General features: G+C 57.0%; 52 protein-coding genes and 1 pseudogene. 29 read left to right on the forward strand and 24 right to left on the reverse strand.

Translation table 11 applies throughout. The annotated features are described in order from the left end of the window. Window positions 1–77 precede the first annotated feature (77 nt). From MWC30_RS17295 to MWC30_RS17310, 4 genes are all read right to left on the reverse strand, one after another. Window positions 78–350, reverse strand: coding sequence for a hypothetical protein (locus MWC30_RS17295; protein ID WP_244085456.1), 273 nt, complete (start codon window positions 348–350; stop codon window positions 78–80). Window positions 351–1,043: 693 nt separating this feature from the next. Beyond that, window positions 1,044–2,354 carry an MFS transporter gene (locus MWC30_RS17300; protein WP_244085457.1) on the reverse strand — a complete coding sequence of 437 codons (1,311 nt, stop codon included), beginning with the start codon at window positions 2,352–2,354 and terminating at the stop codon, window positions 1,044–1,046. Between the two features lie 24 nt (window positions 2,355–2,378). After that, window positions 2,379–3,914, reverse strand: coding sequence for a leucyl aminopeptidase (locus MWC30_RS17305; protein ID WP_244085458.1), 1,536 nt, complete (start codon window positions 3,912–3,914; stop codon window positions 2,379–2,381). A 19-nt stretch (window positions 3,915–3,933) separates the two neighbouring features. Continuing rightward, window positions 3,934–4,779, reverse strand: a complete 846-nt coding sequence (locus tag MWC30_RS17310) for a HesA/MoeB/ThiF family protein (RefSeq protein WP_244085459.1) — start codon at window positions 4,777–4,779, stop codon at window positions 3,934–3,936. A gap of 372 nt (window positions 4,780–5,151) precedes the next feature. On the opposite strand from MWC30_RS17310, the gene serC reads away from it, so the two are divergent. Then, window positions 5,152–6,237, forward strand: a complete 1,086-nt coding sequence (gene serC, locus MWC30_RS17315; RefSeq protein ID WP_244085460.1) for a 3-phosphoserine/phosphohydroxythreonine transaminase — start codon at window positions 5,152–5,154, stop codon at window positions 6,235–6,237. A 259-nt stretch (window positions 6,238–6,496) separates the two neighbouring features. Here serC and MWC30_RS17320 read toward each other — a convergent pair whose 3' ends face one another. Genes MWC30_RS17320 through MWC30_RS17335 form a run of 4 tightly spaced genes read right to left on the reverse strand, consistent with a single transcriptional unit; the run spans window position 6,497 to window position 13,082 of the window. Further along, complete coding sequence (locus MWC30_RS17320) at window positions 6,497–8,818, reverse strand: PEP/pyruvate-binding domain-containing protein (RefSeq protein ID WP_244085461.1); 2,322 nt, start codon at window positions 8,816–8,818, stop codon at window positions 6,497–6,499. Further along, window positions 8,815–10,065, reverse strand: coding sequence for a Glu/Leu/Phe/Val dehydrogenase (locus MWC30_RS17325; protein ID WP_244085462.1), 1,251 nt, complete (start codon window positions 10,063–10,065; stop codon window positions 8,815–8,817). The genes MWC30_RS17320 and MWC30_RS17325 overlap by 4 nt, the downstream gene beginning before the upstream one ends. A 13-nt stretch (window positions 10,066–10,078) precedes the next feature. Next, a complete protein-coding gene (locus MWC30_RS17330; RefSeq protein WP_244085463.1) occupies window positions 10,079–10,534 on the reverse strand; it encodes a cyclic nucleotide-binding domain-containing protein in 456 nt (151 codons plus the stop codon). A 40-nt stretch (window positions 10,535–10,574) separates the two neighbouring features. After that, window positions 10,575–13,082, reverse strand: a complete 2,508-nt coding sequence (locus MWC30_RS17335) for an ABC transporter ATP-binding protein/permease (protein WP_244085464.1) — start codon at window positions 13,080–13,082, stop codon at window positions 10,575–10,577. Window positions 13,083–13,365: 283 nt separating this feature from the next. Here MWC30_RS17335 and MWC30_RS17340 point away from each other — a divergent pair, with 283 nt between their 5' ends. From MWC30_RS17340 to MWC30_RS17395, 12 genes are all read left to right on the forward strand, one after another. Continuing rightward, window positions 13,366–13,815, forward strand: a complete 450-nt coding sequence (locus MWC30_RS17340; protein WP_244085465.1) for a Fur family transcriptional regulator — start codon at window positions 13,366–13,368, stop codon at window positions 13,813–13,815. Between the two features lie 9 nt (window positions 13,816–13,824). Next, on the forward strand, window positions 13,825–14,400 hold the full coding sequence (gene rbr, locus MWC30_RS17345; RefSeq protein ID WP_244085466.1) for a rubrerythrin: 576 nt from the start codon (window positions 13,825–13,827) through the stop codon (window positions 14,398–14,400). 41 nt (window positions 14,401–14,441) lie between these two features. Beyond that, on the forward strand, window positions 14,442–14,651 hold the full coding sequence (locus MWC30_RS17350; protein WP_244085467.1) for a rubredoxin: 210 nt from the start codon (window positions 14,442–14,444) through the stop codon (window positions 14,649–14,651). Window positions 14,652–14,682: 31 nt separating this feature from the next. Beyond that, the gene (locus tag MWC30_RS17355; protein ID WP_368860883.1) at window positions 14,683–15,879 is read left to right on the forward strand and encodes an FprA family A-type flavoprotein; all 1,197 of its coding nucleotides are present in this window, start codon (window positions 14,683–14,685) and stop codon (window positions 15,877–15,879) included. Window positions 15,880–16,449: 570 nt separating this feature from the next. Further along, window positions 16,450–16,929 (forward strand): hypothetical protein, encoded by a 480-nt coding sequence (locus MWC30_RS17360; protein WP_244085469.1) that lies wholly within the window; start codon window positions 16,450–16,452, stop codon window positions 16,927–16,929. Between the two features lie 14 nt (window positions 16,930–16,943). Beyond that, on the forward strand, window positions 16,944–17,387 hold the full coding sequence (locus tag MWC30_RS17365; protein ID WP_244085470.1) for a hypothetical protein: 444 nt from the start codon (window positions 16,944–16,946) through the stop codon (window positions 17,385–17,387). A 112-nt stretch (window positions 17,388–17,499) separates the two neighbouring features. Continuing rightward, on the forward strand, window positions 17,500–18,159 hold the full coding sequence (locus tag MWC30_RS17370; protein WP_244085471.1) for a succinate dehydrogenase/fumarate reductase cytochrome b subunit: 660 nt from the start codon (window positions 17,500–17,502) through the stop codon (window positions 18,157–18,159). Between the two features lie 10 nt (window positions 18,160–18,169). Next, window positions 18,170–20,035, forward strand: coding sequence for a fumarate reductase flavoprotein subunit (locus tag MWC30_RS17375; protein ID WP_244085472.1), 1,866 nt, complete (start codon window positions 18,170–18,172; stop codon window positions 20,033–20,035). 15 nt (window positions 20,036–20,050) lie between these two features. After that, window positions 20,051–20,800, forward strand: coding sequence for a fumarate reductase iron-sulfur subunit (locus tag MWC30_RS17380; RefSeq protein WP_244085473.1), 750 nt, complete (start codon window positions 20,051–20,053; stop codon window positions 20,798–20,800). Window positions 20,801–21,151: 351 nt separating this feature from the next. Continuing rightward, complete coding sequence (locus tag MWC30_RS17385; protein ID WP_244085474.1) at window positions 21,152–22,375, forward strand: inorganic phosphate transporter; 1,224 nt, start codon at window positions 21,152–21,154, stop codon at window positions 22,373–22,375. Between the two features lie 14 nt (window positions 22,376–22,389). Beyond that, window positions 22,390–23,058: a TIGR00153 family protein gene (locus MWC30_RS17390; protein WP_244085475.1), complete on the forward strand. Its 669-nt coding sequence runs from the start codon at window positions 22,390–22,392 to the stop codon at window positions 23,056–23,058. Between the two features lie 64 nt (window positions 23,059–23,122). Next, window positions 23,123–23,881, forward strand: a complete 759-nt coding sequence (locus tag MWC30_RS17395) for a hypothetical protein (protein WP_244085476.1) — start codon at window positions 23,123–23,125, stop codon at window positions 23,879–23,881. A gap of 189 nt (window positions 23,882–24,070) precedes the next feature. Here MWC30_RS17395 and MWC30_RS17400 read toward each other — a convergent pair whose 3' ends face one another. Further along, entirely contained in the window at window positions 24,071–25,555 is a 1,485-nt protein-coding gene (locus MWC30_RS17400) for an NlpC/P60 family N-terminal domain-containing protein (protein ID WP_244085477.1), read from the reverse strand. A gap of 127 nt (window positions 25,556–25,682) precedes the next feature. Between MWC30_RS17400 and MWC30_RS17405 the strand changes: the two genes are divergently transcribed. The 4 genes from MWC30_RS17405 to MWC30_RS17420 are packed head-to-tail and all read left to right on the forward strand — an operon-like array spanning window position 25,683 to window position 30,925. Then, on the forward strand, window positions 25,683–26,690 hold the full coding sequence (locus tag MWC30_RS17405) for a DUF6599 family protein (RefSeq protein WP_244085478.1): 1,008 nt from the start codon (window positions 25,683–25,685) through the stop codon (window positions 26,688–26,690). Then, window positions 26,687–27,682 carry a DUF362 domain-containing protein gene (locus MWC30_RS17410; protein ID WP_244085479.1) on the forward strand — a complete coding sequence of 332 codons (996 nt, stop codon included), beginning with the start codon at window positions 26,687–26,689 and terminating at the stop codon, window positions 27,680–27,682. The genes MWC30_RS17405 and MWC30_RS17410 overlap by 4 nt, the downstream gene beginning before the upstream one ends. Before the next feature lie 33 nt (window positions 27,683–27,715). Further along, window positions 27,716–29,656: a 4Fe-4S binding protein gene (locus MWC30_RS17415; RefSeq protein ID WP_244085480.1), complete on the forward strand. Its 1,941-nt coding sequence runs from the start codon at window positions 27,716–27,718 to the stop codon at window positions 29,654–29,656. A gap of 45 nt (window positions 29,657–29,701) precedes the next feature. Continuing rightward, window positions 29,702–30,925, forward strand: coding sequence for an aldo/keto reductase (locus MWC30_RS17420; RefSeq protein WP_244085481.1), 1,224 nt, complete (start codon window positions 29,702–29,704; stop codon window positions 30,923–30,925). An 84-nt stretch (window positions 30,926–31,009) separates the two neighbouring features. On the opposite strand, the gene MWC30_RS17425 is transcribed toward MWC30_RS17420, so the two are convergent. Continuing rightward, the gene (locus MWC30_RS17425; protein WP_244085482.1) at window positions 31,010–33,079 is read right to left on the reverse strand and encodes a PAS domain S-box protein; all 2,070 of its coding nucleotides are present in this window, start codon (window positions 33,077–33,079) and stop codon (window positions 31,010–31,012) included. A gap of 451 nt (window positions 33,080–33,530) precedes the next feature. Between MWC30_RS17425 and MWC30_RS17430 the strand changes: the two genes are divergently transcribed. From MWC30_RS17430 to MWC30_RS17440, 3 genes are all read left to right on the forward strand, one after another. Then, window positions 33,531–33,851: a hypothetical protein gene (locus MWC30_RS17430; RefSeq protein ID WP_244085483.1), complete on the forward strand. Its 321-nt coding sequence runs from the start codon at window positions 33,531–33,533 to the stop codon at window positions 33,849–33,851. Between the two features lie 272 nt (window positions 33,852–34,123). Next, the gene (locus MWC30_RS17435) at window positions 34,124–35,110 is read left to right on the forward strand and encodes a TAXI family TRAP transporter solute-binding subunit (RefSeq protein WP_244085484.1); all 987 of its coding nucleotides are present in this window, start codon (window positions 34,124–34,126) and stop codon (window positions 35,108–35,110) included. Window positions 35,111–35,260: 150 nt separating this feature from the next. After that, complete coding sequence (locus MWC30_RS17440; RefSeq protein WP_244085485.1) at window positions 35,261–36,652, forward strand: ExeA family protein; 1,392 nt, start codon at window positions 35,261–35,263, stop codon at window positions 36,650–36,652. Between the two features lie 96 nt (window positions 36,653–36,748). On the opposite strand, the gene MWC30_RS17445 is transcribed toward MWC30_RS17440, so the two are convergent. Beyond that, window positions 36,749–36,991 carry a hypothetical protein gene (locus tag MWC30_RS17445; protein WP_244085486.1) on the reverse strand — a complete coding sequence of 81 codons (243 nt, stop codon included), beginning with the start codon at window positions 36,989–36,991 and terminating at the stop codon, window positions 36,749–36,751. A gap of 382 nt (window positions 36,992–37,373) precedes the next feature. Between MWC30_RS17445 and MWC30_RS17450 the strand changes: the two genes are divergently transcribed. Together MWC30_RS17450 and rpsA are read left to right on the forward strand one after the other, a co-directional pair. Next, on the forward strand, window positions 37,374–37,706 hold the full coding sequence (locus MWC30_RS17450) for an FKBP-type peptidyl-prolyl cis-trans isomerase (RefSeq protein ID WP_368860882.1): 333 nt from the start codon (window positions 37,374–37,376) through the stop codon (window positions 37,704–37,706). Continuing rightward, window positions 37,703–39,034, forward strand: coding sequence for a 30S ribosomal protein S1 (gene rpsA / locus MWC30_RS17455; RefSeq protein WP_244085487.1), 1,332 nt, complete (start codon window positions 37,703–37,705; stop codon window positions 39,032–39,034). The genes MWC30_RS17450 and rpsA overlap by 4 nt, the downstream gene beginning before the upstream one ends. Window positions 39,035–39,102: 68 nt before the next feature. On the opposite strand, the gene MWC30_RS17460 is transcribed toward rpsA, so the two are convergent. Then, window positions 39,103–40,206 (reverse strand): hypothetical protein, encoded by a 1,104-nt coding sequence (locus MWC30_RS17460; protein WP_244085488.1) that lies wholly within the window; start codon window positions 40,204–40,206, stop codon window positions 39,103–39,105. Between the two features lie 245 nt (window positions 40,207–40,451). Between MWC30_RS17460 and MWC30_RS17465 the strand changes: the two genes are divergently transcribed. After that, the gene (locus MWC30_RS17465; RefSeq protein ID WP_244085489.1) at window positions 40,452–41,261 is read left to right on the forward strand and encodes a sugar phosphate isomerase/epimerase; all 810 of its coding nucleotides are present in this window, start codon (window positions 40,452–40,454) and stop codon (window positions 41,259–41,261) included. A 294-nt stretch (window positions 41,262–41,555) separates the two neighbouring features. After that, the gene (locus MWC30_RS17470) at window positions 41,556–42,863 is read left to right on the forward strand and encodes a (Fe-S)-binding protein (RefSeq protein ID WP_244085490.1); all 1,308 of its coding nucleotides are present in this window, start codon (window positions 41,556–41,558) and stop codon (window positions 42,861–42,863) included. A 407-nt stretch (window positions 42,864–43,270) separates the two neighbouring features. On the opposite strand, the gene MWC30_RS17475 is transcribed toward MWC30_RS17470, so the two are convergent. The 12 genes from MWC30_RS17475 to MWC30_RS17530 form a co-directional block, all read right to left on the reverse strand. Beyond that, entirely contained in the window at window positions 43,271–43,525 is a 255-nt protein-coding gene (locus MWC30_RS17475) for a cytochrome c3 family protein (protein ID WP_244085491.1), read from the reverse strand. Beyond that, window positions 43,522–44,193, reverse strand: coding sequence for an ABC transporter ATP-binding protein (locus MWC30_RS17480; protein ID WP_244085492.1), 672 nt, complete (start codon window positions 44,191–44,193; stop codon window positions 43,522–43,524). The genes MWC30_RS17475 and MWC30_RS17480 overlap by 4 nt, the downstream gene beginning before the upstream one ends. Before the next feature lie 3 nt (window positions 44,194–44,196). After that, on the reverse strand, window positions 44,197–45,357 hold the full coding sequence (locus MWC30_RS17485) for an ABC transporter permease (protein WP_244085493.1): 1,161 nt from the start codon (window positions 45,355–45,357) through the stop codon (window positions 44,197–44,199). A 14-nt stretch (window positions 45,358–45,371) separates the two neighbouring features. Continuing rightward, complete coding sequence (locus tag MWC30_RS17490) at window positions 45,372–46,361, reverse strand: class 1 isoprenoid biosynthesis enzyme (protein WP_244085494.1); 990 nt, start codon at window positions 46,359–46,361, stop codon at window positions 45,372–45,374. Beyond that, window positions 46,358–47,014 (reverse strand): class I SAM-dependent methyltransferase, encoded by a 657-nt coding sequence (locus MWC30_RS17495; protein WP_244085495.1) that lies wholly within the window; start codon window positions 47,012–47,014, stop codon window positions 46,358–46,360. The genes MWC30_RS17490 and MWC30_RS17495 overlap by 4 nt, the downstream gene beginning before the upstream one ends. Before the next feature lie 433 nt (window positions 47,015–47,447). Further along, window positions 47,448–48,215, reverse strand: coding sequence for a phosphate ABC transporter ATP-binding protein (locus MWC30_RS17500; RefSeq protein WP_244085496.1), 768 nt, complete (start codon window positions 48,213–48,215; stop codon window positions 47,448–47,450). Next, the gene (gene pstA, locus MWC30_RS17505) at window positions 48,212–49,090 is read right to left on the reverse strand and encodes a phosphate ABC transporter permease PstA (RefSeq protein ID WP_244085497.1); all 879 of its coding nucleotides are present in this window, start codon (window positions 49,088–49,090) and stop codon (window positions 48,212–48,214) included. The genes MWC30_RS17500 and pstA overlap by 4 nt, the downstream gene beginning before the upstream one ends. A gap of 1 nt (window position 49,091) precedes the next feature. Next, window positions 49,092–49,760 carry a PstC family ABC transporter permease gene (locus MWC30_RS17510; RefSeq protein ID WP_244085498.1) on the reverse strand — a complete coding sequence of 223 codons (669 nt, stop codon included), beginning with the start codon at window positions 49,758–49,760 and terminating at the stop codon, window positions 49,092–49,094. 202 nt (window positions 49,761–49,962) lie between these two features. Then, on the reverse strand, window positions 49,963–50,811 hold the full coding sequence (locus MWC30_RS17515; RefSeq protein WP_244085499.1) for a phosphate ABC transporter substrate-binding protein: 849 nt from the start codon (window positions 50,809–50,811) through the stop codon (window positions 49,963–49,965). Window positions 50,812–50,932: 121 nt separating this feature from the next. After that, window positions 50,933–52,774, reverse strand: a complete 1,842-nt coding sequence (locus MWC30_RS17520; RefSeq protein ID WP_244085500.1) for an alkaline phosphatase family protein — start codon at window positions 52,772–52,774, stop codon at window positions 50,933–50,935. A 446-nt stretch (window positions 52,775–53,220) separates the two neighbouring features. Beyond that, window positions 53,221–54,369 carry a double-cubane-cluster-containing anaerobic reductase gene (locus MWC30_RS17525; protein WP_244085501.1) on the reverse strand — a complete coding sequence of 383 codons (1,149 nt, stop codon included), beginning with the start codon at window positions 54,367–54,369 and terminating at the stop codon, window positions 53,221–53,223. An 18-nt stretch (window positions 54,370–54,387) separates the two neighbouring features. Continuing rightward, the gene (locus MWC30_RS17530; RefSeq protein WP_244085502.1) at window positions 54,388–54,582 is read right to left on the reverse strand and encodes a hypothetical protein; all 195 of its coding nucleotides are present in this window, start codon (window positions 54,580–54,582) and stop codon (window positions 54,388–54,390) included. Window positions 54,583–55,068: 486 nt separating this feature from the next. Here MWC30_RS17530 and MWC30_RS17535 point away from each other — a divergent pair, with 486 nt between their 5' ends. The 5 genes and pseudogenes from MWC30_RS17535 to MWC30_RS17555 form a co-directional block, all read left to right on the forward strand. Further along, complete coding sequence (locus tag MWC30_RS17535) at window positions 55,069–55,791, forward strand: transglutaminase-like domain-containing protein (protein ID WP_244085503.1); 723 nt, start codon at window positions 55,069–55,071, stop codon at window positions 55,789–55,791. Between the two features lie 15 nt (window positions 55,792–55,806). Beyond that, window positions 55,807–56,082: a hypothetical protein gene (locus MWC30_RS17540; RefSeq protein ID WP_244085504.1), complete on the forward strand. Its 276-nt coding sequence runs from the start codon at window positions 55,807–55,809 to the stop codon at window positions 56,080–56,082. Between the two features lie 10 nt (window positions 56,083–56,092). After that, window positions 56,093–56,449, forward strand: coding sequence for a hypothetical protein (locus MWC30_RS17545; RefSeq protein ID WP_244085505.1), 357 nt, complete (start codon window positions 56,093–56,095; stop codon window positions 56,447–56,449). A 304-nt stretch (window positions 56,450–56,753) separates the two neighbouring features. Continuing rightward, on the forward strand, window positions 56,754–56,981 hold the full coding sequence (locus tag MWC30_RS17550; protein WP_244085506.1) for a hypothetical protein: 228 nt from the start codon (window positions 56,754–56,756) through the stop codon (window positions 56,979–56,981). Further along, window positions 56,965–57,274: pseudogene (locus MWC30_RS17555) on the forward strand (YedE-related selenium metabolism membrane protein); the annotation flags it as partial. The gene MWC30_RS17550 and the pseudogene MWC30_RS17555, both read left to right, overlap by 17 nt.

Raw genomic sequence — 57,274 nt, forward strand, 5'->3', positions numbered from 1 at the left:
CACTTCAGAATGATTGGCATATATCCATTCCGGAAAAACCACGGAGTCCCTGCTGGTTCTGATAGCCGGCACCATGCTCATTCTTTCGTCCAATTGTTGATCCCACCTACACTTATTGAGAAGTTACCTTCCACATAGATGCCGCCATGCCCGCCGACCCAGTTACGCAGAACCTGTGTATGGTAGGCCAGCGATTCACCCTTGAGCTTAATCAACTCAGCCAGATGCTCCTTTTCGATGTCGACAGACCATAGGTAGAGCCCAAACAATACGCCGGACCAGATCAGCCCCACCAGCGCTACCCAGATATGCAATTGCGTAACTCTATCAAAGCAGTGCGATTTGAACATCCCACCCCTCTCTTGACATCCGCCGGAACAAGCTGGTGAAAAAAATATCCCAATTATCTGTCATGATATTTGTTTCACCCTAATCGTGAAGACAGAGAGAAAGCTTAAACAGAAAATCCTTCTCAGCGCCTGGCCGAGTCACAGGAGCAGGAGAATTGAAGGATGGGCAATTAAGCAGATGAAAGTGGACCCAGCTCCTCCCCCTTTATCAAAGGGGTATTTTCATTGTAGATCATCCTATCGTGCGGGGTGCCCGCCTGATTCCGTATCTGCATGGAGAGGATGAAATATGATGAATTTCTCGAGACTACTTCTCATTGCAGTCCTGGCCCTCTTCTTCACGATGCAGGCATACAGCACGGAAGCGAGGGCGTACGTCCGGGTGTGCAGGACGGGGAGGTCTGGTGGTTCGAGGATGGTCAGGGCCGGAGATTTTTCTCCCTGGGGGACAACTGCATTGGCGGGTGCTTCGGGCGTGCGGAAGATCTTCCCATGGAGCCATCGAGAAGGCAGTGCATCATTTCCTTATGGAGGCAAAGACCCCGTAGTTCTCCCTGGAAGATTTCAGGCCCTCCCCCGCATCCCCCTGGATACTGACCATAGGCTACCAGAACACCAGCGAAATCTACCTGGCGTCCTGGCGCGGCATCGTTTTCTTCCCTGAGATGAAGATCCCTGCAGCCTTTTCGCCTTTCACGTCCGGCTTTTTTTGTCTTCAGAGTGCTGACGGCACCAAGTCTCGGTAGTGAAGAGGGTGAGGAGCGCCGCCACCATCATCCACCCGACCATCAGGAGAAAGCTCCATTGGTATGCGGATGCCTCGTAAAGGCGTACGCCGTTCTGCATCGTTCCCTCCCACTGGAGGTCCAGCATCCAGCCGATGGCGGGCTGCAGGACCATGGGGCCGGACATGGACCCCATGTTGCAGATTCCCGAAACGGTCCCGGCCAGTTCCGCGGGAACGGATTCCTTGGAAAAGGCAAAGCCGACGATCAAGGCACCGGATGCCACGGCGGCCAGAGTCGCAATGACGACGAAGGATACGAGGGGCAGGGAGGGCAGGTAAAGGGCTGCCGCCCAGCCCAGGGCCGCCGTGATGGTCGCTGCCAGGTAGGGGAGCTTTCTGCGGCCGATGCCGTCCGAAAGTGCGCCGAGAAGGGGGCCTGCCAGGGCCCAGGCCAGCATCATCCCGGAAGTGATGGCCGCGCTGGTGGATGGGGAAAGCTGATAGCGAGCTCCCAGGTAGGGGACGCCCCACAATCCGCAGAAGGCCAGAACGGTTCCCGTCATTGCCCCCTGCGAGAGGAAGAGCAGCAGAGTATTGCGATAGTGAAAGGTTCGCGCGAGTCCCCCCAGCAGGTGCCTCACTGTCGTTTGAGGGGGAGCCTCGATCTTGGGGGCGAAGGACGCGTAGCCTTTCTCCGAAGGGTCGTCTCGGACCATCGACCACACGGCGATTCCGATGCCCAAAGACAGGAGGCTCATGGTGTACATTATCCCGCGCCAGCCCATCTCTTCCAGCAGGAGGCGCAGGGGCACTCCCGCCGATACTGCCCCCGCCACTCCGCACAGGAGAGCCACCCCCGTGACGGTAGCGAAGCGCCTGGGGGGAAACCAGTGGACGGCCAGCTTCATGAGGCTCACCCACGCCACGGCCACGGACCCGCCGATGAGGAGCCTTCCCAGGTTTGCCGGCGCCAGATCCTGGGCCATGGCGAAGAAAAGGGTGCCGAGGGCCGCGATGAAGGAACCCGCTGTCAGGAGCTTTCTCGGGCCCCAGTGGTCTGCCAGAAGCCCGGTGGGGATCTGCATGGCCACGTAGCTGTAGAAATAGAACGCGGAAAAATTCCCCAGCGCCGCGGCCCCGATGTGAAAATCCCTCATGAGCTGATCCGTCAGGACGGCAGGGGCAACCCGCTGGTAGAATCCCGTGAAATAGAACAAAGCACCGAGTCCCCAGACGAACCAGGAGAGGCGGGCGGGGGGATGGACGCGCTCATTCATGCCGGCTCCCTGTGCGCAGTTTATTCATTGAGACTTCAATCCCTGATTTCCTGAGGTTTCAAAGCCTCGTTGTGCCAGTTCCACGAGGAGTCGGACTCCGAAGCCGGTCGCTCCTTTGGGGGCGACCCCCAGGTCCTTGTCCGTCCACGCCGTGCCGGCGATGTCCAGGTGAGCCCAGGGGATTTTGTCGGGGACGAACTGCTTGAGGAAAATTCCCCCGATGATGGTTCCGGCGGTGCGGTCCCCCACGTTCTTAAAGTCGGCGGCCTCGCTCTTGATGTAGTCGAAATAAAAATCCCAGAGGGGCAGGGGCCAGAACTTCTCTCCCACTTCCCTCCCCAGGTCCTGAATTTTCCGGGTCAGCCCTTCGTGGTTTCCCATGAGGCCCGCCACCTCCTTGCCCAGAGCGATGAGGCAGGCGCCCGTCAAGGTGGCCATATCCACGATGAGTGCAGGTTCCAGGCGGAGGGAATAGGCCAGGGCGTCACAGAGGATCATGCGCCCCTCGGCGTCCGTGCTGATGACTTCGATGGTCAGGCCCGCCAGGGAGCGAATGACATCCCCGGGCTTGTAGGCTTTCCCGTCGGGCATGTTCTCCGTGCAGGGAAGGATGGCGACGACCCGGCGCGGGACCTTCAATTTCCCCAGGATATCGAAGGCGCCCAAAACGGACGCTGCACCGGCCATGTCCTGCTTCATGGCTTCCATGTTGGCACTGGGCTTGATGGAGATGCCTCCCGTATCGAAGGTGATCCCTTTGCCGATGAACACGAAGGGGGCGTCATTTTCCGTGCCGGGTGGGCGGTGCTCCAGGATGATGACCCAGGCCGGTTCCCGGCTGCCCCGTGCGACGGCCGTGAACGCCTCCATGCCCAGGATTTGGGCCATCTCATAGCTCAGGACCTGGATATGGAAGCCGTGGTCTTCCGCCAGCCGGCGAGCACTGTCCGCCAGCAGGGTGGGCGTCACCCGGTTGGCCGGAGCGTTGACCAGGTCCCTGGCAAAGGAGATTCCCGAGGCGACGGCATCCGCTTCGATGGGGACGGCCCGGAGAGTATCGTCCGGTGCAGCGTCATGGAGGAGGAGCAGGGTTTCCAACGAGGTATAGGCATCCACATCCCTTGTCTTGAGGGCATCGTAGCGGTACAGGCCGCAGATCCCTCCAATGAGGGATTCCCGTAGGGCCGTGGCGCGGTCCAGGGGGAGCCCCTCGAAGGCCGCCAGGGGCAGGGCCGGGCGGCTGATCTGCAGCTCCCGGCACTTGCGAAACGCTCCAGCCGCAGCGCTGCGGAGCTTGTCCAGCTCAAACTTGTCGGCAGGTCCGAGCCCGACAGCGATCAACCTCGGGATCTCGCAGTCTGCGGGGCCATAATACACGGCCACTTCCTGGTGCTTGCCCTTGAAATCCTGGAGGGCCTGGGACCCGGAGATCCATGGTGCGCTTCCTTCCATCCAGCGTTTGAAGCCCGGGAGGGGTTCCTCCGATTTTTCGAAGCTGAAGAAGATAATGGCATCTGCCTGCCAGTCCTTCATATCGCGTGTTTGCCACTCGATGAGCATTCCGTTCTCCTCAAAAAGTTCACATGGGTTCAAGTGAAAGCAGTTCCGTTCTTCCGCTTTCTCCGTCGAAATACAGGAGCTTGCCGCTGTAGGCCGATGCTTTTCCCGCAAGAAGGCGCAGCGCTTCCAACGCTTCCAGGCTCCCCAGCACTGCGGCGGTGGGGCCAAGAACCCCCAGGGCCTCTTCTTCGGCATCTCGGGAGCGCTTCTTCCCGTAGATCTGGTGCAGGTCGGTGGAAGAGTCCGGAAGCAGGGTCGTCATCTGCCCCCACCAGCCGGCTACGGCGGCATGAATCATGGGAATCCCCAGACGGTGAGCTCTTTCAGCCAGGAGAAAGCGTCCCGGTAGATTGTCCAGGGCGTCCAGCACCAGGTCGGTCCCACGCATCAGGTCGTCGGCCTTCCCTTCATCCAGGAGAGAAGGGAAGGCTTCCACCTCCACCAGGGGATTGATGAAGGCCACGCGCTCCTTCCCCACCAACGCTTTGGGCTGTCCCAGCGTGGCCGTATCGCAGAGCCATTGGCGGTTGAGATTGGAGGCCGTGAAGGTGTCTCCATCCACCAGGCGCAAAAAACCGACTCCCGCTCTCGCCAGCAGGTGGATCAGCACCCCGCCGAGTCCCCCGCAGCCGCAGATCAGCACTCTGCTGCGGCATAACCGGATCTGCTCCTCCAGGGTCAGGGCCTGAAAGTTTTTCAGGTAGCGCAGGGGGAAAACGCCGTTTTCCAGGGCTTCCAGCTGCGCCTGCCGGGGGGACAAGCCGTTCTTGGCGGCCCAGGCCAGCAACGCCTCGTCATCCATGACCCGTACCGATTGCCCCGCGGTATCGAGGGTCCAAGCCTGTTGGAGCAAATGAGATGTCATCCGGGTGCTCCCCTGTCGTGTCTTTTCATCGTTCTGCAAATCTTTCTTCAATGATCGGGGAAAGATACACTGATGTGACACCGGGTCGCAATCGTAATCATGGGCGCTGCGCGGGGAGATGGATGCACAATGCTGCTTAACCGGCTTTCGTCATTCCGGCGAAAGCCGGAATCCAGGAAAATGAAGACTTTCTGGACCCCGGTTTTCACCGGGGTGACGTTGAGTCAGCACCATTGAGATGGATGCACAGGGGGGCTCGGGCAGGAAAATGTCGTTGACAAAAGGTGCCGGCCTCATTACCGTGAGCCTTTCTCTTGATCTGTCAATGAGGGATACAGGTTCTATCAGGATTTTGTCCAAGGGAGGAAACGAATGACTCAGCGGATTCACAACTTCAATGCCGGACCGGCTGCACTGCCTCTACCGGTCCTCGAACATATTCAAAACGAGATGCTGGATTTTCGGGGGTCCGGAATGTCGGTGCTGGAAGTCAGCCACCGTTCCAAGTGGTTTGAAGACGTGCTGGATGACACCATTGTACGTGTCAAGCGATTGCTCAAACTGGACGACCGGTACCATGTGCTGTTTTTGCAGGGCGGCGCCAGCATGCAGTTCTGCATGGTCCCCATGAACCTGGCCGTTCCTGGAAAGCCGGTGGATTATGTGGATACGGGAACCTGGTCCACGAAGGCCATCAAGGAAGCGCGCATCCAGGGGCTGGACGTGCGGGTGATCGCCAGTTCCGAGGCGGACGCATTCACTTACATTCCGAAGGAAATTCCCGTGGACGGCAAGGCGGCTTATCTTCACCTCACTTCCAACAACACCATCCGGGGGACTCAATGGCCTGCCTTTCCCGATGGTGCGGGCGTTCCCTTCGTGTGCGACATGTCTTCGGACATCTTCAGCCGGGTGTTCGATCCCAAGCCCTTCGGACTGATTTATGCCGGCGCCCAGAAAAATGCCGGACCTGCGGGGGTGACCCTGGTCATCGTGCGGGACGACATGCTCCAGCGGGTGCCCAAGACGCTCCCCTCCATGCTCAAGTACACGACCTACTCGGAAAAGAAATCCATGTACAACACTCCTCCCACCTTCGCCATCTACGTGGTGGGACTGGTGACCCGCTGGATTGAAGAGACGGTCGGCGGCATGGAAAAGATGGAAGCGGTCAACAACCAGAAAGCGGCCTTGATCTATGATTACATAGACAGCCAGAATTTCTACCGGGGAACTGCAATGCCCGATTCCCGCTCCCGGATGAACGTCACCTTTCGTCTGCCCACGGAAGAATTGGAGCAGAAGTTCATCAAGGAATCTCTTGCCGAGGGGCTGGGCGGCCTCAAGGGGCACCGTTCGGTGGGCGGCTGCAGGGCGTCCATTTATAACGCCGTTTCCCTGGAAGGCGTTCAGGCCCTGGTCCAATTCATGAAAGAATTCGCGCGGAAAAACGGTTGAGGCGATTTTGTCATTCCCTCGTGGGGGCAAGGGGGGCTCTTGAAAATCCCCCTTCCTCCATGAGGGGGGTGATGCCGACTCAAGGGGCGTTCGTCATTCCGGCGCAAGCCGGAATCCAGTACTTCATAGGGTAGCAGGGTAGGGTGCATTCCATGCACCATCCGTATTGAAGCACTGTTTGTATCGACAATGGTGCGTGAAACGCACCCTACGGAAGCTGCCCCCCGGTGTTTTCACCAGGGACGACATCACTGTACCCTCACGCCCTCCCTCCCTGTCTGCCGCCTTTCTCCGGCGGTGTGAAGAACCCCACGCCTTTCCGTGCTTCGGAGTCCTGGAGCACCTGCAGGAAGAGCCCGTTCGTGCTGGATGGAGCATGGATCACCCGGACAACGTCCGCGCAAGGGGCCAGGTCCGGCGTGAGCTCCGAGAGACGGTTGGCGGACCCCAGAAGAAATCCTTCGTCAAAAATCATGTCCGGCTGATCCGGGTATATGGCCAGGGGTACGATGCGAGCCTCCACGAGGTCACTGAAAAAATGGGTCCCATAGGAGACTTCGGGAACAAGCCCGTCTTCTTCAAAGGCGATTTCTCCCAGGATCAGGCAATGGTTGATGTCCGCATATCCCACGGGGACTCCCAGCTGGATGTCGTTGGTTCCCCATCGTGCCGGACCAAAGAGGGCATAGCGCTTGTCCTCCAGGAGACGGTTGAGCCGGCTCACCGCCCGGGCAACCGCCATTCGTTCCTCACGGGACGGGAGCTTTGCGTATCCCCTGGGGTCCACATAAACGATGTATTCAATGCCCCTGATGGCGCTGTTCGTCAGCTCGCGGTTGTTGGTGAAGAGGATTTTGTCCTCCGGGATATGCTCGGGAAAAATCACCCGGCCCCGGTCCGACCACAGGGCCAGGGGGCGGCACTGCAGGATATACAGCCTGTCGTCGTTCCAGGCAAATTCCACGTCCACGGGATAACCGTAGGCAGCCTCCAGTTTCAGGAGAATTTTCCGCATCAGGGGTGCAAAAGGGGTCCTGGAGATAAAATGATGAAAAGTGATGCAGCTTTCGGAGGACTGGATTTTCTGCCCTTTGAAGAGCGGCGGGGCCAGGTGGCCTTCCTGGTCGATGGAAAAGGCATGGAAAAGCTCCGTGTCGTCCAGGCTGTCGAGAAGGTCATGGAATGAGACGGATTCAAAGCGCCGCGCTTCGAGGTTGAGGACATCGACCTTTTTCTGGGAATATTTCTTGATGCGATCTGCCGCAATTTCCGGCCTGAGCATGGGGTGGCTGAGGGGAACCATGAGGGGATAGCCGGGGCCGCTCCGATCCACGGCGCGGGTTCCCAGTCCCAGAACGAGCCGCACCACGCCTTCATTTTCCTGGATGATGGGGCTCCAGGGGTAGAGATTCCGGGAGAAAGCCACGCCGGCTGCGAAGGGGAAAAAATAGGGACCCCGGCGCCGGCCCACGACCTTTTGGACGAGGACACTCATCCTTTCATCGAAGTCCAGGAGGCTGTGGTCACGCCGGTAGAGGATTGCAGCGGGGCTGAAGGTGCTTTTCAGCACCTGTTTCAGGCCCCACATGAAATCGTTGAGACGCTGCCGGAGAGGCCCCTGGTTGGCCAGGAAGACCGATTCATACTTTCCTGAAAACATGAACCCGAAATTGTCTTCGAGGAGGCTCGAGGAGCGCAGAATCAGGGGATGCTCTCCCACTTCATCGAGAAAGGCGGAGAAGTCCTCCACGACGTCGGGAGGGAAAGATGCCCGTTCGAGCAGCTCCCCCATCTTGTCGTAATCGTCCTCGATGACTTCCCGGTTTTTGTACTTCTGGCTGTGAAAGGAATAGAGGTGGTTGTAGTCGATGAAATCCGACAAAATCCCGGAGCTGAAATAATAGGATTCCGGCATGGCGAGATGGGGTTCAAGGTCCGGGTCCATGGGCTCGTGCCGCGGCATGAGGATCCTGTGGGCCAGAAACATGCCGGCCGCTTTGCCGCCGATCATTCCGGACCGCCTCGGACTCCAGTAGGAGTGGGACAAAATATCGTTGACGTCCCGCATGGTGATGTGCCGTTTGGCGATGCCGATGAAGGAAAGTTGGCTGGAAATGAAATGGTTGAGGAGGGCCACGCGCACGCCTTCGGCTTCATCGGCAGAGAGGGGGACGCCGCCTTCGGGGAGCTGGCAGAAGGATTTCAGCGCCGCCATGATGCGGCTGGAAGCCGTTCCTTCCGTATTGAGAACTTGCTGGAGCTGCTGAAACGCGTCTTTTTTCCGAGCCAGTAGGATCGTGCCTCGAATCGTTTCCCGGCTGAAATGGTGGGCAAAATAAAGGTCCATGAGGCTGTCCGTGAAGTCTTGAAGCTCCTCCGGCGAAGGCGACTCCTCTCCAGGGGGAAAGGCCTGCCGCACTTCTTCCCGGATAGTCTCCCTCCCCGCGATGCCTGCCTCTTCCAGGGTGGAGAGGAAGAGCCTGCGCATCTCCGCCATCAGCTCGGGGTAGCGCATCATCTCCCGGTAGAGACGATGGGCTTCGACGAGATCCTTCAGGGAGAATCCCGTCTCATGATTCATACCCATCCCCGCAGGCGGCAAGCCTCGGCCACTCGCGCAACGGCCACCAGATAAGCGGCTTCCCGCAGGGAAACCTTGTGATCCCGGCTCATGGTGAGCACACTCTGGAATGCGCTCGTCATCTTCTTGTCGAGCCTCCACTGGACTTCCTGCAGCTCCCAGTAAAGATTGCAGGCGTTCTGAACCTGTTCGAAATAGGAAACCGTGACTCCGCCGGCGTTGGCCAGAAAATCGGGAATAACGAGAATTCCCCTGTCGTTGAGGATGGCGTCGGCTTCGGGGGTGGTGGGACCGTTGGCCAGTTCGCAGCAAATCTTGCAGCGAAGGCGGGGGGCATTTTCCTTGACGATGACATTTTCCAGGGCAGCTGGAAAAAGGATGGTGACCTCCAGTTCCAGGAGCTCCTGGTTGGTGAGGGTCTCAGCACCGGGAAAGCCTTTGAGAACGCCGTTCCTGAGCTTGTAATCGGCGAGAGCCCTGGCGTCGATGCCGCCAGGATTGTAGACGCCTCCCCTGGAATCCGAGGCCGCCACCAGCTTGAGCCCCAGGATTTCTTCCCCCAGCAGCGCCGCGAATTTTCCCACATTTCCGAAGCCCATGACCGCCATGGATTGACCCTTGAGCTCCATGCCGTAGGCCGCGGCAGCTTCCCGAGCCACGTAGACGGCGCCCCGGGCGGTGGCATCCCCCCGTCCCTGGGAGCCTCCCAGGGCAATGGGCTTTCCCGTGATGACCCCCGGGTGGCTCTCTCCCATGATCTTTTCGTACTCGTCCATCATCCAGGCCATGATCTGCGGTGTTGTATACACATCGGGGGCGGGGATATCCTTGGTGACTCCGAGAGACCGCGCCAGCGCTCGAATGTAAGCTCTGGCGAGCCGCTCCTTTTCGCTTTCCGAAAGCTCTTTAGGGTTGCAGACGATCCCCCCCTTGCCTCCCCCCAGGGGAATGTCCACCACCGCCGTCTTCCAAGTCATCCATGCGGCCAGTGCCCGCACCGTATCGATCGTTTCCTGGGGATGCCATCGGATCCCCCCCTTGGCGGGGCCGCGGGCCGTATTGTATTGAACTCGAAAGGCGTGGAATATTTGGGTGGAGCCGTTGTCCATGCGTACGGGGAGGGTCACTTGAATTTCCTGCATGGGCCACCGCAGGAGCTCATGGAGGGCTGGGTCCAGGCCAAGCTTTTCGGCAACGCGGTCCAGTTGCTGCTGAGCGATGGCAAAGGGATTGAATCTTTCATCCATGGAGGGACTCCTTTCATCCGTAGATACATTGGTCGCTTTGGGCCTGCAGGAGTCGCTCCTCCATCTGGACCATGCGCTTGATCGTGGGGTTGAGCAGTTTCAACGCAATTTCCGGAAACTGCATGAGCACTTTCTGGAAGCTTTTCCGGCTTATCGTCAGGCACTCCAGATCCGTAAGGGCCTTGATGGAAAAGAGCCGTTTGATGTCCGAAAGGAGCACCAATCCCCCGAAGAAATCACCCTCCTTGAATTCATGGAGTAGAATGGAATGATCGGGAAATTCCCGTATCACCTGAACCTTTCCCGAGAGTATCAGGTAGGCTTTGTCATCCAGGTCACCGTGGTGAAAAACGAACTCTCCGGCCTTGAAGTTGACCCTCTTGCTCAGATAGGCCAGTAGTTTGAGGCGATCGATGGGAATTCCCGAGAAAGCGGATACGTTTCTGAATATTTCGAGATTGGCGGACATTTCGCAACGCCCCTCTCCGGGACTGATTGAACATTCCTTCTTAGGCTCCGTGTGCAAGCTCATAAAAAAGCCCCTTTCTGTCCATGAGGTCTTGGTATTGCCCCATTTCCACAATCTTGCCCGCTCGCATGACGGCGATCAAATCGAAGTCACGGACCAATTCCAGTCGGTGGACGACGGAAATCAAAGTGCATTTCCCTTTCAACTCGGAACTGAACAGCTGCTGAATGCGTGCCTGAGAGGCATTGTCCAGACTGGCCGTCGCTTCATCCAGAATGAGTATGCGCGGATTTTTGAGGAGCGCGCGGGCAATGGCGATTTTCTGCTTCTGGCCGCCCGAGAGGCGGTCTCCCTTGCTGCCCACCTGGAACTTGAGGCCGATTTCCAAGGTTTCAGCCGTGAGATTTTCCTGCCTCAAGAGCTCTTCCACCTTCTCCCGGACCTTTTCGATGGCCTGGGGGCGATCCGCTTTGGTCCGCCCGAAAAGAATGTTGTCCAGGATACTTTGGGTGAAAACATAATCCGTTGGGCGATAAAAGCTTATCGCCCCCGGGTCGTGCTGAAGCATTTTCTCCATGAAGCGGCGGCGGGCCTTCACGATGTCCCTTTCGAGGTTTTCAGGCAGCGCTGCCATTGTGTGGACGGCTGGAGTGAACCGCAAGGCCAGGCGCAGGAGGGCGTCCAGCTCCCTCTGTTTGAGCCCCACGGACTTGGCCTTCGTCAGGTGGCTCACAATCTCCTGGTATTCCTCATATTCAGCCTGAGAAATGGGGCTCAATTCAAAAAAGTAGGGATCATCCTGGAGATCTTTCAACAGGCCGATCGTCTGAACGGCGATCTCTTCACCCAGCCCCAGCAAAGGGTCCAGCAGGTCGCTTTCCAACAGAAACTCGCGGAAGAAGCGGCTCCCGGGGAGTGCCTCCAATTGATATTCGTCCACATGGGCATGGCCGAAGGCAATATTTTCTCCCAGGGAGATATGCTCCTGGAAGCGATTCAGGTCGAAAAAGTTCACAGAATCCGCGAGCTCGGACCCCCAACGCTGAAAGAAGGTGGATCGCATGCGGATCACCCTTTGAGTGAAATCCTCGGTGCCGTCAGGACTGAGAACTGTGTTCAGCCCGATCCTCAGGATGTCGTCCGACAGGCCCACCAGCTCCAGGACCTTCACGATCTCGTCCCTCCCGGGGAGAGGCACTGCGGAACCGCCGTCACCGGGGACGAGAGACTCGCAGGCGTACAGGAGATTTTCCTCGATGCTGCCGTCGAAAATGAAGGGGTATTGGGCAATGTATCCGATGTTGAAGCTGATATCCTGCTTGGACAGCGTTTTGAGCTCCTGGCCGTCCAGGTAAACGTGTCCCGTCGTATAACTGTAAAGCTGCCCGATGACCATGGCCAGAGTGCTCTTGCCACTTCCCGAAAAACCCACCAGCCCCAGTTGCTCACCCGATCTCAACGCCAGGCTCACCTGGTCCAGGACGCGGATCTCACCATCGATGATGAAGGACATGTCCTGAATTCGGATATCCCCTTCCAGGCGGAGAGGATCGCGTCCGTCAGGGGGGGCCAGGAGAAACTCGGGCTGGATGTCGAAATAATCCATGATGCGATGGTAGCGGACGTGGCTGTCCTGAAGGTCCTGATAATAGTCCATCAGCTCCTTCCAGGGGTCATAGAGCTTTTCATAGGCCGACAGAAACGCCACGAGAGCCCCCAGGTCGAAGCGTCCCTGGAGGGTGAGATAGCCTCCCAGAAGGAAGAGAATGAAGGGGCCGAGGCTCTGGAAAAAATTGTTCAGAAACTTGATGAGAAACTTCAGTGTATTCATTTGGTTGCGGATGGTGAACAGAGCTTCGTTGAAGCGGCCTAATTTTCTATTTTCCAGGCGATAGCCGGCATTTCCATGGATTTCGTGGATGCCCGCTATGGCTTCGCCGATGACGTTGCTCATGGATCGCGTGACGTCGATGCGATCCCGGTTGAGCCGATTGTAGCGTCTTTGCAGGAAGGGGATGATGATGATTTCAACAGGATAGATGGAAAAGCTCAGAATGGCCAGGAGCGGATGCAGATAGAAAAGGTAACCGGCAAAAGTCAGCAGGGTGAAGATATTGATGAGGGGTGTGGCCAGTGCCCCTCCCAGAAATTCCCCGATGGCGCTGAGCTCGGAGGTCAGGGAGGCAATGACCATACCGGGAGGGGTGCGCCTGAAGAAGGAAATGGGGAGCGTCAGGATGTGATCGTATATTCTTTCCCTCAGTTCCTTCAGGATCCGCTGCCCGATGTAACTCTGGAGCAAATTGATGACGTACTTCAAGACGCCTGCAAGGACCACCGCTCCCAGGTAAAGTCCGCAGTAGAGGAAAAGGATGTCCATCTTCTTGTAGGCGATGGCCTGATTGATGATCCTCTTCTGCAGTTCGAGGGGGAGAACACGGAAGAGAATGGTGCTCACAATGAGGAGAAGCAGGAGAAGCTGCAGCCCCCTGTAGCGTGTCAAGATCCAGGAAAAAAGACCCTTCTTGGTGATTGGACTTGGTTCCATGCAGGAGGACCTTCCGACAAAAGAATTTTTAAGTGAGCACACCCTTTGGGTTACACCTGGGATATATTCGGCGAGAAGCCGCAGAAAGTCAATTAGACAAGCACTCCGGCACGATGTCATGGGGGCAAATTGCCCTTGAAATCGACCGATGCATGACGCTTCTCCTTTCATTCTGAAAATTGACTTCAGCGCCGACGGTTCATGGTTTTTGATGATGAAGGTGGGCTTGACAGTATGACTTTTAATTATTAGTAAGCGTTATCGATAAAATGGGAAGCCCCTCATGGTCCACAGAAAATTTCAGCGAATGACTCCTCAGCGAAAAATCATCCTGGAGGAGCTCAGGCAGTTGCGATTTCACCCCACCGCGGATGAAATCTACGACAGAGTCCGACTGAGGCTCCCCCGCATCAGCCTGGGGACGGTCTACAGAAACCTTGAGTCCCTGGCGGCCCAGGGCGCCATCCGAAAACTGGACATGGCCGGCAGCCAGAGGCGGTTCGATGTCAATACGGAGCTGCATCACCATATCCGCTGTCTGCGCTGCGGCGCGTTGGAGGATGTCAGTGTCGGGCTTCCGTCTTCATGGGAAGACATGCTGGTGGACACTCACGGCTACGACATCCAGGGGGTGCATCTGGAGATCTGGGGATTTTGCCCCAAATGCCTGGAGGATAGAGATAGAGTCAATTGTCAGGAAAATACAGACCACAACGAAACGTGCACACATTAGGAGGAAGTAATGAAAAAGCTCGCAGGGACCGAGACAGAAAAAAATCTTCTCGCGGCATTTGCCGGTGAATCCCAGGCACGGAACCGCTATACCTATTTCGCGAGCCAGGCCAAGAAGGATGGTCTCGTGCAGATCGCAGCCATTTTCGAAGAGACGGCCAACCAGGAAAAGGAGCATGCGAAACGGTTTTTCAAGTTTCTGGAAGGCGGCGAGGTGATGGTTACAGCCGGCTTCCCCGCAGGGGTCATCGGCGGCACCCTGGAGAACCTCAAAGCGGCTGCCGCCGGGGAGCGCCATGAGCACACCGATCTTTACCCGGGATTTGCCGCCGTTGCAGAAAAAGAGGGGTTCGGCGACATCGCAGAGGTTTTCAGGTATGTCTCCGTTGCAGAAAAACAGCATGAGAAGCGGTATTTGGACCTTGCACGGAACATTGAAACCGGTAAAGTCTTCAAGCGGGACAAGGCCGTCGTGTGGCGCTGCATCAACTGCGGTTACCTGCATGAGGGCGCCGAGGCCCCTGACTCATGCCCTGCGTGCGCGCATCCCCAGGCTTACTACGAGCTGCTGGGTGAGAATTGGTAGAAACCTTGTGCAATGAATGTGAGACGAGAGAGGATGCTATCATGGCGGACCCAAAAGACATGTACCAGTGCCAGATGACCAATTGTGGATGTCTCTACGATCCCGACAGAGGCGATCGCAAAGGGAAAATTCCCAAGGGGACTCCTTTCAACGCGTTGCCTGACGACTGGAAATGCCCGGTATGCGGAGCCAGCCGGAAAATGTTCAAGCCCCTGGCAGGGCCTGGATCCGTGGCAGAGGAGAAGGCGTAGGCTTTTCAACAGACCATAAAAGAGGGTAATGATGAAACCCATTGAAATCAAAAAGGGAATCCACTGGGTGGGGGCCGTGGACTGGAATGTGCGTGATTTTCACGGCTATTTTATTCCCAAGGGTACCACCTACAATTCCTTTCTCGTTCCTGACCAGAAAGTCGCTTTGTTCGATGCGGTGAAAGCTCCTTTCAGGAATGCGCTCCTGCATAACATCCGCAAGATCATCGAACCTCGGAAGATCGATTACATCGTGGTGAACCACGTGGAGATGGACCATTCCGGGGCACTGCCCGAGCTCATCGACCAGGTGCAGCCCGAAAAAATCATTTGTTCGGCCATGGGGAAAAAAGCGCTTCTGCAGCATTTCCACCGGGAAGACTGGCCCTATGAAGTGGTGGAGACCGGGCAGGAGATCAGCCTGGGGAGCAAGACGATACAGTTCCTGGAAACCCGCATGCTGCATTGGCCCGACAGTATGATGTCCTACATCAAGGAAGACAAGCTGCTCATTTCGAGCGATGGGTTCGGGCAGCACTGGGCCACCAGCGAACGCTTCGACGATGAAGTGGACCTGGATCAGCTGTTTGTGCATGCGGCCAAGTATTACGCCAACATCCTTCTGCCCTTTTCCCCACTGGTGGGCAAGCTCATCGAGAGCGTCCAGAAGCTGGGCCTCGAGATTGACATGATCGCGCCGGATCATGGGCTCATCTGGCGGCAGAATCCTTCCAAAATCGTCGAGGCATACGGCAGGTGGAGCCGCCAGGAAACCAGGAAAAAAGCTCTCATCATCTACAATACCATGTGGCGGAGCACCGAGAAAATGGCCATGGCCATTGCCGATGGGCTGGGACAGGAAGGGGTCGAGTTCAAGATACTCAACCTCAATTTGAATCATCGCAGTGACGTTATGACGGAAGTGCTCGATGCAAAGGCCCTCATCCTGGGATCTTCCACCCTGAACAACGGCATCATGCCGCCCATGGCGGACATGCTCTGCTACATGAAGGGACTCAAACCTCTGCACAAGATCGGTACCGCCTTCGGTTCCTATGGGTGGAGCGGCGAGGCGGTCAAAATCCTCACGGGTGCGCTGGAAGAGATGAAAGTGGACGTGGCAGATCCGGGGCTCAGGGTGCAATTTGCTCCCACCCACGAGGACCTTCAAAAATGTATCGAGCTGGGCCAAAAGATGGGCCGGCTGGTGAAGGGCAACGGGGGTTGATGCCGGGTCTCGCCGGTTGCCTCTGGAATTCTCCCGGCACATCGCAGCGAAAGTCATTACTTAACGGCCATGAACGCGGTGTTGTTCACCGCCACCGAATAAAAATCCCCCTGGCCCCCTTTGGCAAAGGGGGGCAAAGGTCATGCCTCCCCCTTTATCAAAGGGGGATTGAGGGGGATTTTTACGGTAAGTTGAAGCATCTTCTCCAGCGGGTGCCCCTGTCGAAGACCGGGAACCCCCTGGAGCCTCATTTTATGACGACGTGTCCTGCGTCTTATTCTCGTTGAGTTCTGCATTCTCCCCTGTATACTGTCATGTCTCCGGATCACATTGCCTTGCCGTAGACCGGCAGCTCTTATGACTGGTGCACCCCCGTAGAGGGCAATGTTGTTGACTTAACGTCACCCCGGTGAAAACCGGGGTCCAGAAAGCCTTTATTTTTCCTGGATGCCGGCTTTCGCCGGAATGACGAACGTTGGTTAAGTCAACAACATTGCCTGTAGAGAGGGGTGGCGGAGTCGAGGGAGTGTGCCGCCTTTTCTTGTTCACGCGAAAAAACAGGGAGGAGGAATGCAACTGCCACTGGAAATGAACAAATTGTTTCAAACCAGCAGGATCATCAGCGGGGCTATGCTGCTCACCGTACTGGTGTATGCCGTCATTGTGGAAGTGATGCGAAGACAGCTCGATCCCTTTCAAGGCTTTGCCGCTTCCAGGGCCGCTCAGCTGCCGGACATATTCTATGGGCTGGCTTTGATGGCGCTTGTGGCAATCAGAGTGCTTCGAAAGGCTCTTTTGAAAAGCAGCCCCGGGGACGATGAGAAGATTTTGGTCCGCAGGATGGTCGTTGCACACATCGTCACCTACTGCCTGTGCGAGATCCCCGCCATTCTTGGACTGGTCCTCTTCCTGATGGGGGGCCATTACCGTGAGTTCTATGTTCTCCTGCTCTTTACCCTGCTGCTCATGGTGCTCTATTTTCCCAAAATCGATCATTGGGAAGCATGGCTCCGAAAGTCCATGTCTCCGGGGCAGAGCTTGAGACCCTGAAGGAGGTGCAAGCCATGAGCACGCTGGAGCGGGCGATCCTGCTCGCGGTGAAAGCCCATGACGGGAGGAGGGACAAGGCCGGAGCCCCCTATATCCTGCATCCCCTCCGATTGATGCTGCGCATGCCGTCGCACGCCGCCCGCATCGTGGCCGTGCTGCACGACGTGGTGGAGGACTCCGATTTTTCCCTGGAAGATCTTCGAAGACAGGGGTTCCCGGAAGACATCCTGGATGCCGTGGCCTGTCTGACACGCATGCCGGGCGAACCTTATGAAGAATCCATCCAAAGGGCCGGGGGGCATCCTCTGGCCAGGCTGGTGAAGATCGCCGACCTGGAAGACAACATGGATGTAAGGCGCCTGGCAAACTTGGGGGAAAAGGACATGGAACGCCTGGCCCGATACCACAGGAACTGGCTGCGCCTGAGAGGTGAGGGAGCGGTAAACACGGAAATTTAAAAAACTATTTAACATTTTGAGTGAAGTATCTTATGGTTTTGGAGGCGTAGAGGGAGCGGAGATCCCGAGCCGACTCCATAACAGCTATCTATTGGAGAACAGAGGGAGAACAATGTCAAACCAGCCAACAGCAACCCAAATTGTACAACCTGTCAGGACCGATGCCTACCTGGATACCCTGCAGATGTTCACCGGTGTCGCTTTGATTCTGTTCATGTGGAGTCACATGATTCTGGTGGCCAGTGTGAACCTGGGGCCGGGGGTGATGAATGCCATCGCAAACTTTCTGGAGGAGACCTACCTGGCCCAGACGGGCGGACCCTTGATCGCTCTCATTTTCCTGGTCCATTTTGTCCTGGCTGCACGAAAGATTCCTTTCAGGGCCAAAGAACAGAAGATGATGTGGGAGCACAGCGTACGCTTCAACCATCTCGACACCTGGCTCTGGAACGTTCAGGCCATCACGGCCATGATCATCCTCATCATGGGGAGCGTGCACATGTGGACGGTCCTCACGAACCTGCCCATCTCGGCGGCCAAGAGCGCCGCGCGGGTTCAAACGGGCTGGTGGCTGCTTTTCTACATCATTTTGCTGCCCATGATCGAGCTCCATGTGGGAATCGGATTTTATCGCATCGGAGTCAAGTGGGGATGGATCACCCGCTCCAACCGTAAGGGTTTGAAGCGCTTCGAGAATAAATTGACCCTGGTCTTTGTGACCATCGGTCTGATCACATTGTTCACTCTTTATTTCATCATTAACCCTGCGTAAGGAGCCGAAATTGGAAACCTTTTATACCGATTTGCTATGCATCGGAGCGGGCCTGGCCGGCGAGCGGGTGGCTGTTGAGGCGGCTACACGGGGCTTTGAAACCATTTGTTTGAGCATCGTTCCCCCGCGGCGATCCCATTCGTCCGCGGCTCAGGGGGGCATGCAGGCATCCCTGGGGAACTGTTGCAAAGGGGAAGGCGACTGTCCGGACGTCCATTTTTCGGATACGGTCAAGGGGTCGGATTGGGGCTGCGACCAGGAAGTGGCCCGCATGTTTGCCGAAACCGCACCCATCGCGGTCCGGGAAATGGCCCACTGGGGCATCCCCTGGAACCGCGTGGTCGCCGGGAAAAGCACCTATTTCAAGGGCGGCAAGGAATTCGAGAAGATCGAGTCCAAGGAGAAGGAAGGCCTCATCACGGCCCGGGATTTCGGTGGAACGGCCAAATGGCGGACCTGCTACACCTCCGATGGAACCGGGCATACCCTCTTGTTCACCATGGACAACCAGGTGGTGAAGCTGGGTGTCAGTGTCCACGACCGGGTCGAGGCCACAGCCCTCATTCACGATGGAGAAACCTGCATCGGCGCCGTGGCGCGATGCCTCAAGACGGGGAAGCTCAGGGTTTACCTGGCCAAAGCGACCCTCATCGCCACGGGCGGGTATGGGCGGCTCTACCGCGAAACGACCAATGCCGTCATCTGCGATGGCAGCGGAAGCATTCTGGCCCTCAACACGGGGATTGTACCCATTGGGAATCCTGAAGCCGTGCAATTCCACCCCACGGGCATCGTACCCACCAATATCCTGGTGACGGAAGGCTGCCGCGGAGACGGCGGCACCCTGAAGGACGTGAACGGCGAACGGTTCATGCACATCTATGAGCCCGAAAAGCAGGAGCTGGCTTCCCGCGACGTGGTTTCCCGCTGGATGACGCACCACATCCGCAAGGGACTCGGCGTGAAGAGCGCCTATGGCGACCACCTGTGGCTCGACATTCGCCATTTGGGTGCCAAACACATCAAGACGAAGCTCCGCGAGGTGGAGGAAATCTGCAACGAATTCCTCGGAGTGGACCCCATCACACAAATGATCCCGGTCCGCCCCTGCCAGCATTACAGCATGGGAGGCGTGCGCACCAACAAGGATGGCGCCGCTTATGGGCTGAAGGGCCTTTTCTCAGCCGGGGAAGCCGCCTGTTGGGACATGCACGGCCTCAACCGCCTGGGAGGGAACTCCCTGGCCGAAACCATCGTGGCGGGAAGGATCGTCGGGCAGAAGGTTTCCGACTTCCTGGAAGGCTATGAGGTCGATTTCAAAACGGCCATCATCGGCGACGCTGTGAAGAAGGAGCAGGAGCGGATCGATGCCGTCATTCGGGGCAGGGACGGCAGGGAAAACGTCTACGAAGTTCGTGCGGCCATGCAGGATGCCCTCATGGAAGGTGTGGGGATTTTCCGCAATGCCGAAGACCTGCGGAAGGCGGTGGAAAAATTGCAGACCATTGCCGAACGTTCCGAAAAGGCCGGACTGCGCTCCAGCGGCATCGGGGCCAATCCGGAGCTTGCCTTGGCTCTTCGCATCAAGGGGATGGTCCGGCTGGCTCTGTGCGTGGCTTACGCGGCTGAGCAGCGCACCGAGAGCCGCGGCTGCCATTCGCGCGAAGACTTCAAGGAGCGGAATGACAGGGACTGGCTCAAAAGGACTCTGGCCACGTGGAAAGAGGGGGATACCCTTCCAACCTTGAATTACGAGCCCAATTCAAAGGTTTGGGAAATCCCGCCTGGTGAGAGAGGCTACGGGTCGTGCCAGATCATCTGTTGCGAGGATCCCGACGTCATGGGGTGTGGACCTGCCTCGCCTGCAACCAACTAAGGAAAGGTACTCAACGTGGGAAGATCTTTAAAATTCAATATATTTCGATACAACCCCGAAGATCCCGCATCCGTTCCCCATATGGAAACCTTCCATTTGGAGGAAACCGACGCCATGACTCTCTTCATCGCCCTCAACCGCATCCGTGAAGAGCAGGATCCCAGCCTGCAGTTCGATTTCATGTGCCGCGCGGGCATCTGCGGGTCCTGCGCCATGCTGATCAACGGAAGGCCTGATCTTGCCTGCCACACCAAGACCAAAGGGCTGCCCGAGGAGATCACGCTGCTGCCGCTGCCCGTTTTCAAGCTCATCGGCGACCTGTCGGTGGATACAGGGACCTGGTTTCGGGCCATGAACGAGAAGGTCCAGTCCTGGGTCCATACGGACAAGGTGTTCGATCCCCAGGCTCCCGAAGAACGGATGGAAAACCAGCTCGCCGAGGAAATCTACGAACTGGAGCGTTGCGTGGAATGCGGCTGCTGTGTTGCGGCCTGCGGAAAGGCCAACATGCGCCCCGAGTTCATGGGGGCTGTCGCTTTCAACCGTATCGCTCGTTTCATGATGGACCCGCGGGATCAGCGCACTGGCGACCAGTACTTCGAGGTGGTGGGAAACGAAGAGGGCATTTTCGGCTGCCTGGGTCTGCTGGGGTGTGAGGATGTCTGTCCCAAGGACATTCCCCTGCAGGACCAGCTGGGATTGCTGCGCCGCAAGATGGGATGGCAGTCGGTCCGTCATCTCTTCAGCAAGCTGCTGCCCGAATGAGCTTTAGATAAGGGATTTTTCAATCGGTGAGGTCGGCACCCTGCGGCGGGAATATGGCCAGTCCTGCCGCAGGGTCCTGTCTCGCCGGCAAATACATTCGCCCCACCCCCATGCCCGACAGCACCCCATAAGACCCTCTCGCCGCGCGAGAGGATCGATCCGGCGCTTTGCCCCATACCGGAAATGCACACGAAATTCGCATCTGAAGAGTACAGTCTCTTGTTTCCGTTCCATGGAATGTCTGTTGCGCCGGGGTGAAGATAAGGGCTTGTGGTCGTTGCCCGGCCGGGTGCCGGCGTCCCTTGTGATTGCACGTCATCGACCGACGCGGTCCATCCTCGAGAGGCTCTCATGGCGGAAATGATACTTTTTTTGGGGTTGATGGCCGGAATTTACATGGCATGGAACATCGGTGCCAACGATATTGCCAACGGCATGGCTTCGCCGGTGGCAGCCAAAGCCATCACCCTGAGACAGGCGGTCCTCATTGGAGGGATCCTGGATTTCATAGGAGCGACATTCATCGGGTCCCATGTCACCGCCACCCTGTCCAAAGGCATCCTCAATGCGGAATACATTACGGATCCCCAGGTCATGAGCGTCGGGCTGCTGGCCGCCTTGATGGCTTCTGCCTTCTGGGTGTTCGTGGCCACATGGAAGCAGCTCCCCGTTTCCACCACCCACGCTATTGTGGGGGCCATCGTGGGATTCGGGATGGTTGCGGGCGGCATGTCGGCCGTCAAATGGGGGAAGATCCTCCCCATCGTTCTCAGCTGGCTGATTTCTCCGGTCTTCGCCGGCTTGCTCGCTTATCTCTTTTTTGTTTTCATCCGAAGACAGATCCTCATGAAGCCGCGCCTCTTCGTGGAAGCCCTTCGCTGGACACCCTTTTTTGCCGGGGCGACCATCCTCATCGTCATGCTTTCCCTCCTCACAAAAACACCCCTGGGGGACCAGCTCGGATTCGATGCCAACACCAGCGTGGGTGTTTCCGTATTCCTTACAGTCTCTTTGGGCTTTGGTGCCAAGAGGTGGATGGCCAAAACAGTCCGAAAAGTGGAAGAAGAAGGGGTGGAAGAGATTTTCAGACGTCTGCAGGTTTTCACGGCCTGCTACGTTTCCCTGGCCCACGGGGCCAACGATGTGGCCAACGCCATCGGGCCGGTGGCCGGCATTTACGCCATTTACAAGCTGGGGGCCATCCCCCAGACGACGGAGGTCCCCATTTTTCTCCTGGCGGGGGGAGGACTTTTTATCGCCATCGGGGTTTTCACGTGGGGATATCGGGTGATCGAGACCATCGGACACAAAATCACCGTACTCAACAACTCCCGGGGGTTTTCAGTGGATTTCGGAACGGCGACTTCCGTGCTCATCGCCTCCAAATTGGGGCTCCCCGTTTCCACCACCCATGCCGCCGTTGGCGCCGTGATCGGTGTCGGGCTGGCCGGTGGGTTGTCTGCGGTGGACTTCAAAATGGTATGGAAGATAACGTTTTACTGGGTGATCACTCTTCCTTTGGCAGCATTCCCGACGATCATCATCTATAAAATTCTCGAAGCAATTTTTCTATAGGCAAAGGAGACATCATGCGCACGGCACTGTGGCAGCTATTCCGCCAATCCCCCTTTGAAGGGCTCAAGAAGCACGCCAACCTCATTCGAGAAGCGGCTCCCATTTTCCGCCTCGCGGTTCTGGCCTACCTGGATGAAAACAGCGCGGAATTTGAGAGCTACCACAACAAGATCACCATCATCGAAGACCAGGGGGACGGGATCAAGCGGAACATCCGCGGGCACCTGCCCCGGGGCATTCTGCTCCCTGTGGACAAGTTCCAGCTCCTCTGGTACCTGAGGGAACAGGACAAGGTCCTGGACGGGACTCAGGACGCACTGCACTGGCTTTCCTACCGGAAGACCGAGGTTCCCGACGAACTGGTGGACGATCTTCTCCTGATGATCGAGAAGGTCATCGATGTGCTCAAATCCGTCCATCCCCTGGTGGAGGCTGCGGATAGTTATTTCCAGAATTTTTCCGAGAATCAGCGCAACCAGGTGAAGCAGGCCATCCGCCTGATACGGGAATACGAATTCCAGTCGGACCAGGTGGAGCGGAAGCTGCTCTCTGACATCCTGAGCTATCCCTTCGTGAATGCAACGTCAGCCTACCACTTGGCGGAGCTGATCCGCGACCTGGGCGACATTTCCAACCATGCGGAAAACGCCGCCGATATGATGCGGGCGATGATTGCACGGTGACCTTGGGCGTTTCGACGGCTGTGAGCTGCAAATGATGCCGATCCATAAGCTAAGGAGGGCATGGGTGCTCTGGATGAAGAAGGAACGACTTGGATGGGTGATGGTCCTGCTGGTCGCCGCTGTGCTTTCGGCGTGCTCTTCCATGCCCGCGAAGAAGGTGACGGTGGGTGCTGCTTCTGCCACTCCCGCCATAAAAGATTCCGGGAAGGGCTGGTGGTATGCTCGATTCCAGATGGCCTGGCCCGAAGGTGCCGCGCCCCTCTGGCATGTGGATCCCTTTCTCGCCCATGAAGTGGTGCTGCCCGCGTTGATGCTTGGCGGCGAAAAAATTGAGCTCTGGCGCTTTCACCGCAGGGCCGCCCGGGACGCATCCGGTCATCAGTTCAGCTTCCTCTTCTATGCTGATCCGGCAACGGCGGACCGGGTTTTTTCCTCCCTGCAGTCCAGTCCGTCTCTCAATGCACTGAAGACCGCGGGCATCGTGGTGCGGGATTCCTACGATGACACGGCGAAAATCACGCGACCCGACATAGAAGATACGAGCGATCCCAACTGGTCGCCGGCCATCCAAAAATCCTGGCCTTATTTCATCATGGGTGTCAGCCAGGCGTGGCTGGACTGGATCGACCAGGCGACGGCACAGCGAATGCCGGAGGGGAAATCGCTTTCCTGGAAGGATGCGTTGGCTTTCTATAAGACAGTCAACGACGAAATCACCGCAGCCTGGCGCGAAGAGGGTGAGCATGCCTTCCTGCATCACCTGAATGCGCTGTTCGGTTACGAGCCTCTCGTCATTCATGAAAAGCGCCTGACAACCTTTTGAGAGGCTGTCTGAGAATTCGTTTGCTCGTCATTCCGGCGGTCTTCAAGCCGGAATCCAGGTTTTTCGCTGGGATGGATTCCGGCTTGAAGACTGCCGGAATGACGGAACAAGGTGCCTGCTTGGAGTGATTGACTCACTTTTTAGACAGCCTCTGAGACAACGAGGCATGGAGAGGGGGCTGGGAGAAGGTTATCCGGCATTCTCGGCAGGAATCAGCAGGGTCATGCCTTCGATCCTGTACAGCAAATTTCCCTGGGGGAGGAGGATGTCGGGGAGCTCGATTCCCGGCTGGAGCGTCGTGATGACGGCGCGACCGATGATATGCCTTCCCTCCTTTCCCTGAGGACTTTTCGTTTTGATCCCCCATGTGTTGTGAAAAACGAGAGGGCTGCCCCTGCTCTCACCCAGGTAGAGCATGATGTGCCCCGGCATCCAGAGCAGTGAGAGGAAGGGAATGCCTTTTTCGCGAATGAGCCTTTCCTTGTCTGGAAGGTCCAGGTTATGGAGAGGAATGAAAAGCCCTGCCGCTGCCTGCCGGGGAGAATTCCGAGGCAGCCAGATGGAGAAGGGAGTGAAAAGGTCCTTCAGGGTGGCCGAGCAGTCTCGATTTCCGTATAAGCCACCCCAGCCGTACGGCCGGCCCAGCAACTGATTGATGAGGGCGGCGATGTTCCGTGGGGTGGCGGGAACGGGCATAACACCCGCATTTTCCCGAGAACCCTTAGCGCGGATCAGAACGGCCCGTCGGTTCGTGTCGGAGACGGGGAGCAGGACGTGCAGCGTGTCCTCATCCTCTGCCTCGAGGGGAAGGACCGTCCCCAATCTTCCCATGAAGCGAAACCCGGAATCGGTACCGGTCAGGGGAACCCGATCCTGGATCAAAGCCGCCAGGCGCTCGGTTTCATAGGCTCTCATGAATGCCTCGTCCACAAAAGCGATGTCCTCTATGGGCATCCAGCCTGCTGCAAAGGGCGTTTCGGCCAGGACCCAGGAACCGTCGGCCGCAGTATGAGCCAGGAAAAGGGGTGTGCCTCCCCAGACGGCGGACACCTGCAGGTGGTCGAAGGGGTACCCCTCTCCGGGGAGATCGAAGTCATAAAACACCGGCTCGAATGTGGGCAGAAGCCGGAGGCTGGAATTGGTGACGGCAATCGCCTTCCGCTTCGTGTTGGGGTAGCTTTCCATGGCGGTGGACCTGCGGAATGCATCGATCCACTCTTTACTCCGAGGCAGTTTGTTCTCGCCGAAAATGGGCTCGGAAAGGAATCGCTCGATCCCCCTGAAGGCCATTTCGCGGCTGGTAGTGGGCTCTTCCCTGTGCCAGGGCGCAAAATGCTTTTTTCTGAAGGCCGCATGCCATCTCATGGCGGCGGCGGGGGAGATCAGCGGCCTGTCGGCCGTCTCGGGATGAAGGCATGCCTCGGCGTTTTGCGGAATGGAGGTGATGTCTGCGGGCTCAATCGGGTGGAGTGCCTTCTGCTCGGAAGGGCTCGCGTGGATGGGGGGCTTTCCGTGGAAGCCGGCACAGCTGGAAAAGAGAAGGAGAATGCTCCATACGCCGAAGGTGGTCAGGGCTTTCGATGCCCTGAGACGCCCTGACAGGATAGGGGAGCTTCCAGGCTGTCCGGAGCGGCTTTGGGGAAAATTCCCGGAGGTCACTTTGCTTTTTCCCATGTTTGGGTTTATGGCTCAAATGATTCCCATGCGCGACGGTTGCTTTTGCATTATGTTTAACTGTAACATCCTTTCCACTGAATGTGTCATCCGTTCCCTCATCCAGTTCTTCACGTGAGGAGCGCCCGTGAAAAGAACGCCATCGAGGAGTGAATCCCTGACGGGTTTTGTCGTGCTGCTGCTCCTGTCCGGCATTGCCGTGGGGATTTTCCTGAAGCAGTTCCATTACGATGCCTCACTTTATACCGCCCCCGCCGGGGAGGGGAACTTTGGGGCGGCGGCTTCCTCCGGTCATTCCGGGGCGGACCCTGTGGCGCTCCCCTTTTCCATCCCGGAGGGCGTGACTCCTCTGACACCCGTGGAGGCCTTCGGCCCCGGGACCCTTTCGGAGAAGATCAACGGGAAGGCGGAGCTTTACCTTTCCGCAGGGTTTGTAAATCTGCAGAGTCGCCGTTTTGCCCTGGAGGGGGCTCCCGAGGCGTGGTTCGAGCTGTTCATTTATGACATGGGCAGTCCACGGAATGCCTTTGCCGTTTTCAGCAGCCAGAGGCGTGCCGACGGCAGCGACCTGAAGGGGTTGAACCTTGCCTATGCAACCCCGAACGCGTTGTTCCTGGTTCAAGACCGATTCTACGTGGAAATGGTGGCCTCGGTGCCCCATGAGGCGCTGGCTCGTGCCATGGAGACCTGGGCGAGAGATGTGCTCCGGAAAAGCAGCGGTGATTCCGGTGGCCTGACGGAGGAAAGGGCCTTTCCGCCCGAAAACCTCCAGGCAGGGAGCCTCACGCTTCTCAGCAGCGATGTGTTTGGATTCGAGGGGCTGAACAATGTCTTTATCGCCCAGTACTCCGTGGAGGGAAGGTCGCAGAGTGCTTTTCTCTCCCTGCGGAAGACACCGGAGGAGGCCGAGCGGCTTGCAGCCGACTACCATGATTTCCTCCTCCGCAGTGGAGGAAGCGATGCCGCATTTCCATGCGAGGTTCCCGACTGCCGTGTAGTGCAGGTTTTCGACACGGTGGAGGTCTTTTTCAGCCACGGGGCTTTCCTGGCGGGGGTGCATGAGGCGGAAGACGCGGCTCTGGGGATCGAAATGGCTCACCGACTCTACGAAAGATTGATGGAGATGGCCCCATGAAGTCATCGTGGAACGTTCCTCCCTTGACCCGGAGGGATTTTCTCCTCCGGGCCGCCAAAGCGGGAGCCGTCATTGCCTCTGCCGTTTCCCTCGGGGGAATCCTCCACGACCCCCTCGGACCGGAGCCCGGAGGCTCTTCCGGGGATGCATGGGTATTGCCCGATTTTTCCATCCCGGGGGGCTCCCCGGTGATGGCCATCGCACAAGGCTCCAACAGGGCTCAAACCGTGCGTTTGGCGCTGAAGTCCCTGGGAGGCATGGAAAAATTCATCGAGAAGGGAGACCGCGTCCTCATCAAGGTCAACGCCGCTTTTGCCAGTCCCCCCATGCTGTCGGCCACGACCCATCCCGAGCTCCTGGGGGAAGTCATCCGCATGTGCCTCGAGGTGGGGGCGGCTGAGGTGGCGGTGACGGACAACCCCATCAATGATCCCAGGAGCTGCTTCACATGGAGCGGTATCGGCCAGGCAGCCGAGTCGGCCGGAGCGAAAGTCCTTTTGCCCCGGGAGCATTACTTTCGGCCCCTGACCCTGGCCGGAGGGCAGTTGATCCGGAACTGGCCCGTGCTCCTTTCTCCCTTCGACGGGATGAACAAGCTCATCGGGATGGCTCCCTTGAAAGATCATCACAGGAGCGGCGCTTCCATGGTGATGAAAAACTGGTATGGGCTGCTGGGAGGACGCAGGAATATTTTTCACCAGGATATCCACAATATCATTAAAGAACTGGCCATGATGGTCCGGCCGACGCTTGTCATCCTGGATGGAACGACGGTCATGATGAGCAATGGACCGACGGGTGGCTCCCTGTCGGATCTTCACAACATGAACACGCTGGTTGTGGGAACCGACCAGGTGGCGGTGGATGCCTTTGGAGTGCGCCTCCTGGGGAGAAGCGTCGAAGACCTTCCCTTTATCGGCAAGGCTGCGGGTGCGGGAGTTGGTACGGCGGATTTCGAGTCGCTCCACCCGGTGCGGTCCCAACTGGGGTGAACCCCGTCCAAAACCCTGCTGGGTGAGGAATGCATGAGAATCGTTATTGTCAGAAGAATCAGCCAGACTTTCTTCTTGATGCTCTTCCTCTGGTTCTGCGTGGTGACCGCCGTGGGGCAGGAATGGTGGCAGCTGCGCGGCTGGCCCGTGAACTGGTTTCTGCAGCTGGACCCCCTCGCGGCACTCGGTACCCTGCTGGCGACGGGTACCCTGTATGCCGGTCTCGCCTGGGCTCTCGTCACCGTGGTCCTGACGGTCCTTCTGGGGCGTTTCTTCTGCGGCTGGGTGTGCCCCTTCGGATCCCTGCACCACCTGGTGGGCTACCTGGCCCGGCAGGGCAAGCCGTTTGCCCGTGTCGTGGAGCAGGATGATTATCACCCCGGCCAATCCATCAAGTATTATCTGCTGGCGCTGCTGCTTGCGGCAGCGTCGGGGTCTCTGCTGGGGAAGCTGCTTCAGGGTATTTTCGGCTCGCCGGCCGTGGCGGGCATTCTGGCGGGAGGGGCGCTCCTGGCCGCGAGTGTCGGTCTCGTCAAGGGTTTTGGCCCGGGGAAAAAGCAGACAGGCGTCTTGCTCCTGCTGTCGGGGGTCTTCACACTTTCAGCCTGTATCCTGGCCGTGGGGCCGATGGTTGCAGCCTCTTTGCAGACGGGGCTTCTGGATCCCCTCCCGCTCCTGCATCGGTCCTTTCATCTGGCCCTCGTCCCGCTGCTGGATGGTGCAGGCCGGAAACTTTCCGAAAGCCAGCGCTATTATCAGGGCGCCTGGGTCGCGGGACTGGTCTTTCTCTCCGCTGTCCTCCTGAATCTGAGGCGCCCCCGGTTCTATTGCCGGTTTGTCTGCCCCCTCGGCGCATTGTTTGGTGTCATGAGCCGATTTGCTCTATGGCGGGTGGGCAAGAAGGAAGATATCTGCACCCAGTGTAAATTCTGTTCCGCAGGCTGTGAGGGAGCTTGCCAACCGGCTGAGCAGATTCGCCATTCAGAATGCATCCTGTGCATGAACTGCCTGGAAAACTGCCGACATGGACTCATGACCTACCGTATGGACCGATCGGCATCGGGAGAAGTCCTCCTTCCCGATATTTCCCGACGGGGGGTGCTCATCACCCTGGCATCGGGCGTGGCGGCGGTCCCTCTCATGCGACTGAGCGGAACGGTGGGACCAGCCTGGAACCCTGAACGCATCCGTCCTCCGGGCGCTTTGACCGAAACCGAATTTCTGGCGCGATGCATCAAATGCGGGCAGTGCATGCGCATCTGCCCCACCAATATCATTCAGCCGGCGACGTCGGAGGGAGGGATGGAGGGATTCTGGACACCCGTCCTTAATTTCCGCATGGGGACCAGCGGGTGTCAGCTCAACTGTGTCGCCTGCGGACATGTCTGCCCCACCGCTGCCATCCGTCCCTTGAGCCTGCAGGAAAAACTGGGGCGCGGGCAGTTCGCCGCCGAGGGGCCGGTCCGCATGGGAACGGCCTTCGTGGACCGGGGGCGGTGCCTGCCGTGGGCCATGGATCGACCCTGCATCGTCTGCCAGGAGAACTGCCCTGTCAGTCCCAAGGCGATTGTTGCCAGGGAAGAATTCGTGACGGTGTCAACCGGTGCCCTGAGAGTTCAAAGGCGGCAGGGTGAGACTCTGGAGCTGGAGGGTGCCGCGATTCCCCTGCGCGCAGGGCAGTTCGCCACGGGAGACTACTTCGTGAAGCCTGTCGGGGAAGAGGTGCGCCGCCTCATTGTGGAGCAGGCCGAACGGTCTCGGGTAGTGGGACCGGGCGAGCCCTGGAAAGACGCTCTCCCGGAAGGGACGCCCCTGGAGATCCAGGTGCGGCTCCAGCGTCCGTATGTCAATCCCGAGCGCTGTATCGGATGCGGGGTGTGTGAGCACGAATGCCCCGTCAGCGGGAAGAGGGCCATTCGTATTACGGCGGAAAATGAATCCAGGAATCGAAAACATTCGCTGCTTCCCGGATAGGGAGCAGGAGCCCAGGAATTGGACGGCAGAGGGAGGGTGCGGAAAATGACCGAAAAAAAAGAGCTATCCAGGCGTGATTTCTTTCGGACGGCCGGAGCCTTGGGAACCGGATCACTCCTTGCGGCACGGGAGGCTTTGGCGCAAAACAAGGATACAGCCACCGAGGAAGCCGGTGCCCATGAAACAGTGCCTCTTCGCCCCTTTGGAAAAACCGGGGTCCAGGTGTCATCCCTTTCTCTGGGAGGGATGTTCGACATTCCCTCCAATCAGCTTCTCTTGAAGCAGGCCCTGAACTGGGGGGTGACCTACTGGGATACGGCGGACTGCTACGGCGGCGGGAAGAGCGAAGCCGGTATGGGCCAGTTCTTCAAAAAGTATCCCGAGAGCCGGGCAAAGGTTTTTCTCGTCTCCAAGTCGGATGCCCGCGATCCCGACGGAATGACGGCCCTGCTCAACCAGTCGCTGGGGAGGCTCAACACGGATTTCATCGATCTTTACTTCCTGCACGGTGTCAGCGGCATCCGGGAGCTCGCTCCCGCGATGAAAGCGTGGGCTGAAAAGGCCAAGGCGGATAAGAAAATCAAATTTTTCGGATTCAGCACTCACAGCAACATGGAAGACTGCATGCTCGGGGCGGCGGAACTGGGCTGGATCGACGGCATCATGATGAGCTACAATTTCCGCAACATGCACCAGGATAAAATGAAAAAGGCGGTGGATGCCTGTGTCCGTGCAGGCATTGGACTCACGGCCATGAAGACCCAGGGGGGAGGCCCTGTCGGCATGGACAGTGAAACGGAATTGGAGCTGGCCGGCCGATTCCTGAAACAGGGCTTTACCGACAAGCAGGCAAGGCTGAAAGCCGTCTGGGAGAATCCCGCCATCGCCAGCATCTGCTCCCAGATGCCCACCATGACGATCCTCATGTCCAACGTGGCCGCCGCCTTGAACCGGACAGAGCTCTCGGCGGAGGATCTCCGGCTCATGGAGCGGTATGCACAGGAAACGGCTTCGAGCTACTGTGCAGGGTGTGCCACACTCTGCGAAACCGCTGTCGGTGGAGCCGTTCCCATTCGAGACGTGATGCGCTGTCTCATGTATTATAACAGCTACGGCGAGCACGAGCGGGCCAGGAGGCTCTTCGGGTATATACCTTCGGAAGTGCGCCTCTGCCTGTCGGATCTCGATTACACGGCAGCGGAACAGAACTGCCCGCAGAGGCTTCGCATCGGGAAGCTCATGCGGGAAGCGGCTGCGCTGCTGGCATGACCTCTCGATGACGATTCAGGCTTTGGGCTCGATGGCGTGAAGGCTCAGAGGGGAAGAAAGCGTGCGGGAGGCTGCCGGGCAAAATCACAGCGGCAGGGAAATAGAGATGACAAGATGACCGGCTGCGTCCACGGTGACGCTGATTTCTCCCCCGTGCTTGTCGATGAGAATCTTGGAAAAAGGGAGGTCTCCGGCGTTGTAGCCGTCTTTGAACGTGGTGAAGGGGTAGAAAAAGTGCTCGATGTCGTCTTTGGATATATGCTGCACGGGATAGCGCAGCTGGAGTGAGAAATTTCCTTTCCTGCGCTCGGTATGAAGGGACAGGCTGCCCTCGGCCGGCATTTGGGTGAGAGCATTCTTGATGAGGGTTTGGAGGACGCATTCCATTTTGGGGCGATCGATGGAGAGGGAGTCGATCTCCTCCGTCAAGCGAAGCTCCATGCGGACATGGTGCTCATGGAGCTGAGCCTCGAGTTCCCCGATGGCCTCCCGGATCCACCGGTTGGGGTCTGTGGGAGATTTCTGGAGCTCCACCGGCTGGATATAGTCGAGGACCATGCGGAGGATTCCCTCCAGTCGCCCCACCTCTTTCACGATGATTTCCACCTTGCTTCGGTTGGGGTCACCCTGGGGCATGGTGGAAAGGAGGCGCCGGGCAAAGCCTCCAGCGGACACCAGTGGGTTGCGGAATTCGTGGGCCAGGCGGGCCGATACTTCACTGATGGTTTTGAGCCCCTCGGATCGAACGAGCTGCTCCCGAAGCCGGACCCTGCCTGTCACGTCCATGATGATTCCGTCCAGCCATTCCGCAGCCCCCGTAGGGCCTGCAAAGGGAATGGCGTGATCCATCACGTAGACGAGGTGTCCATCCTTGTGGACGATCCGGTATTCCTCCAAGAATTCTTTTCCATCCCGGCAGCTTTTTTCCCAGAGGTCCAAAACTTTCGGGAGGTCCTCGCTATACAGCCGTTCCGTCCAGAGGTGAGGTTTGGCAAGGATCTCGGGAGGCGTATAGCCAAAAATCTCCTCCACGAAGTGGTTCACAAAAAGGATTTCCTTCCCCGGCCTCATGCGGTAGACCACCAGGGGAACATTCTCTACAAGGGTACGGTATTTCTCTTCCGATTCGATGAGCTCGTTCGTGCGCTCCTGCACGCGGGCTTCCGCCCGCTTGTAGTCGCTGATGTCGCTGAGTATTCCCACCGACCCGATGATGTGGCCCTCATTGTCCAGCCAGGGGAAAGAATGATCCCGCACCCATTTCAGAGGGCCGGGACGGGTGCGAATGAGATAATCGGCCCGGTATTCAATGATTTTTCCCTGGGTGCGATCCCTGACGATATCCCTGGGGGATACCGGCCCCTTCCCTAAAAGCTCGATGCGCTCGACCAGTCCGGCGAAGCGGGATTCCTTGATTTCTTCGGGGGAATACCCGGTGAGCTGCTGGATTCCAGGGCTGATGTAATCGTAGGTCATGGTGAGATACTTTAGCCGATAGATCACGTCCCCCGTGGTTTCGGCCATGAAACGAAATCGCTCTTCACTCTCGCGCAGCAAAGCCTCCGTCTTCCTGCGCTGTATTTCAACCGCTGCAAGGTGTCCTATTTTGCGAAGGATATCCAGGTGGTAAGGGGTAAAGGGTGTTTGAGATCTGCTGAAGACGCAGAGCATGCCCATGACATCCTCATCCATCTGGATGGGAACCATCATGTCTGAAAGAAATCCCTCCCGGGTGATGATAGGCCTGTCGACGTCCAGAATGGTGCCGGTGCGGGTGAAATCCATGGAAGGCGCAGATTTTTCCGGTTCTCGTGTCAAACCGTTCGGGCTTTCAATCGGGTTGAAGCGCAGTTTCATGAACACGTCCGGTCGAAGTCCCAGAGAGCAGCGGATGGGGAAGGCTTCGTCCCCCTCCTCTCCAACGGCGATTCCCGACGCATCCGCGCCGGTCAGTTCGTGACTGCATTCTGCCAGGCGCTGAAGATTTTCCTGGAGACTCCTTCCCTTTGCTAAAGTCAGGGCCAGTTGGTAGAGGGCTTCCATGCAATGGAGCCTGTTTTCCGGCGCGTCAGAGGCATGGGGCACGGGCGCATCGGCCTCGTGCAGAGCCTGCGGTTCATGGTGGAAATGGGGATCACCGGGGTGGTCTGGCATAGAAATCTTTCCTGCTCATCCCTGAAAACTGCGGGGGAAGGAAGATGGATATTCATAGACTGCGAGGCCTGAGGAATTCCCGACAATTCCCCAGCCTCCGGATTTTGGGCAAGAATAACAAAATCCTGCCGGTTCGCAAATGAGAGAATTGTGGAGCAGCAGGGCCGCCGCTGCCCCGAGATGCGGAGGGGCAGCGGGCATGAGCGCAGGAGATTTTTTTTGACCCACGAGTTGGATTTTTCTAATATCCAATGAGCGAATTTCAAGAGTTTCTTACCATTACCATGAACATCCCCCTCAGTCCCCCTCTGATAAAGGGGAAGCAGTTGCGTTTCTCCTCTTTGCCAAAGAGGGGAAAAGTTGCATTTCCCCCCTTTTGGTAAAGGGGGGCAGGGGGGATTTTATGGATGGGGGTGGACACCGCTGTATTCATGATCGTTAGGAGTGAACGATGAAGCCTGAAATCATCCGCGTGGCAAAAAAACATCGGCCTCTGACGGTAGAGGCGATGGTGATGGAACTGAAGAAGCACTTTCCGCATTACGAATGCATCTACAACGGGCCTCCCGATAAAATGGTGATGGTCAAGAAATCGCCCTATGCCGGTGCCCGCATCGATGTGGTGGATCATAACATTCATGTGGTGGGCCAGGTGCCGGGTACTTTCGCGAAGGTCCTGAACCTGGGCTCCCTGGGAGCCGTCTCTGCCGCGGGGGTTCCGAAGCTGGTCGCCGGTTTGAAGCGCTTCCTGCGGGATCGGTATGCCGTGTGACCCCACCGTGCTCAATCATGGCAGCCGACTGTTTCCTGCTTACCCGTCGTACTTTTTCTCAGGGGAAGTATGAATTCTGTTGCATAGGCGAAAGCCCGCATGCAAAGTGTTGCCAGTTTGTTCTTCGCATTCTCCCTTAGCGTGAAGGCTTTCGCCGATCTGTACCGGCACATGTTGTTAACGTTTCCAGAGATCTGCCCGGAAATGCCCTGCAACCCTGTTGTCGCGGGTTGAAGGGTCTGGCGGGCTGGCATAAGAGAGGAGGGGGTCCCATGAGAAACTGGACGATGAAGCTTGCTCTCATCCTGATTTCCGTATTGGCTCTGATGGGTGAGGCCTATGCAGTGGAACTGGGCATCACGACGGGAAGTGAAAAGGGGACCTACTACCAGTTTGGCTTGAATCTCAAAGAGCTGGTCAAGCAATACAACTTTCAGCTGAATGTGCTTCCCTCCAATGGGTCCATCGACAACATCAACCTCGTTTATCGAAAACCTCAGGCACAGCTGGGAATTGTTCAGTCTGATGTCCTCGCTTTCGTGGCACGGGTCCAGACCAACCAGGTGCTGCGGGATGTGTCGCAAAAGATCAAGATGGTGTTTCCTCTCTACAATGAAGAGATACACTTGATCGGGAAAAAAGGGATTTCCGGTTTTGACGATCTGACCGGCAAGAAAGTTGCCATCGGCGCTGAGGGGAGCGGTACGTATGTGACGGCAAAGCTCCTCTTCGAGGTTTCCAAGATCAAGCCCGGGGAGATCCTGACCATCGGTCCGGAAGAGGGACTGGCAGAGCTGAAGGCGGGCAAGATCGACGCCATGTTTTATGTGGCCGGTTATCCCGTCAAATTATTTACGGAGAAAGTCTCCGAACAGGATGGGCTCGCCCTGCTTCCGATCCTCAACCCCGCAGTTGTGCAATTTTATCCCAATGTGGAAATTCCTGCCGGAGTCTACGCCTGGCAGAAAGAGCCGGTTTCGACCGTGGCCGTGAAGGCGGTGCTCATTGCGTACAACTTCAGGACGACCAACTGCTATAATATTGGGCAATTTGCCGCGATCATCGCGGACAATATGGACTGGCTCATTGCAAACGGCCATCCCAAATGGAAAGCCGTGGACCTGGATTATCCCCTCAAGGGTTGGGAGCAATATGACTGCGTGCGGGCTCAGCTGGAAAAAAGCCCAAAGTCAAAGGGAGGCAAAAGCCCTGCCGACCTCAATCCCGTTCTGGATGCCATCAAGGAGATTTTGCGGTGATGTGAAAATCGGTGGTGGAGCAACGTTTTTGTTTTGCACGTTCCATAGGACTGCCGACCTTATTAAGGGAAGCATTCCATGTGATCCCATCGGCTTTTCCTGCGGCATGCTGTTATTCCCTCAGAGGCACTCGACGCAAGGGCGATAGATATGTACTTAGAGTTTTACGGGCTTGACCGGGAGCCATTCCACATCACCCCGGATCCGGAATTCCTTTATCTCAGTCCCAGCCATAAGGAGGCTCTCGCAGTCATCATCTATGGGGTGGAGCAGAGAAAGGGCTTCATCTCCATTACGGGAGAGGTCGGGCTGGGAAAGACCACCATCCTCCATTCCTACCTGGCCCAGGCTGACGATGCGAAAGTTCGAACCGTTTTCGTTTTCAATGCCAATGTGACGTATGAGAATCTGCTGAAATTCATCGCTCAGGAACTGGGGGTTTCCGTTCCCTCGGAACGGACCTTTGAAATGCTCCATGGCCTGCACATGGCGTTGATCGAAGAGTACAACCAGGGGCATAACGTGGTGCTTCTCATCGATGAAGCTCAGAATATGCCCATAGAGACTCTCGAAAATCTTCGAATGCTCTCAAATCTCGAAACTTCCAAGGAGAAGCTTCTGCAAATCATCCTGGTGGGGCAGCCCGAGCTGGACACCGTCCTGGATCGGGCGGAGCTCCGTCAGCTCAAACAGCGCATTGCCGTTCGGTCTGTCTTGAGCCCTCTCTCACCGAAGGAAAGCTACGATTACATCCAACACCGTTTGACCAAATGCGGAGGGGACATCGACAGCATTTTTTCAAAGTCGGCGTTGAAGTTGATCAATCGGCATGCAGCAGGCATACCACGGAAGATCAATATCATCTGTGACAACGTTCTCATCAACGGCTATGGGTACATGGAAAAGCCCATTTCCGCCAAAGTCGTCAGAGAGGTGCTCGCCGACCTGGAGGGCAGAAGCCGGAAGTTCCCCTTGAAATGGGTTTTTTGGGGCCTTGCGGTGCTCGTGTCCCTTGCGGCAATTCTCTGGTTTTCCCTCTACGGAAGCACCCTTCTATCGAGTATCGTGAACGTCGCGCCAATGAAGAGCCGGTCAACCCCCTCACCCGAAGATAAAAGGCCTCCCCCCGCGCCGCTGCATGAGGAGGCTCGCCCGAAAGACTCGGCAGCCTCCTCGGTGGGAATGAAGGTCAGGAAGGAAGTTCCCGCAGCCGAAGAACGGCCTGTGGAGTCGATTCCTTCCACCCAGTCCCTGCCTCAGGAGCCGCCCAGGCCTGAGCCGTCTCCTGCCGGGGCGCTGCAGAAGCCCTCTGAGCCGGACAAGGTTTTGGAAGCACCAAAGCCTGCACTATCCTCTTCTCAAGCCACACCCTCGGAAAAAGAAAGCAAGAAGGCGGCGGAATCTCCCAAGATCGATCCTGTCCCCGCACCCCGGGAGGTTCAAAAGGCAGATGAAAGGAAGGATCGGGCGTCTGGATCCCCTCCCGATCCTTCAGAAATCGTGGATTGGCTTCTCAAAAAGCGCTCGACGAGTGATCGCTGATCTTTACAGGCCCGGGCGTGGCGGTTCCTTAGCAACGTCCCTGTTTTCCGGCGAAGAGAATCCAGCGAGCTTTCACCGTGAAGATCCTCTGTGGCGCTACCCCGCAGGACAGGCGCCGGGCTGACAATTCCCCTTCCATTCCGGTCTTTTCGGATCCAAACCCGCATCGGATTTACCCATCGCCATCCGCGCCCTCTGTTTGGCTCTCACCCTCGACTGCAGCTTGCGTCCGGGATGATGGAAAATCATGTACAGTCTGAAGTTGAGTGAAAGGTAGATGCCAATGGAGCAGACAATCCAGGTAATGAAGTTCCCCCAGGTGAAGAATTCAGTTTGCATGGCGTTCTCCTATGTTTTCCCTCGCCGGGAGGGTTGAGTCTCCCCCCTCCTCGTTGGGACTCCGTGCTTCTTCGTCTGCTGCGAAAGGCCGGGCTGTGAGATCGATGTCATTGCGCGGGAGCGGAAAAATCCCGGGATGCCTCACCTGCCTTCGCTATGACTATGATCCCTCCTCAAGCCTTGCACAGTATCTCTTGCAGATTGGAGAACCAGTTGAAGACATTCCCCACTACATATTTATTTTATAAGCATTTCCAGCAAATTTTCCCCATCACTCTCCTGTATGCTTGAAGTTTTATCGAGGCTGTTATAATGCCTTGTAAGCAGTGAATGGTTTGAACCGAACGACGGACGAATCCACTATGCATGGAAAGGATAGAGAATGGATACACCGGAACTGAAGATCGAGAAGCTCGTGGCGGGTAATGGGGCCATGCCGAAGACCGGAGACCGGGTGGTGGTGCACTACACGGGATGGCTGCTGGATGGGACGAAATTCGACAGCTCGGTCGATCGAAAGCAACCATTCGAATTTTTGCTGGGGAAAGGGCAGGTGATTCGCGGCTGGGATGAAGGTGTCGCCACCATGCAGGTGGGGGACAAGGTGCAGCTGACCATCCCCCCACATCTTGCCTACGGTCGCTACGGCGCCGGCGGGGTGATTCCCCCCGATGCAACGTTGGTTTTTGAAGTGGAGCTGCTGGCAATACGGTGAGCGAAAAATTCCTGGAGACGCGCGGGGAATCGCTCCCGGTGGAGCGCAGTTCCGAAACTGATTCAGCCATTGAAGCAAGAGGTCATAAGAAACAGATGGATCGTGACTTTGACGATGTGCACGGCGATTACAGAGACGAAGAGATAGACGGGGAAGAGAAGAGCTTTGCGGAGCTGCTGGAAGAGAGCTTCATCAGCCGGGAGCGATTGGAGCCCGGCCAGAGAGTGAAGGCGACGATCGTCAAGATCACTCCCGACTGGGTTTTTCTGGATCTTGGCGGAAAAAGCGAAGGCATACTCGACAAGCGTGAGCTGCTGGATGCCGAGGGCAACCTGGCGGTGAATGAAGGGGATGTGCTTCAAGCCTATTACCTTTCGGGAAGCCAGGGGGCACAGGTCTTCACCACGAAGATCGGCGGCGGGGAAAGCGCTCGTCACCACCTGGAAGAGGCCTGGCAGAATGGGATTCCCGTAGAGGGGGTGGTGGAAAAGGAGATCAAAGGCGGCTATGAAGTGAAGCTGGCCGGCAACGTCCGGAGCTTCTGCCCCTTCTCTCAGATGGGGCTGCACCGTGTGAGCGATCCCAGTGCATTCATCGGGCAGCGTCTCAACTTCAAGATCACCGAATATGCGGAAAATGGACGCAACATCATTGTTTCTCACAGAGCGATCCTGGAAGAAGAGCGTCAAGCGCAGCGGGATCTTCTGAGGGAATCGTTGCAGGAGGGCATGTCCGCCAGGGGAGTGATCACATCGGTTCGAGATTTTGGAGCGTTTGTCAACATTGGGGCCATCGAGGGATTGATTCCCATTTCTGAGATCAGCTGGACCCGGGTGGAAGATATTCATGAAGTGTTGACGGTCGGCCAGGAGGTGGAAGTGGTGGTCTCCAGGCTGGACTGGGAACAGAACCGTTTTTCCTTCAGTCTCAAAGCCGCCACACCGGATCCCTGGGACAGTGCCGAAGTGAAATTTCCCCCTGGGTCTTCCCATACCGGTACAGTAGCCCGCCTGACCAATTTCGGGGCGTTCGTTTCCCTCGGCGAGGGAGTGGACGGGCTCCTGCACATCTCCAAAATAGGAGCGGGCAAGCGCATCAATCACCCGCGTGAAGTGTTGACGGTGGGACAAAAGTTGGAAGTCAAGATTGAATCGGTCGACAAGACCGGCAAGCGCATCGCTCTGGCCATGCAGCTTGACAACCGTCCTGAAGCCGAAGAAGCTGAAACCACCGATTATTCCAGCTTTACCGAGGAGAGGCCCAAATCCATGGGAACCCTCGGAGATATGCTCAAGGCTAAACTCTCCCGGAAAGAAAAGAAGAAATAGCTCGCTTTCAAACCATGCGAGGGCCCAGGAGAAGGTGCCATGGATCCCTTCTCCTGGGCTCAAGGCACTCAAACTCTGGTCGTGGCCTTCTCTCCGGTCGGGTCCGATTCCAGCAGACTTCCCACCGCTGCACATTCCAGCCCGAAAGGCAGGTAGCCGGCGTACCCGAGCAGGGGCATGCGGAAAATCTCGAACCGCTGCACATAGGGGATCGCGTAATGCCATCCAGCCAGGCTGTAGTGGTTCCACATTTCCCAGAATATCCCGCAAACGAGCCCTGCCAGGGCTGAAGCCATCCCGAAGCGCCAATCCCCATGGGCGATCCCCGCGAGGATATGCCGTTCTCCGGCAAGGGTCTGCAGAGACAGGAGGATGAGGAGCGGGGAGACCCACAGGAAACAAAAAAGGAAATCCGGATAAACGCCGATTCCTGTCAGAACCGGAGCAGAGCCACCAAGCACGAGGATTGCCGTTGCCCTTGGATGAGGGAAAGGGATGGGGAGAAAGTCCGCAAAGGCAAGCTGAAGGCGTGACCAGGAGAGGAGACATTCCCGGACGCTGAGTACCGCCGGCAGGACGGTGGAAAAGGGGAGGGTGCCCGCGAGAAAATAGTGGACGGAATCGTAGCGGGGGACTTGATAATGCCAGTTCTGCACGAACTGATTGAGGTATTCGAAATACCACCAGAAAGCGCCGCTAACCGGGAACAGCAGCAAAAAAAATCGTGTGCGATGGGTCAGGAGACATTTGCCCGTCCTCCTGTATCCGATGGCATTGACAACAAGAATGAAGGAAAACCATAAGGGGGTGAACGTGTAGGCCTGGAAGGGCGCAAACCACGGAAAACGATTCCAGGCCAGGACCCAGGAAAATAAAGCCATTGCCGTTCCGAGCCATCCCCACCAGGGGAAGGAGGCACGAGAGGCGGCAGGGGCGATGGCGGCGCGGGGTACTTTGAACAACCGGTACACGATAGGGAGCGTCGCGCCGGAAATCAGGAGGGCGTAAATGGAAAACTGCGTCCAGGAAAAAGGGGCGTGCATGACCAGGTGTGTTTTCAGCGGGAATTCCAGGTAGGACTCGGGAGGTTTTCCCTGCAGCGAAGTTCCCAGGAGCGGCAATCCCAGCAGCATTGCCGAAAGCACGACCGACTTGAAAATGAATTTCTTCATGGCTGATATACCTCTCCATCATCCAGTCAGAGCGATGGCCAGGGGCAGGGTCAATGGACTGATCCATGATAACGGAATCAAACGGTTTGTCATAAATTATTCCAATGGATTCTCCGGAAAACATTCAAACAACCAATTTGAGTGTTCGGATGTTTCTGTTTATAAAGACAAAATCGTACCTGTTCCGGCTTGGATGGACGACAGTTTGTTTTTGATGCAACTCAAGGACCTTGCAGGTGTGAGAGATGGACCGACCGAAACTGGCTCTGTGCAATTTTATTCCCGACGTGGACGCCCTGAAGGAATTCGCCCTGGCTCATGGCTTTGCCGGCGTGGACTGGACCTTTAAGCTGGCGGATCTGCCTGAAAGTCCGCTGGAAGAAACCCGCCTGCTGAAGAATGTCTCCAGGCTGCAGCCCCTGGAAGTTCGCTATCACTGTGCTTTCAACGGCTTGGACCTGGGAGATGTGAATACTGAAAAGGCCCGTGCCGCCCGGGAGGCTTTCAAAAAAGCCTGCCGCATCGTATCCAAGTTGAACGGGAAATTCATGACCATTCATATGGGGCTGGGGCGGGACTCCATGGAGGACCTTCTCTGGGACGAAACCCTGTCCGCACTTTCGGAACTGGTCCATTATGCGAGGATTCTCGGAATCCGACTCTGCCTGGAAAATCTTGCGGGAGGGTGGTCCAGCCGCCCGGAGCTTTTCGAAAAGCTGGTTCGCAAGTCGGGTGCGGGTGTCACCCTCGATATCGGTCATGCCCGGGTCTGCCATTCAGTGGAGAGCCAGCATTACACCGTTGAAGATTTTATCTTCCCCCATGCCCAACAGATACATAACGCTCACATCTATCACGAAGAACGCAACGATACCCACCTTCCTCCCGCCAGCCTGGAAGACATTTTCGACCGCCTGGAGCTCCTTCACACGTTGCCGTGCGACTGGTGGGTCCTTGAGCTGCGGAACAAGGAAGCCCTGTGGGCCACCCGTCGAGTCGTGCAGGAATATTTCGATGCCATGAGCTCCACTCCTTCCATGAAGTATCTCGTTTGAAAGGCTTGAGGTCCGTCAGGATCCTGCCATTTAGATTGTTTGATCATTGGACAATTGTGAGTCGAAATGTTTTTGGTTTTAATGGGTAAGTAATTTTAATTGTTTGTAAACAGAAGAAAGGGTATAATCGCGTCTAAAATTTCACCCGAAATGATGAGGCGCTTTCTTTAATAGAGAATGCAAAATGTTTTACACTTTTCAGCATCCGGTTTTCGTCGAGGCGAATTGGACTGAGACGCCAAACGAGATTGGGTGCGGCGAAGGAAGAGACGACCTTTTAGAAAGGATTTTAGTATGGAAGCCCTTCAACGTAAGCAACTCCCGGAATCCATCAAACAGTACCTCTCCAAATTCGATCTGAACCTCTGTCTGACCTGCGGTACATGCACGAATGGTTGCCCCATCACCGGCGGGCCCGGAGCGGAAGGTCTGGATACTCGAAAAGTAATCCGCATGCTGGCCTTCGGCATGATCGACGAGGTGGTGGATGCCAAATTTCCCTGGCTCTGCACGGGATGTGGCCGCTGTGTTCATGGCTGCCCCATGAACATCGATATCGTGGGCATCATGGGCAAAATGAAGAGCTTGAGACCCCGCGACAAGGTTCCCGGAATCCTTCACAAGGGCGTCGAAAATGTCATCAACACCGGCAACAATATGGCCATTCCCAAGGAGGATTATTTCTTCCTCATGTCCGACATGGGCTCGGAATTGGCCGAAGAGATGCCGGGTTTTTATGTTCCCATCGACAAGGACAAGGCGGACATCCTCTTTTTCCCCAATTCCAAGGAAGTTTTCGCCGACAACGACGACATGATCTGGTGGTGGAGAATCTTTTATGCCGCCAAAGAGAACTGGACCATCCCGTCGGAAAACTGGGAAGCGGTCGACTGGGGACTTTTCACAGGCGATCTGGAAGCCACCATCACCCTGGCCAAGCGCAAAATCGACTTTATGAAGCAGCACCAGGTCGCCCGCATGGTCATGCCCGACTGTGGAGGCGGTTCTTATGGCTGCCGTAAGGGTATGAAGGAATGTGTGCTGGAGGACCCGAACAACAAAATCGAGCACATATACCTGTATGATTACCTGAAGGAAATTATATCCAATGGGCGCATCAAGCTCGACAAGAGCGTGCATGCCGGCAAAGTCTTCACCTGGCATGACAGCTGTAAGCACGGCCGCGAATTGGAGCGCAATTTCGGTTACGGCTATTACGACGAGCCGCGCTGGATCATCAACCAGTGCGTGGACCAATTCGTCGACATGGAGCCCAATCGCGCCAACAATTACTGCTGCGGAGCGGGCGGCGGCAACTGGCCTATGCCTTATGAAGACGAATCCGCTTACCATGGCCGTTTTAAATACGAGCAGATCAAAAACAGCGGGGCCAATGTCGTCGTTGTGGGATGTTCCAACTGCCACGACCAGATGATGAAGCGTCTGCCCAAGTACTACAAAGACTACCCATACGAGGTGAAGTACATCTGGGAGTTGGTGGCGGACTGCCTGGTCATCGAGCCCTGGACGGAAGAAGAAGTCGCCAAGGCGGAGGCCGAAGCCAAAGCCCAGTGGGAAAGACTGGGAGTGGAAGTCGAATAAAATACGGCTTCTCAAGCTGCAGGAATTGACTGTCGGTATGTACTCCCTCGTGGCGTGATTCCCGTTTGGCATGGGCTGCCTGCCTCTGCCAAACGGCCGTGAACGAATGAAGATGGGCCGTGATTTCTACCGACGAGCAGCGTGTGCTTTTGTGTAAGGCTTTTTCTCGCCCTCGTAAGAGGGCGGGTTGAGCAATTGGAAAAGGGCTCGTGCATCCCGGGAAGGCTAAAGATATCAGTCCGCTGGCTCCGGATGCGGCGCTGGCTCCGCCGCAAATTCTCTCCCCTGCCCGGTAATGCACGGCCCTTTCCATGAGCCTGCCTGTGAGGCGGTCTTTCAGTTCATTTTACTCCAACCTTATTTTCCCTCCAATCCTCTATTGTCTCACCCCTCAAAGACACTCAACATCATTGCCGGTCACTGTGGCACTTGAGGCATCCCTTGAAATGAGGGTGCGTGGTCTGCGGAGCATCACCCGACCCGGCCGGCCCATGACATTCCAGGCACTGCGCGTCTTCCCGCACCGATGCATCGTGTATTCGTGGAGAGCTTCCGATGCTCGGACCGTGCATTCCAAGGTAATAGCGATAGGCGCACCCGGATATTCCCAGAAGGGCAGCCAGCAGCAGGGCCAAAGTCAGCGTCCGTGGCGTTGTCGTCATAAACTTTGCCTCATCCTTCCGTCTTTCAAATAGATGATCTCATCGGTCATTTCCAAGAGCTCCTGATCGTGTGTGGCAATGAATAAAGTGGTGTGCTGGGATCGACAGAGCGAGAACATGAGCTCGATAAGCTGTCGTCCGTTGGCGGAGTCGAGGCTCGCTGTGGGCTCATCGGCCAGGAGCAGCGAAGGCGAATGGGCGATAGCCCGGGCAAACGCAATGCGTTGCGATTCGCCTCCGGACAATTCTGCCGGCATGGCCTTTTCATACCCTCCGAGACCGAAGTGCGTCAAAAGTTCTTCGATGCGCTTCCGTTGCATTTTACCCCGGATTGCATTGAGCTCCAGAGGGAACTGGAGATTCTCCGCAACCGTCAGCCAGGGCAGCAGGTTCCCGGCCTGAAACACAAAGCCCACTTCCTGGCGTCGGAACAGGGCACGCTCCCTGGCTGAAAGTGCACAGATGTCTCTGCCATTGCAGAGAATGCTGCCGCTGTCCGGCCTTTCCAGTGTTCCGATACAGTTCAGAAGGGTTGTTTTCCCGGAGCCTGACTTCCCCGCCAGAATGATGCCCTGCCCACTCTGCACGGAAAAGGAGATCTCCGCCAGGGCCGTTACCCGACCCCGTCCCGATGTGTATTGCTTGGAGACATCCTGTACAGAGACCACGGTTTATACACTCCTCAGGATCTCGGCCGGGTTCTTGCGAATGACATAGAGAGCAGGCCATACAGCAGCCATACTTCCAAAACTGACCGCCAAAAGAGGAGGGGCAAAAAGCGCGGTCCCGGTAAGCCGTGGATAAATTACCCCGGACACGACAAAATACTGATTATGCGAGGTGAAGTCACTGAGGTCGATGCCTGTGTGTGCAAAAAGGGACACCGCCAGAATCCCCAAGAGAGTGCCGAAGGCAGCCGCGGAAACCGTGAGCAGGCCGATCTGGGTGACGAGCAGTGAGGCGGTGTGAATGGGCAAAACGCCCATGGCCTTCATGATGCCGTGCTCCCGGAGGTTCTTGAGGGTAAAAATCAGAAAGGCGCACGAAATTCCCACGGACACAATGGAAAAGACCAGGGTGAGGACAATGGCCATGCACATGTCGTCCAGGTCGATCAGCTGCTTCAGATCGGGCATGAATTCCATCCAGGGCGTGAAAGTGGCCGATGGCAAAATCTTGCGGTATTGAGCAACGATGTTGTCGATCGATGTGCCCGGCTTCAGGAAGACCGCCGTTGAAATGAAGCCTTCCTCACCCGGGAATGCATCCATCGGGCAGAAGGCCTGCCCCTGGTCGAGGTGGCTGATCCCGGTGTGATAAATACCCACGACTTGGAAGGTTTTCAAGGGGACGCCCAGGCGACTGCCGAGAGAAACCTCATTCCCGACATCGACCTGGAGCCGTCTGGCGGTGTCCTGGCTCAGGTAAAGGGCTTCTTCCCCTGCCTCGACGTAACGCCCTCTTACGGTCTTCTTCGAGAGTGCCGTGCCTTCCCTCTCCTGCACGGGGTCGATGCCCACCAGGAGGACCGGTTCCAGCGCGTCCTCTTTCCATAAAAGGAATTGTCGTTGGCGACGGATGAGGACCCGCTCTACACCCGCCATGGCCAGGAGGCGGGCATCGCCCTTGCGAGGGATATCGGTGCCGATGATATGGCCGGAAAAGAGCTCCGTCGAATTGCGAATCATCGCGTCGTTGGTGCCGACGGCCAGGGAGGAGAGAAAAACCAGTGAGGCCACGGCTGAAACGACCATGAAGGCGAGAACGACCGTAGCTCGCCAGGAGCGCAGCAGGATCAGGCCGGAGATCTTGAGGATGAACCCGAATCGCATCGTCGGCTCTTTTTTTAGTCTTCGATCCGCACACCAATCCGCCCGGCTATGAAAAGCGCCGCGGGCCGCACCAGATGGTGGTGACGTTGGAAGAACAGGCGGCGCAGCCCATCTTCGAGGCGGGAAAGCCCCTCGGAAGTCATGCTCCTGTAGACATCGGGGAATTCGGCATAGAAAACGTCCCCTGCATTTTCCGTTGCAGACAGGGATTCCATGCGCCGCCATACATCGGCCGGCTGCCGGTGAGTGAGGTATGACGCCACATAATTGTGACGTTGATTCCCTAAATCAACGAACAGGTCCACCACATCATCGAATATCTGGCAGCCGATGCCAATGTCGTGAAGGGCTTCCCTCATCGCGGACGCCTCGGGAGGGACTGCGGCCTCCAATAGCGACGGAATAACCCATGGGGACTGAAAGAGGATACCGGTCTTGAAATGATGGATTTTGAGGAGGACGTCCTCGGGGACGAGACGCTCTCCGATCCCGCCTTCTTCCGAAGCCTCCTGTGCTCCACTCCGCGCCAGGGCCTGCAACGATGCGGCGCTGGCCTCGATGGCCTTTTCCACGGGCAGGTTATGCTCAGTGCAGTACCGGGTCAGGAGCGCAAACAGGGTGCGGTCGGAAACCATGATGTCGAGTACGGAGCGGAAGCGATGGGCCTGGGCGGGCAGGTCTGTTTCGAGAGTCACCTTGTACTCGTCGTCCAGGATGTTGTCACAGCCGGTGACCATCCCGCGCAGGCACTGGTTGACCGCAACATAGAGAGCTCGACGGTCGGTGGGGATGCCCGTCCGGTAGTAGGAATACAGGAACAGCGTTGAGAAGAAATTGCTCTCCAGAGAAAGCAGGGATGGGTTTGACAGGGCCAGATGAATGGAGCTGTCGTGCATGATGACGGCTGCTGTCTTCCAGAAAAGATCCAGACCCGCATGGAGCTCGGATTCGAACTGCGCGAAGTCGCCCGCTTCCGAGAAGAATTGAGAAAATGGCCGGGTCACTGGGGCTTCGATGTCGCAAAAACGGTTATGTAGCCAAAATACTGGGCAACGGTTCGTGGCGGCGGGAACCCCGCTTCCACCATCAGGTCCGGCAGGACCCCCCGTATGTTCTCACCGATCTGCGGCTGCATGAAGAACCACCGCGAAACATGGGAAACGAGCCATCCCATGAATGTCGTCGGTTTGTGCATGTCGGCGACGATCAGCTTTCCTCCGGGCTTGAGCGTGCGGAAGGCTTCCTGCAAACTGAGCTTCTTAAGATCCAGAGGAACATGATGGAAAAAAAGGCTGGAGACGACGGCATCAAACGTTTCGTCGTCGAACAGCAGATGCTCCGCTGCCATGGCCTCGAAGCGGCAGTGAGGTGCCCCCCGCTTTTTTCTCGCCACTTCTATCATTTTCCCGGCGGCGTCGATTCCCGTCACGCTCCCGCCAAGCTCCGGCTGCAAGCGCTCGGCAATCATCCGGCAGAGCACACCGGTGCCACACCCCAAATCAAGAATAGTGTCCGACGGTCTGGGATCCAGGACGTTGATGAGAGTCAGGTCATACTCCGCCTGTTTCATGAGGAGAAAAAGCGGCTCCAGGAAGTCATAGACCGGAGCTGCATAATCCAGAGTGCGCCCGCGTGTCGGTATTGAAGGTATAGTCATATCCTGCACCCCGTGAGATCGTGTGCTCATGAACCGCCTCAATCACAATGATTTCTATATGACTGCCAAAGGTCCCTCATGGTTGCCGAGCGTCCTTTTTGTGGCTGTCTGTCTGGGATATTTAGCAAAAAGGCTTATACATTTCTGAGAATGGGGCCAGAAGTGAGCAAGCAAAGTAACAGAAGACCGCTCTCTAACGGCTCTGTCTAACATGCGTGTCGGCTTGGGTCAAGGGGGTATCTGTTCCGATTTCATCGAAGATCGTCCCGGGAGGCGGGGCAATATATACCCCAAACGGGTGAGATCTTTACTTATTGATGAACCCGTAGGAGCGGCTTCCAGCCGCGATTGCACCAGCCGGCTCCCAATAGAATCGCGGCTGGAAGCCGCTCCTTCAAAAGTCAAGATTTTACCCGTTCGCAGTATATAATCCTCAGAAGACCTCATCCAGGAGCGCCTGAAAGGCATGAGTGTCCTGCAAATGCTGCGGGTCCAGCTCCTGGGCAATGCGGCCTTCCCTGAGGACAAGAACTCTATCCGCCAGGCGCCGCACCTGGCTCAGGCTGTGGGAGACAGCCAGAATGGCGTATCGTTCCTTGAGCCTGGCGAGGAGCTCCTCGATTTTGTGAGTCGTCCTGAAATCGAGGGATGCCGTGGGTTCATCCAGCAGCAGGACGCGCGGTTCCAGCGCCAGGATTCTTGCGAGGCAGAGCCGCTGCTGCTGCCCGCCGGAGAGGGTGGTGGCAGCATCCTGAAGTCGATCTTTCACTTCATCCCAGAGAGAGACTTCCTGGAGAGCCCGTTCCACTCGATCGCTCAGAACGTTCCCCCAGATGCCGAGAGTCACTCGGAGCGGAAGGGTGAGGTTCTTCAGGATGGAAAAAGGCAGGACGGCCGGGGTTTGAAAAACCATGCCCACCCGTCGCCGAACTTCCGGGAGGGGCAGAAAGTCCTTGTAAATGTCACCGCTTCGTCCCTCGAGCTTGAGCCGGACAGCCCCTTCCGTTCGGCAGTGGGGGAAGCATTCGTTCAAACGGTTGATGGCCCGCAGCAGGGTCGTTTTGCCCGAGCCCGAGGAACCCACGAGCACGGTGATCCGTCCGGTCCACAGGGACAGGGTCACTGCATCGAGCACCGGTTTTCCAGAAAACGACACGGTCAGGTCCGAGACTTCGACGATAGGTGCAGCCCGTTCGGTCATCGTGTTTTCCATCGTCTTTCAACACTTCGCTGGAGGAGGACGGCTGCCAGAAACAGCAGGCCCGTCAGCAAAAGGAGGACCAGGGCAGTGGCGAACCCCTGTTCCAGCTCCTGCGGGCTCCGGTGCTCCGCAGCCAGGTAGTAGATGCGAAAAGGCAGCGCTTCGAATTTGTCTGCCAGGCTGCCTGGAATACCGGCATGGGCGACCACGCCGGTCAAGAGAATCACCGCCGTATCCTCCGCCGCACGCCCGACCGCCAGGATGGCGCCGCTCAGTATCCCCCGGCCGGCGAGGGGGAGCAGCACTTTGTTGATGTTCTGCCATCGCGTCAGTCCCAGGCTCGGCCCCAGGAGACGCAAATGATCCGGAATGCCCTCCAGGGCGGATTCGGTCGTCCGGATGACGTAAGGTAAAACCAGCAGACCGATGCAGAGGCCGGCGAGCAGGAGTCCGGTGCGAGCGCCGGGAAGGAACGTTTTGCGAAGGGCGAGAATGGCTGTGAAGCCAAAAAGACCCATGACAATGGACGGGGTCCCCGACAGCAGGTCCACCATGAAATCCAGGAGTGAGTGCCGGTGGTCTGATGCATATTCGGCGAGGTAAATGCCACTGGCAATTCCCAGGGGAATGGAGAAAACGGACGCGAGGAAGACCAATGAGAACGTCCCCACGAGGGCAGGCCAGATGCCTCCAAAGATGGGTTTTCTGGCGAGGAGGGCGTCCAGCCAGGGGGTGTCTCCGAAGAAGAGCGCCGCGTCGATACCCGGCATTCCATGGGACGCAAGGAAAACCAGGAGGAGCGAAACTGCAAGCAGTGTGCCGCCCCCGGAAAGCCAGGCCAAGCAGGTAAGCAGCCGGTCTAAGGTTTTTTGCACTTTAGAGCCCCCTGTTCTTGCCGCCTGATTTGCGAATGAGGAGACTGACCGCGCCGGTGAGAAGAAAAAGCAGGAGCCCTGCGGCGAAGACGGACTGGTAGGCCATGCTCTGGCTGTCCGTCGCCAGGACCAGCCCGATGTGGGCGGTGAGCGTCCGAATCGAGGCAAACAGCGAATGGGGGAACTGAGCTGCATTTCCGGCCAGCATGAGGGATACGAGGGTATCGCCGACGGCCCTTCCAAATCCGAGGACGGCCGCAGCCGTCAGGCCCCGCGCAGCCGCCGGCAGCAGCACACAGCGTACCTGCTGGACCGGGGTAAAGCCCATGGCTTCGGCAGCCAGTCTGAGTGTGGGGTCGAGCTGCTCCATGCGGGAGTGAAGGACGAGGGTGATGGTCGGAAGAATGAGCAGGCTCAAAGTCAGCACAGCTGCCAGCAGTGAAAAGCCGCTCCCGACGGCGAACCATTCCCGCAGCCTCGGCACCAGCAAGAACACGGAAACAAAACCGTAGACCACCGTCGGGATACTGGTCATGAAATGAACGAGGGCAAGTAGAAACCGGGCGGAGAGGCCACGAGCGAGTCCGTGCACCAAGGTGCAGATTCCCAGGGCGGCGGGATAGGCGACAACCAGCGACAGGATCGCCAGCGCCAGCGACCCCGCGCACATGGGCAGGATGCCGAACTGCCCGCCGAAGGGCTGCCATTGCCGGGAGAAGATGCTTCCAAGGCCGTGCGAAGTCAGCAGCGGCAGGCAAAAGACGCCGAGCAGGACGACAATCCCGGCAATGGCGACCCCCGAGACTGCCGTAGCACCCAGGAGCGCCCGTTCAATCCATTTGTCGGAATCGGCTTTCAGCGGTGATGGTCCTTCATTTCAATGGCAGATATCCGGATTTTGTGATGATCGCAACCCCTTCCGGGCTCAGGATGTAGTCGATGAAGGCCTTCACGAGCTTTGACGGCTCCCCTCTGGTGTTCATGTAAAGTTTGCGCACCACAGGGTAGCTCCCGTTCATGGCATTTTCCTGAGACGGCGCCACCCCGTCCAGAACGACCGCCTTCACCGTCTGGTCGACATGGCCGATCCCGGCGTAGCCGATGGCGTCTTTATCCTGTGCGACGGCACTCTTCATGGCTCCGTTGGAAGCCACCACATTGGCGCCGGTGGCGATCGGTCCCTTCTTCAGGAGCTTTTCCCAGAAGACCTCACGAGTCCCACTCGCTTCATCGCGGGTGAAAAGGTGGATGGCCCCGTCTTTTCCGCCCACTTCCTTCCAGTTGGTGATCTTGCCGGAAAAAATATCCCGAATTTGCTCTGCCGCGAGTCCGCTGAGGGGGTTGTCGGGATGGATGATCACCGCCACTCCATCCAGGGCAAAAGGATAGCTCTTGAGACCGTACTTGGCAATTTCTTCCTCCGAAAGAGCCCGCCCTGTATTCCCGATACTGACCAGGCCCTCTCCGACCTTCTGAACCCCGATTCCCGACCCGCCTCCCTCCACCGTGATGCGGATCTTGGGATTGAAGGTCATGATGTTCTTCGCCGCATCCGTCATAACGGGGATGTGGGCCGTGCCGCCGGCGATGTCGATGGTCCCTTCCAGGCCGGCAAAACTGTCGAGGGCAGCCGCTGAGGCAGTCCCTGCTGAAGACCAGAGGATCAATGCGAAGACAACCAGCGCCACCCTGCAAATGCTTTTCGTTGTTCTCGTGCTCATTCGATTCTCCCTGTTGCACTCACGATGAGCACGAAGCGATCTGCACGGCCCCTTCGCGCTCATCATGGTAAGAAATAGTTGGTGTATGTTTGTCAGGATACCCCGATTTCCTGCGCTTGCCTCAATTGCATTGGCCGGAAGCCTCGACTTCACCTTTGGTGTATGCCCGAATGATCCAGGATTTGAATTGGGCTTCCATCCAGCGTGCTACATCTTCATTGGTCTTGCCGCTGTGTTGGAGGATTTCCTGATCCAGCCAGAACTGATCGCCGCCCTGTTTTTTCACGATACCGGACCCGAACGCATCTTCCAGGTCTTTCTTCACAACTTCATTGACGATCCACTGGCCGCCGGTGGTAACGTTGGCGCCTCCGTGGTCCCCGAAAAAGACGGCCGTATAATTCCCTTTGCCCACATGCCTGTCCAGCCACCCGATGACCTTTTGGATCATGTAGTCGGCAAAGAACATGTAATTGTAGACTTCGCCGGAATAGACGCCGTAGCGGTGCCCGACGGCATCCATGCTCTTCAAATGGAAAAACACGAAGTCGGGAATATTATCCTGCCCGACCCCCTCGTATTCCATGGCCATGAGGTTGAGGTCGAAATTCCATAGATCGAAAAACGGCGTCTTGACCGTTTCACCATATTTATCCGAAAGCTTCGTGGTTGCGGGGTCATAGTCCTGATAGCTCTGCAGTTTGTCAGGCTCGGCCTGACCTGCTTTCACGATGGGATAACTGAAGCTGTATTTTTCGCCCCACGGAAAGGTCGCGGCAGGGTAGCCGATGGCCTGCTTGCTGGCCGAGAAGGGGCTTCGGTCCCGGAGGGTGAGACCGTGAGACCACGGGGTATGCTCGATGTCGAGCCCGTAGTATGCCTTCAACCAATCTTTGACGGCGACGAGGGAATTGCTGCCGACTTTGAGATAGTCCGGCAGAGTATAAAAGTCGGTATTGGTATAGGGCACACCTGAATACCAGTTGGTGATAAACGAGATATCCTTATCCGCACCGCTGTAGGCATAATCTCCATCCTTATAGTATGCACCGTGGCCGGCAACCCCGATAGATGCCCGTCCGTAACTCGAGGAAGAGATGACGATGCTCTTGTTTAGATAACGGCGATCCAATTCATCGGCAAGCGTTGGGACCAGCAGATTGCGGGGGCTCAAGTCGCCGTGTCCGTTGTTGGGGCCGGCATTGCCGTCATCGATGGCGAGCGGATAGCTGCCGTCGGACAGCATCACGTTGTTGCCTACAATCCCATGCAAACCGGCGATGGTTCCCGTGCCCACTGAACTGTGAGAGACCGCCGTTTCCGTTTTGGCATTGCTGACATGCCCCTGCGCAAAGCTCGCCCCTTTGGCGACGATGCTGGTGTTCAGAAAGGAAAACGCATTGCTGAAGGTCCTCAGATGGTCGTTCCGACACTGATCCAGGCTGACCAGCACAAGGACTTTAGGGCGCTGATTCTGGTTCCAGGATGCCGCTTCGGGTTTGATGATCTCCGTCAGGATGCGGCCTGTCGATGCAGCCGGGCGTTGGACTCCCGCCAGGTAAGCGAGTGTTGGTGCGATATCGATGAGGTCGGCCTCTCCGCCGAGATAGCCTTCTTTAATTCCCTTGCCGTAAAAGATGAGGGGGACGTCGGCATCGTAGTTCCACAGTGAGCCGTGACTGGCGACGGTATCGGGCTTTTCCCCCGCAAGGATTTTATTGTATTCCGATTGACTGGTAAAAAGACAAAAAGGCTGCGTGAGCAACTGGACGTCCGGGAAGCGCTCCGGGTTGTACATGTTCTTAACGGCCGAGGGTACACCGAGAAAAGGGTTTTCAATGCTTGACAACACGATATCGGAGGCATCGGTCTGTGCCCCGGCAAAACAGCTGCAGAACGTCCCCATTCCAACAAAAAACGCAATTGACAAGGCGACACAAAGCCTAAAAATACACTTACACATTTTTTCCCTCCTTCTCTCCTGCCTGCCGATCATGGGCAGGGTCATTTCAATAGGAATATAGAACTACGACGAGGGTCCTTGTGTGGTGGACACAACACTTTATCGTACCCCCCTTTCGTGTCGGGAGACGTGGTTTGGTGCGCAAGAGCCCACCCTTGAGAAGACAACACGTCATTGCAGCAATGGATCGACGGTCTCTTCCCCTGAGGTTTTGTTTTGTGCCATGACCGCTAATATCAGGGTAAAAGTCTCCATTGTCGGCCGTGGCCTTCACCTCCTTTCCTTCGCTGCGCAATCCGGAGCGTGGTGGCGCTGCTGGCTGATATGATCGATTCAATGCGGAAGGCATGCCCGAAAGATCTTTTTTCATTGTAGGCCGACATGCTGATAACCCATCAGTGCGGGCAGTTGAGTGCCTCGGATGCCTTCCGGCACAGGGACTTTTCTCAACTCATCAGCTCGAGAAAAGCTTCGATCCGGGTTCTCAGCTGCTCCGTATCGGAGGCCGAATAGTCGGTTTCGATATGGAGGAACGGGAGATTCCAGCGCTTTTCGACGAGCTCCTTGATGACGAAAGACTCCACATTGTAGGTGTGGCAGCACTGCCAGGTCAGATCGACCACTCCCTGGACCCGATGTTCTTCTACCAGGGTCTGAATCAACTGCAATCGCTCCTCATTGGGCGTCATGCAGGAGCAGGGGGTCTGCAGATAGCGACTTGCAAGCGCTTGGAGAGGATCGGCCGCGTCTTCCTCCACCAGCAGGTTCTGGCCTTTGATGCCGGTGCAGTTTTCCAGGGAGACGATGACGCCGCCGCATTCCTCCATGAGCTGCAACACCTTGTCCGACCCCTTCCCGGCCGGGCAGCCGGTGAGCAGTAGACGCGGGGCGCCCTCCCGCCGGTCGGAGACTCCGGCCGCGGAGAGGGCTTCCAGTTCCTCGATGAGCTGCCGCAGCAGCACGGCATAGGCTTCAAGGTCGCAGCAGGAGCTTTTGGTTTCCATCACGGTCATCATGTCGAGACCGGACAGGGGAATCGTTTCGGCCGCACTATACCGGGAGATCCTCCAGAGCAGCCTCCTCACCTCGTTCTGGAGCTTGATCTGGCGCTTCAGCTCCTGCACTTCTATGGCGTGCCCCGTCTGCTCTTCGAGGAAGTCCTTCAATCGGATCATTTCCTGGTGCCAGAAATCCAGCGCATGGCCTCGGCTGGTGTCATAGGGCAGATGCATGAGATGGAGCGGTTTGATCCTCCCCATCAGCTCGAACATCTTTTTTTTCCCGTCACAGGTGGTTTCGCCCAGGATGAAGTCCGAAGCGGCGAAAAACGGACACGTGTCGGTCACTGCGTACCCGTAGCTGGACTTGATCAAAGGGCAGAGATTGGGGGGCAGGGTTTTTTCCGCGGCGGAGATGGGCGCTTCCTTCTTGCCGCACAGGCTGACGGGGATGGCGCCGGCTGCCCTCACCAGCTCTGTTGGAGCGAAAAGGCAGTAGACCCCCGCAACTTTTCCTCCCGATTCTTTGTGCTCTGCCAGGTTCAGGAGCGAGAGCTCACCGGCCCGTTCGAATTCTTTCATGATTTCCGGTCGCATGGGATCTTCTCATTTTCTCTATGGATTCAGTCTTTGCATAAGCAGCAGTTCACGGTCGGTGAAGGTCATGTTCAATGTCCCTTCCTTCCAGCAGAGTCCCTCCGTGCAGGGCTCACCCGGCTTGCCCATGTCCTTCTCCATGGCCGCGTACCGGGGCAGGTGCATGCGGCCGGTGAAGATCTTGTTCAAATTGCGGGCTTCAAGGAGAGGCATGAAAGGTCCCTAGAGGATGAAAATGGCTGGCAGTGGCCTGTAGCCATTAGAAATCTATAGATGGAAAGCCTGGGGAGTTCAAATTGGTAATATGAATTGAAATGGGTATCTATCATCGAGAAAAACGATGCATGATTCTCTGATCACGCAGTGCGGGGGCTTCTGTCCGTGGACGGGTGTCCCATCGAAGATATGATGAGCCTTCAGCTGTTAGCAATAACAGATACTTAAACTCAAGTGGCCTGAGTGATGCCCTGACCCGGACGTACCACCCTGGGCCGGTAAAAATTCAGGATACCGTGATCTCCCACGGATGAGCGTCTGAGTCACCCTCCCAGTGTATCTACCCATCGCAAAATCCGATGATATTGCATATCTGCATTCGAATTACCTATTTGAAATCACCTCAATCAATAAATTAGTGTCTCACGATTAAGTTGTATGAATGTGGAAATTATTTTAATGGGAAATGAGAGGAAAGCAGAAATGAGAAAATACCTCGGATGGTTGGTGCTCTTTTGTATCACTCTAACGGCCCACTCGGCTCTGTCGGCCACGCGGTCGGGCACGGTCACGCTGGAATTCGACCTTACCGCCCAGGAGGCCGGAAAAGAGGTGAAGCTCTGGGTTCCCTATCCGGTTTCGGACGAGGATCAGCTGATCAGTAACATAAAGGTTTCTGGAGACTACGCCAATTCCGCTGTCTACACGGACCGTGAGCACGGCAATCCTATTCTGTTTGCCGTTTGGGACAAGGATGCCAAAAGTCGCACTATGACGGTTTCTTTTTCCGCCGAGCGCAAGGAGGTCATTCGCAGGGATCTTCCCGCAGAGGAGCCGGCGTGGGATCGGAATGCTTTCAAGTCCGATCTCGGTGCAACCCGTCTTGGACCCATCGATGGAGAAGTGAAAAAGCTTGCCGACCAGATCACCCAAGACAAGAAGACTGTTCAGGCAAAAGCCCGGGCCATCTACGACTGGGCCTGCACCAACATGTACCGAGACCCCAACACGCGCGGTTGCGGGAGAGGGGACGTCTGTGCGCTTCTCCAGAAGCCGGGCGGCAAATGCACCGACATCTCGTCCGTGTTCATCGCTCTTGCCCGGGCATCCGGAGTCCCTGCGCGGGAGGTCTTTGGGATTCGCCTTGGGAAAAAAGCCGAAGAGGATATCACGGGCTACCAGCACTGCTGGGCCGAATTCTACTAGCCGGGCTACGGATGGGTGCCGGTCGATCCCGCCGATGTCCGGAAGGCCATGCTGGTGGAAAACTTGAAGCTCGAGGATCCAAAGGCGGTGGAATACAAGGCCTACTTCTGGGGAGGGATCGATCCCTACAGGATCAAGCTCTCGACGGGGCGTGACATCGTCTTGAATCCACCCCAGGCCGGCGACCCCCTCAATACCTTCGGCTATCCGTTCGCCCAGGTCGGAGACGCCACCATCGACTGGCTGGATCCTGCAACTTTCAAATACAAATTCACGTTCAGGGAGAAATAACCTGGCTGAGGTGAGTAGAGCTTTTCGCGCTGAAGGTTTGCCACTCTGCGGCGGAGGAAGGCTCAGGCAGTTCATCGTTTGGGAGAGTGGAGAGGGAAGAGCGGTTCCGTTCCATCAAGCCAAAGAGGCGCTGCTTGACGAGTCGGGCGAAGTGGGTATCCGGTCGGGAAAGAAGATCAAGGTGAAAACGGCCTTCCGTTTCAACCCTGTCTACAATATCCCCGGTGGGTACCTCTACATCGAAACGCTCTCCAGCGCCGAGAAAATGCCGCTCTTTGTCTCCAACGATACCGCCGGCAACGAGAGCAATCTCTGCAGGGACTACATCGTCCCGGACCTTTGTTATCCCGAAGGCCATTACGGATAGCTCAACCCCCACGCGCCGCTAATGAAGTTTACCGGCCTGCGCACTCCCATGACCGAACCGCTCACGGGCAAGATCTTCGATGGCAGGCACTACTTGCACGCAGGCCTTTCTCATCGATCTGGCGAGGCATCTGAAACTGCCGGGATTCGATGAAAACGCTGTTTAGGGAGCCGACGGCACCATGCATCCTATCGAGCGTGGGGAGGAATTTTAGCTTCGAGCCTTCGCCAACATAATAGTGGAAAACGCCAAGTCGGCGCCCTCTACACTCGGGTCAAGTCCCGCACGCGAAGAGGATAATCCGGTGGAGCTCTACTTTACTTGCCCTGTAACTGGAAAAGGGTACCTGTCGGAAGACTGGCGCATCCTGGGTGAGCTGAAAACGCGGGAGGACTCGGAGGGAGGCAAAGTGCTTGTGGGAACGGTCGAGGTGGAGTGCCCTGACTGTGGGAGCGCACATGCCTATCCCGCAGAGGAGCTGGTCTGTCCTTTGTCGCAGGCCGAAAAAGTTGAACATGAGAACAATTTTTGAGGAGGTGGGAGTGGAAAGCACGAAGAATGTCTTTGCGACGAAAGCGGGCATCATCGCGGTCGGTGCCATCATCGGGGTGTTGGCCGCCCTGCTGCAAAAGCTGGGAAACCCCGGCAACATGGGCATTTGCGTGGCCTGCTTCGATCGGGATATCACGGGCGCTTTGGGCATGCACCGGGCGGAGCTGGTGCAGTACCTGAGGCCGGAGATCCTGGGGTTTGTGCTGGGGTCTTTTGCTGCCGCCCTGGCGCTCGGTGAGTTCAAATCCAGGGGAGGTTCGGCGCCCCTGGCAA

This window comes from Desulforhabdus sp. TSK, from assembly GCF_022836495.1.
GTDB lineage: Bacteria > Desulfobacterota > Syntrophobacteria > Syntrophobacterales > Syntrophobacteraceae > Desulforhabdus.

What these genes read in the sequence shown, in the direction of transcription:
- MWC30_RS17295 (WP_244085456.1), bottom strand. Translation starts at nt 350, where the DNA reads ATGTTCAAATCGCACTGCTTTGATAGAGTTACGCAATTGCATATCTGG.
- MWC30_RS17300 (WP_244085457.1), bottom strand. Translation starts at nt 2,354, where the DNA reads ATGAATGAGCGCGTCCATCCCCCCGCCCGCCTCTCCTGGTTCGTCTGG.
- MWC30_RS17305 (WP_244085458.1), bottom strand. Translation starts at nt 3,914, where the DNA reads ATGCTCATCGAGTGGCAAACACGCGATATGAAGGACTGGCAGGCAGAT.
- MWC30_RS17310 (WP_244085459.1), bottom strand. Translation starts at nt 4,779, where the DNA reads ATGACATCTCATTTGCTCCAACAGGCTTGGACCCTCGATACCGCGGGG.
- serC (WP_244085460.1), top strand. Translation starts at nt 5,152, where the DNA reads ATGACTCAGCGGATTCACAACTTCAATGCCGGACCGGCTGCACTGCCT.
- MWC30_RS17320 (WP_244085461.1), bottom strand. Translation starts at nt 8,818, where the DNA reads ATGAATCATGAGACGGGATTCTCCCTGAAGGATCTCGTCGAAGCCCAT.
- MWC30_RS17325 (WP_244085462.1), bottom strand. Translation starts at nt 10,065, where the DNA reads ATGGATGAAAGATTCAATCCCTTTGCCATCGCTCAGCAGCAACTGGAC.
- MWC30_RS17330 (WP_244085463.1), bottom strand. Translation starts at nt 10,534, where the DNA reads ATGTCCGCCAATCTCGAAATATTCAGAAACGTATCCGCTTTCTCGGGA.
- MWC30_RS17335 (WP_244085464.1), bottom strand. Translation starts at nt 13,082, where the DNA reads ATGGAACCAAGTCCAATCACCAAGAAGGGTCTTTTTTCCTGGATCTTG.
- MWC30_RS17340 (WP_244085465.1), top strand. Translation starts at nt 13,366, where the DNA reads ATGGTCCACAGAAAATTTCAGCGAATGACTCCTCAGCGAAAAATCATC.
- rbr (WP_244085466.1), top strand. Translation starts at nt 13,825, where the DNA reads ATGAAAAAGCTCGCAGGGACCGAGACAGAAAAAAATCTTCTCGCGGCA.
- MWC30_RS17350 (WP_244085467.1), top strand. Translation starts at nt 14,442, where the DNA reads ATGGCGGACCCAAAAGACATGTACCAGTGCCAGATGACCAATTGTGGA.
- MWC30_RS17355 (WP_368860883.1), top strand. Translation starts at nt 14,683, where the DNA reads ATGAAACCCATTGAAATCAAAAAGGGAATCCACTGGGTGGGGGCCGTG.
- MWC30_RS17360 (WP_244085469.1), top strand. Translation starts at nt 16,450, where the DNA reads ATGCAACTGCCACTGGAAATGAACAAATTGTTTCAAACCAGCAGGATC.
- MWC30_RS17365 (WP_244085470.1), top strand. Translation starts at nt 16,944, where the DNA reads ATGAGCACGCTGGAGCGGGCGATCCTGCTCGCGGTGAAAGCCCATGAC.
- MWC30_RS17370 (WP_244085471.1), top strand. Translation starts at nt 17,500, where the DNA reads ATGTCAAACCAGCCAACAGCAACCCAAATTGTACAACCTGTCAGGACC.
- MWC30_RS17385 (WP_244085474.1), top strand. Translation starts at nt 21,152, where the DNA reads ATGGCGGAAATGATACTTTTTTTGGGGTTGATGGCCGGAATTTACATG.
- MWC30_RS17390 (WP_244085475.1), top strand. Translation starts at nt 22,390, where the DNA reads ATGCGCACGGCACTGTGGCAGCTATTCCGCCAATCCCCCTTTGAAGGG.
- MWC30_RS17400 (WP_244085477.1), bottom strand. Translation starts at nt 25,555, where the DNA reads ATGGGAAAAAGCAAAGTGACCTCCGGGAATTTTCCCCAAAGCCGCTCC.
- MWC30_RS17410 (WP_244085479.1), top strand. Translation starts at nt 26,687, where the DNA reads ATGAAGTCATCGTGGAACGTTCCTCCCTTGACCCGGAGGGATTTTCTC.
- MWC30_RS17415 (WP_244085480.1), top strand. Translation starts at nt 27,716, where the DNA reads ATGAGAATCGTTATTGTCAGAAGAATCAGCCAGACTTTCTTCTTGATG.
- MWC30_RS17420 (WP_244085481.1), top strand. Translation starts at nt 29,702, where the DNA reads ATGACCGAAAAAAAAGAGCTATCCAGGCGTGATTTCTTTCGGACGGCC.
- MWC30_RS17425 (WP_244085482.1), bottom strand. Translation starts at nt 33,079, where the DNA reads ATGCCAGACCACCCCGGTGATCCCCATTTCCACCATGAACCGCAGGCT.
- MWC30_RS17430 (WP_244085483.1), top strand. Translation starts at nt 33,531, where the DNA reads ATGAAGCCTGAAATCATCCGCGTGGCAAAAAAACATCGGCCTCTGACG.
- MWC30_RS17435 (WP_244085484.1), top strand. Translation starts at nt 34,124, where the DNA reads ATGAGAAACTGGACGATGAAGCTTGCTCTCATCCTGATTTCCGTATTG.
- MWC30_RS17440 (WP_244085485.1), top strand. Translation starts at nt 35,261, where the DNA reads ATGTACTTAGAGTTTTACGGGCTTGACCGGGAGCCATTCCACATCACC.
- MWC30_RS17445 (WP_244085486.1), bottom strand. Translation starts at nt 36,991, where the DNA reads ATGCAAACTGAATTCTTCACCTGGGGGAACTTCATTACCTGGATTGTC.
- MWC30_RS17450 (WP_368860882.1), top strand. Translation starts at nt 37,374, where the DNA reads ATGGATACACCGGAACTGAAGATCGAGAAGCTCGTGGCGGGTAATGGG.
- MWC30_RS17460 (WP_244085488.1), bottom strand. Translation starts at nt 40,206, where the DNA reads ATGAAGAAATTCATTTTCAAGTCGGTCGTGCTTTCGGCAATGCTGCTG.
- MWC30_RS17465 (WP_244085489.1), top strand. Translation starts at nt 40,452, where the DNA reads ATGGACCGACCGAAACTGGCTCTGTGCAATTTTATTCCCGACGTGGAC.
- MWC30_RS17470 (WP_244085490.1), top strand. Translation starts at nt 41,556, where the DNA reads ATGGAAGCCCTTCAACGTAAGCAACTCCCGGAATCCATCAAACAGTAC.
- MWC30_RS17475 (WP_244085491.1), bottom strand. Translation starts at nt 43,525, where the DNA reads ATGACGACAACGCCACGGACGCTGACTTTGGCCCTGCTGCTGGCTGCC.
- MWC30_RS17485 (WP_244085493.1), bottom strand. Translation starts at nt 45,357, where the DNA reads ATGCGATTCGGGTTCATCCTCAAGATCTCCGGCCTGATCCTGCTGCGC.
- MWC30_RS17495 (WP_244085495.1), bottom strand. Translation starts at nt 47,014, where the DNA reads ATGACTATACCTTCAATACCGACACGCGGGCGCACTCTGGATTATGCA.
- MWC30_RS17500 (WP_244085496.1), bottom strand. Translation starts at nt 48,215, where the DNA reads ATGACCGAACGGGCTGCACCTATCGTCGAAGTCTCGGACCTGACCGTG.
- MWC30_RS17510 (WP_244085498.1), bottom strand. Translation starts at nt 49,760, where the DNA reads ATGTGCGCGGGGTCGCTGGCGCTGGCGATCCTGTCGCTGGTTGTCGCC.
- MWC30_RS17515 (WP_244085499.1), bottom strand. Translation starts at nt 50,811, where the DNA reads ATGAGCACGAGAACAACGAAAAGCATTTGCAGGGTGGCGCTGGTTGTC.
- MWC30_RS17520 (WP_244085500.1), bottom strand. Translation starts at nt 52,774, where the DNA reads ATGTGTAAGTGTATTTTTAGGCTTTGTGTCGCCTTGTCAATTGCGTTT.
- MWC30_RS17525 (WP_244085501.1), bottom strand. Translation starts at nt 54,369, where the DNA reads ATGCGACCGGAAATCATGAAAGAATTCGAACGGGCCGGTGAGCTCTCG.
- MWC30_RS17530 (WP_244085502.1), bottom strand. Translation starts at nt 54,582, where the DNA reads ATGCCTCTCCTTGAAGCCCGCAATTTGAACAAGATCTTCACCGGCCGC.
- MWC30_RS17535 (WP_244085503.1), top strand. Translation starts at nt 55,069, where the DNA reads ATGAGAAAATACCTCGGATGGTTGGTGCTCTTTTGTATCACTCTAACG.